This window comes from Luteimonas abyssi (genome assembly GCF_001482195.1).
In the GTDB taxonomy this organism is placed as follows: domain Bacteria; phylum Pseudomonadota; class Gammaproteobacteria; order Xanthomonadales; family Xanthomonadaceae; genus Luteimonas; species Luteimonas abyssi.
Map to the genome: position 1 here is coordinate 1,031,853 of NZ_KQ759763.1, position 56,749 is coordinate 1,088,601.

At 69.5% G+C, this 56,749-nt stretch carries 53 protein-coding genes (2 of these 53 only partly in view); 36 read left to right on the plus strand and 17 right to left on the minus strand.

All coding sequences use genetic code 11. The annotated features are described in order from the left end of the window. On the minus strand, positions 1-480 hold the start of the coding sequence (locus RG19_RS04235; RefSeq protein WP_058834180.1) for an alkaline phosphatase. It extends 1,239 nt beyond the left edge of the window; only the first 480 of its 1,719 coding nucleotides appear in the window; its start codon is at positions 478-480; its stop codon lies beyond the left edge, outside the window. 140 nt (positions 481-620) lie between these two features. On the opposite strand from RG19_RS04235, the gene RG19_RS04240 reads away from it, so the two are divergent. Further along, positions 621-1,961 carry a dicarboxylate/amino acid:cation symporter gene (locus tag RG19_RS04240; protein WP_082672457.1) on the plus strand — a complete coding sequence of 447 codons (1,341 nt, stop codon included), beginning with the start codon at positions 621-623 and terminating at the stop codon, positions 1,959-1,961. Positions 1,962-2,539: 578 nt separating this feature from the next. Here the strand turns inward: RG19_RS04240 and alaE are convergent. Continuing rightward, on the minus strand, positions 2,540-2,986 hold the full coding sequence (gene alaE / locus RG19_RS04245) for an L-alanine exporter AlaE (protein WP_058834181.1): 447 nt from the start codon (positions 2,984-2,986) through the stop codon (positions 2,540-2,542). Positions 2,987-2,995: 9 nt separating this feature from the next. Continuing rightward, positions 2,996-4,591: an OpgD/OpgG family glucan biosynthesis protein gene (locus RG19_RS04250; protein ID WP_058834182.1), complete on the minus strand. Its 1,596-nt coding sequence runs from the start codon at positions 4,589-4,591 to the stop codon at positions 2,996-2,998. 145 nt (positions 4,592-4,736) lie between these two features. Here RG19_RS04250 and RG19_RS04255 point away from each other — a divergent pair, with 145 nt between their 5' ends. Together RG19_RS04255 and RG19_RS04260 are read left to right on the plus strand one after the other, a co-directional pair. Further along, complete coding sequence (locus RG19_RS04255) at positions 4,737-6,155, plus strand: M16 family metallopeptidase (protein ID WP_082672458.1); 1,419 nt, start codon at positions 4,737-4,739, stop codon at positions 6,153-6,155. Between the two features lie 11 nt (positions 6,156-6,166). After that, entirely contained in the window at positions 6,167-7,633 is a 1,467-nt protein-coding gene (locus tag RG19_RS04260; protein ID WP_058834183.1) for a M16 family metallopeptidase, read from the plus strand. A gap of 215 nt (positions 7,634-7,848) precedes the next feature. Here RG19_RS04260 and RG19_RS04265 read toward each other — a convergent pair whose 3' ends face one another. Next, complete coding sequence (locus RG19_RS04265) at positions 7,849-8,715, minus strand: bile acid:sodium symporter family protein (protein WP_058834184.1); 867 nt, start codon at positions 8,713-8,715, stop codon at positions 7,849-7,851. A gap of 135 nt (positions 8,716-8,850) precedes the next feature. Beyond that, complete coding sequence (locus RG19_RS04270) at positions 8,851-9,417, minus strand: FMN-dependent NADH-azoreductase (RefSeq protein WP_058834185.1); 567 nt, start codon at positions 9,415-9,417, stop codon at positions 8,851-8,853. Positions 9,418-9,552: 135 nt separating this feature from the next. Between RG19_RS04270 and RG19_RS04275 the strand changes: the two genes are divergently transcribed. Then, positions 9,553-9,903 (plus strand): winged helix-turn-helix transcriptional regulator, encoded by a 351-nt coding sequence (locus RG19_RS04275; RefSeq protein ID WP_058834186.1) that lies wholly within the window; start codon positions 9,553-9,555, stop codon positions 9,901-9,903. A gap of 45 nt (positions 9,904-9,948) precedes the next feature. Here RG19_RS04275 and RG19_RS04280 read toward each other — a convergent pair whose 3' ends face one another. Both RG19_RS04280 and RG19_RS04285 read right to left on the minus strand, forming a co-directional pair. Continuing rightward, complete coding sequence (locus RG19_RS04280) at positions 9,949-10,482, minus strand: C40 family peptidase (protein ID WP_425599686.1); 534 nt, start codon at positions 10,480-10,482, stop codon at positions 9,949-9,951. Positions 10,483-10,795: 313 nt separating this feature from the next. Continuing rightward, positions 10,796-11,371, minus strand: coding sequence for a C40 family peptidase (locus RG19_RS04285; protein ID WP_082672460.1), 576 nt, complete (start codon positions 11,369-11,371; stop codon positions 10,796-10,798). Positions 11,372-11,497: 126 nt separating this feature from the next. Between RG19_RS04285 and RG19_RS04290 the strand changes: the two genes are divergently transcribed. From RG19_RS04290 to gorA, 4 genes are all read left to right on the plus strand, one after another. Next, entirely contained in the window at positions 11,498-11,980 is a 483-nt protein-coding gene (locus RG19_RS04290) for an FKBP-type peptidyl-prolyl cis-trans isomerase (protein ID WP_058834187.1), read from the plus strand. A gap of 250 nt (positions 11,981-12,230) precedes the next feature. Next, positions 12,231-13,448 (plus strand): DUF418 domain-containing protein, encoded by a 1,218-nt coding sequence (locus RG19_RS04295; protein ID WP_058834188.1) that lies wholly within the window; start codon positions 12,231-12,233, stop codon positions 13,446-13,448. Positions 13,449-13,489: 41 nt separating this feature from the next. Next, entirely contained in the window at positions 13,490-14,770 is a 1,281-nt protein-coding gene (locus tag RG19_RS04300) for an NAD(P)/FAD-dependent oxidoreductase (protein ID WP_425599687.1), read from the plus strand. A 207-nt stretch (positions 14,771-14,977) separates the two neighbouring features. Continuing rightward, a complete protein-coding gene (gorA, locus tag RG19_RS04305; protein ID WP_058836405.1) occupies positions 14,978-16,354 on the plus strand; it encodes a glutathione-disulfide reductase in 1,377 nt (458 codons plus the stop codon). 25 nt (positions 16,355-16,379) lie between these two features. Here the strand turns inward: gorA and RG19_RS04310 are convergent, their stop codons facing one another. The 4 genes from RG19_RS04310 to RG19_RS17505 form a co-directional block, all read right to left on the minus strand. Further along, positions 16,380-17,009, minus strand: coding sequence for a basic secretory protein-like protein (locus RG19_RS04310; RefSeq protein WP_425599720.1), 630 nt, complete (start codon positions 17,007-17,009; stop codon positions 16,380-16,382). Positions 17,010-17,140: 131 nt separating this feature from the next. Next, on the minus strand, positions 17,141-20,539 hold the full coding sequence (locus tag RG19_RS04315) for a GH92 family glycosyl hydrolase (RefSeq protein WP_082672463.1): 3,399 nt from the start codon (positions 20,537-20,539) through the stop codon (positions 17,141-17,143). After that, positions 20,536-21,636, minus strand: coding sequence for a LacI family DNA-binding transcriptional regulator (locus RG19_RS04320; protein ID WP_082672464.1), 1,101 nt, complete (start codon positions 21,634-21,636; stop codon positions 20,536-20,538). The genes RG19_RS04315 and RG19_RS04320 overlap by 4 nt, the downstream gene beginning before the upstream one ends. Next, positions 21,633-21,938 carry a hypothetical protein gene (locus RG19_RS17505; RefSeq protein WP_157515154.1) on the minus strand — a complete coding sequence of 102 codons (306 nt, stop codon included), beginning with the start codon at positions 21,936-21,938 and terminating at the stop codon, positions 21,633-21,635. The genes RG19_RS04320 and RG19_RS17505 overlap by 4 nt, the downstream gene beginning before the upstream one ends. Before the next feature lie 19 nt (positions 21,939-21,957). Between RG19_RS17505 and RG19_RS04325 the strand changes: the two genes are divergently transcribed. From RG19_RS04325 to mdtD, 3 genes are all read left to right on the plus strand, one after another. Then, positions 21,958-24,729: a TonB-dependent receptor plug domain-containing protein gene (locus RG19_RS04325; RefSeq protein ID WP_058834190.1), complete on the plus strand. Its 2,772-nt coding sequence runs from the start codon at positions 21,958-21,960 to the stop codon at positions 24,727-24,729. Positions 24,730-25,023: 294 nt separating this feature from the next. After that, positions 25,024-25,818 (plus strand): N-formylglutamate deformylase, encoded by a 795-nt coding sequence (hutG, locus tag RG19_RS04330; RefSeq protein ID WP_058834191.1) that lies wholly within the window; start codon positions 25,024-25,026, stop codon positions 25,816-25,818. Positions 25,819-25,980: 162 nt separating this feature from the next. Next, entirely contained in the window at positions 25,981-27,402 is a 1,422-nt protein-coding gene (gene mdtD, locus RG19_RS04335; protein WP_058834192.1) for a multidrug transporter subunit MdtD, read from the plus strand. Between the two features lie 135 nt (positions 27,403-27,537). Here mdtD and RG19_RS17510 read toward each other — a convergent pair whose 3' ends face one another. The 3 genes from RG19_RS17510 to parE form a co-directional block, all read right to left on the minus strand. Then, the gene (locus RG19_RS17510; protein WP_058834193.1) at positions 27,538-27,843 is read right to left on the minus strand and encodes a hypothetical protein; all 306 of its coding nucleotides are present in this window, start codon (positions 27,841-27,843) and stop codon (positions 27,538-27,540) included. Further along, positions 27,840-28,757: an AEC family transporter gene (locus tag RG19_RS04345; protein WP_058834194.1), complete on the minus strand. Its 918-nt coding sequence runs from the start codon at positions 28,755-28,757 to the stop codon at positions 27,840-27,842. The genes RG19_RS17510 and RG19_RS04345 overlap by 4 nt, the downstream gene beginning before the upstream one ends. 120 nt (positions 28,758-28,877) lie before the next feature. Continuing rightward, complete coding sequence (gene parE, locus RG19_RS04350) at positions 28,878-30,767, minus strand: DNA topoisomerase IV subunit B (RefSeq protein ID WP_058834195.1); 1,890 nt, start codon at positions 30,765-30,767, stop codon at positions 28,878-28,880. 309 nt (positions 30,768-31,076) lie between these two features. On the opposite strand from parE, the gene RG19_RS04355 reads away from it, so the two are divergent. From RG19_RS04355 to truD, 9 genes are all read left to right on the plus strand, one after another. Beyond that, entirely contained in the window at positions 31,077-31,361 is a 285-nt protein-coding gene (locus RG19_RS04355) for a hypothetical protein (protein WP_058834196.1), read from the plus strand. 189 nt (positions 31,362-31,550) lie between these two features. Continuing rightward, entirely contained in the window at positions 31,551-33,260 is a 1,710-nt protein-coding gene (gene pyrG / locus RG19_RS04360; protein WP_058834197.1) for a CTP synthase, read from the plus strand. Between the two features lie 124 nt (positions 33,261-33,384). Then, a complete protein-coding gene (gene kdsA / locus RG19_RS04365) occupies positions 33,385-34,221 on the plus strand; it encodes a 3-deoxy-8-phosphooctulonate synthase (RefSeq protein ID WP_058834198.1) in 837 nt (278 codons plus the stop codon). Next, positions 34,214-34,768 carry a hypothetical protein gene (locus tag RG19_RS04370; protein WP_157515155.1) on the plus strand — a complete coding sequence of 185 codons (555 nt, stop codon included), beginning with the start codon at positions 34,214-34,216 and terminating at the stop codon, positions 34,766-34,768. Before kdsA ends, RG19_RS04370 begins: the two co-directional genes overlap by 8 nt. After that, positions 34,765-36,048, plus strand: a complete 1,284-nt coding sequence (gene eno, locus RG19_RS04375; RefSeq protein WP_058834200.1) for a phosphopyruvate hydratase — start codon at positions 34,765-34,767, stop codon at positions 36,046-36,048. The genes RG19_RS04370 and eno overlap by 4 nt, the downstream gene beginning before the upstream one ends. A 20-nt stretch (positions 36,049-36,068) precedes the next feature. After that, positions 36,069-36,470: a cell division protein FtsB gene (gene ftsB, locus RG19_RS04380; RefSeq protein WP_082672466.1), complete on the plus strand. Its 402-nt coding sequence runs from the start codon at positions 36,069-36,071 to the stop codon at positions 36,468-36,470. 13 nt (positions 36,471-36,483) lie between these two features. Beyond that, entirely contained in the window at positions 36,484-37,173 is a 690-nt protein-coding gene (gene ispD / locus RG19_RS04385) for a 2-C-methyl-D-erythritol 4-phosphate cytidylyltransferase (protein WP_058836407.1), read from the plus strand. A 284-nt stretch (positions 37,174-37,457) separates the two neighbouring features. Further along, a complete protein-coding gene (ispF, locus tag RG19_RS04390) occupies positions 37,458-37,955 on the plus strand; it encodes a 2-C-methyl-D-erythritol 2,4-cyclodiphosphate synthase (RefSeq protein WP_058834201.1) in 498 nt (165 codons plus the stop codon). Positions 37,956-38,028: 73 nt separating this feature from the next. After that, entirely contained in the window at positions 38,029-39,075 is a 1,047-nt protein-coding gene (truD, locus tag RG19_RS04395) for a tRNA pseudouridine(13) synthase TruD (protein WP_058834202.1), read from the plus strand. A 539-nt stretch (positions 39,076-39,614) separates the two neighbouring features. On the opposite strand, the gene RG19_RS04405 is transcribed toward truD, so the two are convergent. Further along, complete coding sequence (locus RG19_RS04405; RefSeq protein WP_058834204.1) at positions 39,615-40,166, minus strand: Smr/MutS family protein; 552 nt, start codon at positions 40,164-40,166, stop codon at positions 39,615-39,617. Between the two features lie 130 nt (positions 40,167-40,296). On the opposite strand from RG19_RS04405, the gene surE reads away from it, so the two are divergent. The 4 genes from surE (at position 40,297) to RG19_RS04425 (ending at position 43,083) form a co-directional block, all read left to right on the plus strand. After that, complete coding sequence (gene surE / locus RG19_RS04410) at positions 40,297-41,079, plus strand: 5'/3'-nucleotidase SurE (RefSeq protein WP_058834205.1); 783 nt, start codon at positions 40,297-40,299, stop codon at positions 41,077-41,079. Next, positions 41,079-41,759, plus strand: coding sequence for a protein-L-isoaspartate(D-aspartate) O-methyltransferase (locus tag RG19_RS04415; RefSeq protein ID WP_058834206.1), 681 nt, complete (start codon positions 41,079-41,081; stop codon positions 41,757-41,759). The genes surE and RG19_RS04415 overlap by 1 nt, the downstream gene beginning before the upstream one ends. Positions 41,760-41,854: 95 nt before the next feature. Next, positions 41,855-42,343: a YqaA family protein gene (locus RG19_RS04420; RefSeq protein WP_202905316.1), complete on the plus strand. Its 489-nt coding sequence runs from the start codon at positions 41,855-41,857 to the stop codon at positions 42,341-42,343. Further along, on the plus strand, positions 42,340-43,083 hold the full coding sequence (locus tag RG19_RS04425) for a peptidoglycan DD-metalloendopeptidase family protein (protein ID WP_058834208.1): 744 nt from the start codon (positions 42,340-42,342) through the stop codon (positions 43,081-43,083). The genes RG19_RS04420 and RG19_RS04425 overlap by 4 nt, the downstream gene beginning before the upstream one ends. A gap of 245 nt (positions 43,084-43,328) precedes the next feature. Here RG19_RS04425 and RG19_RS04430 read toward each other — a convergent pair whose 3' ends face one another. Both RG19_RS04430 and yhbY read right to left on the minus strand, forming a co-directional pair. Further along, on the minus strand, positions 43,329-43,709 hold the full coding sequence (locus RG19_RS04430; protein ID WP_058834209.1) for an Mth938-like domain-containing protein: 381 nt from the start codon (positions 43,707-43,709) through the stop codon (positions 43,329-43,331). Between the two features lie 81 nt (positions 43,710-43,790). After that, on the minus strand, positions 43,791-44,096 hold the full coding sequence (yhbY, locus tag RG19_RS04435; protein WP_058834210.1) for a ribosome assembly RNA-binding protein YhbY: 306 nt from the start codon (positions 44,094-44,096) through the stop codon (positions 43,791-43,793). A 95-nt stretch (positions 44,097-44,191) separates the two neighbouring features. Between yhbY and rlmE the strand changes: the two genes are divergently transcribed. The 12 genes from rlmE to RG19_RS04495 form a co-directional block, all read left to right on the plus strand. Next, positions 44,192-44,818 (plus strand): 23S rRNA (uridine(2552)-2'-O)-methyltransferase RlmE, encoded by a 627-nt coding sequence (gene rlmE, locus RG19_RS04440; RefSeq protein WP_058834211.1) that lies wholly within the window; start codon positions 44,192-44,194, stop codon positions 44,816-44,818. A gap of 73 nt (positions 44,819-44,891) precedes the next feature. Then, on the plus strand, positions 44,892-46,811 hold the full coding sequence (ftsH, locus tag RG19_RS04445) for an ATP-dependent zinc metalloprotease FtsH (RefSeq protein WP_058834212.1): 1,920 nt from the start codon (positions 44,892-44,894) through the stop codon (positions 46,809-46,811). 107 nt (positions 46,812-46,918) lie between these two features. After that, entirely contained in the window at positions 46,919-47,161 is a 243-nt protein-coding gene (locus RG19_RS04450) for a hypothetical protein (RefSeq protein WP_157515156.1), read from the plus strand. A gap of 20 nt (positions 47,162-47,181) precedes the next feature. Beyond that, on the plus strand, positions 47,182-48,084 hold the full coding sequence (gene folP / locus RG19_RS04455) for a dihydropteroate synthase (RefSeq protein WP_058834214.1): 903 nt from the start codon (positions 47,182-47,184) through the stop codon (positions 48,082-48,084). Between the two features lie 512 nt (positions 48,085-48,596). Continuing rightward, positions 48,597-50,108: a sodium/proline symporter PutP gene (putP, locus tag RG19_RS04460; RefSeq protein ID WP_238376586.1), complete on the plus strand. Its 1,512-nt coding sequence runs from the start codon at positions 48,597-48,599 to the stop codon at positions 50,106-50,108. Positions 50,109-50,144: 36 nt separating this feature from the next. Next, entirely contained in the window at positions 50,145-51,110 is a 966-nt protein-coding gene (miaA, locus tag RG19_RS04465) for a tRNA (adenosine(37)-N6)-dimethylallyltransferase MiaA (protein ID WP_058834216.1), read from the plus strand. Between the two features lie 188 nt (positions 51,111-51,298). Next, positions 51,299-51,580: an RNA chaperone Hfq gene (gene hfq / locus RG19_RS04470; protein ID WP_058834217.1), complete on the plus strand. Its 282-nt coding sequence runs from the start codon at positions 51,299-51,301 to the stop codon at positions 51,578-51,580. Positions 51,581-51,913: 333 nt separating this feature from the next. Next, positions 51,914-53,236 (plus strand): ribosome rescue GTPase HflX, encoded by a 1,323-nt coding sequence (gene hflX, locus RG19_RS04475; RefSeq protein WP_058834218.1) that lies wholly within the window; start codon positions 51,914-51,916, stop codon positions 53,234-53,236. 108 nt (positions 53,237-53,344) lie between these two features. Continuing rightward, a complete protein-coding gene (hflK, locus tag RG19_RS04480) occupies positions 53,345-54,508 on the plus strand; it encodes an FtsH protease activity modulator HflK (protein ID WP_058834219.1) in 1,164 nt (387 codons plus the stop codon). Then, entirely contained in the window at positions 54,505-55,371 is an 867-nt protein-coding gene (gene hflC, locus RG19_RS04485) for a protease modulator HflC (RefSeq protein WP_058834220.1), read from the plus strand. The genes hflK and hflC overlap by 4 nt, the downstream gene beginning before the upstream one ends. Further along, positions 55,368-55,553 (plus strand): DUF2065 domain-containing protein, encoded by a 186-nt coding sequence (locus RG19_RS04490; protein WP_058834221.1) that lies wholly within the window; start codon positions 55,368-55,370, stop codon positions 55,551-55,553. The genes hflC and RG19_RS04490 overlap by 4 nt, the downstream gene beginning before the upstream one ends. 258 nt (positions 55,554-55,811) lie before the next feature. Next, positions 55,812-56,749 carry the 5' portion of an adenylosuccinate synthase gene (locus RG19_RS04495; RefSeq protein WP_058834222.1) on the plus strand. Its footprint extends 355 nt past the window's final position, so 938 of the gene's 1,293 nt are visible here — the first part of the coding sequence; its start codon is at positions 55,812-55,814; its stop codon lies beyond the right edge, outside the window.

Sequence of the window (56,749 nt, forward strand, 5' to 3'; positions counted from 1 at the left end):
CAGCAGCGCGTTGCCGGCCAGGTCGGTGCAGTCGCCGCGTACGCGCGCCTGGCCGACGCCGATCACGCCGGCGCGCGTCTTCACGCCGGTGGCCATGGCGGTCATGGTGCCGGCCGAATCCGGCGTCTGCAGATCGGTGTTGTAGGTGCGGCTGAGCGCGGTATGCGGGAAATCCTCCCAGCTCAACCGGCGCTCCTCGCCCGGCGCGCCCTCGCGCTGACCGGCCAGGATCCGCGCGGCGGCGACGGTGGTCAGGCTCATGCCGTCGCCGATCACCAGGATCACGTTGCGGGCGCGACCTTCCATCGCGCCGCGCTCGGCGGCGGCGGCGGCACCGCTGCGGAACCACCAGGCCGCGGTTTCGCCGTCGGGCCGGGTGATCTCGGGCACATCGACCGGCGCGATCGTGGCACTCGGGCGTTCGGTGGTGGCGCACGCCCCGAGCAGGGCGGCGAGGATGCAGAGGGACAGCTTGCGCATCGAAATCGGGATGACGAGGAAAGGAAGCGCGTCATTATGCCGTCCGTAATGCGTTTCAGTGTTGCACGCAGAAGACTGCAGGCCGGCACCGGCTCGGGTATCTTCGGCGCTTTCGTCCCTGGGGGCCCCGGCCCCGGATTGTGCGCATGTTGAATTGGTGGTTCCGGATCGCGTTCTGGAAGCGGGTGGCCGGCGGCTTCGTGCTCGGTGCGCTCGCGGGCTGGCTGCTGGGACCGGCGGCGGAGACCTGGTTGCAGCCGTTGGGCACGTTGTACGTGAACCTGATCCGGATGATCGCGGTGCCGCTGGTGTTCTTCGCGGTGATGAATGCCGTGTCCGCGCTGCACGGGCAGCAGTCGGTGGCCGCGCTCGGCGGACGGACCTTCGGCTGGTTCGCGGCGACTGCGACGCTTGCGGTGGGCGTGGGCCTCGGCGCCGCGTTCCTATTCAATCCGGGCGTGGGCGTGGATCTCACCCCGCCTGCCGATTTCCAGCCGCGCGACGTGCCCGGGCCGGTGCAGGTGTTGCTGGACATCGTGCCGACCAACCCCTTCGCCGCGCTGGCCGAGGGCCGGATCCTGCAGGTGATCTTCTTCGCCGGGCTGGTCGGCTTCGCGCTGGTCAAGCTCGGCGAGAAGACCGAGGGCCTGCGCAGGCTGGTCGGCCAGGCCAGCGAGACGATGATCCAGGTCACCCGGTTCGTGCTGGAAATGACCCCGATCGGCACCTTCGGCCTGATCGCCGGGCTGGTGGGCGCCTACGGGTTCGAGCGGCTGCTGCCGCTGGGCAGTTTCGTGATCGCGCTTTACGTGGCCTGCGCGTTCCACATCGTGGTGGTCTACGGTGGCCTGCTGCTCACGCACGGCCTCAATCCGCTGAAGTTCTTCCGCGGCGCCGGCCCGGCGATGCAGATCGCGTTCGTCAGTTCGTCGAGTTTCGCCTCGATGCCGGCGGCGATCCGCTCGGTCACCCACGGCCTGGGCGTGAACCGCGACTACGCGTCGTTCGCGGTGCCGCTGGGCGCGAGCATCAAGATGGACGGCTGCGGTGCGATCTACCCGGTGCTGGCGGCGGTGTTCGCCGCCCAGTACGCCGGGATCGAGCTGAGCTTCGCGCAGTACGTGGCGATCCTGCTGGCCTCGGTGCTGGGCAGCTTCGGTACCGCGGGCGTGCCCGGCACCGCGGTGGTGATGGCCACGGTGGTGCTCAGCGCGGCGGGCCTGCCGCTGGAGGTGCTGGGTATCCTGCTGGCGATCGACCGCATCCTCGACATGATGCGCACGATGACCAACGTGACCGGCCAGATGCTGGTGCCGGTGCTGGTCGCGCGCGAGACCGGACTGCTCGATCGGGCGGTGTACGAACGCGCCGACGCCGGACTGGCCGACGAGGATCCGGCGCCGGCAACGTCTACGGCGTCCGGAGCGGATGCGGGCGCACCCGATCCTGCGACCAGGACGTCGGGGCCGGGTAGGCCGTGATCCGGCGGGAGGGCGAGGGCGCTCTCCCTGCGGACGTCGCGATCGCGCAACATTGTTCTCACTGCGAACCGAAAGCGAGAAAAGGTTCCTCGCCGACTCGCGTGACTCGCAGGGCGGGCTGGCTGCGCGGATTCCCGTGGACGCCGCGCCTAGGCGTCCGGGCATCGCTCTTCCCTCGGTCAAGGCATCCTGCCTTGACTCGGGCGCGCGCCCTCCATGGCGCGCTTGACGCGACACCCGCCCCCCTGGACACGGCTCACCTCGGCATGGAGATCGGCGTTTCGGTTAGGAGAAGCCGCGTCAGCGAATGGTCGACGGGGCGCTGCGGCCGGGGTATGCGGAGAACAGACCACGGGTGAGAGCCGACGGCTTGCGCGGCACTGCCGCGCGTCGACTCGAACGCCCCGGGCCCTGCGAGGGGCCGGACCGCGGAGCGGGCCTGCGGCGGCGAGTCAGACATGGATGTCCGACCGAGCCGAGGAGCATGCCCCGGCTGCGGCGACGCTCTTGCCGAAACCCGCACGTTGACCTGGCTTCCCCCAAGCGGGAGAAGGGGACCATGCCACGGCATGGTGGCCTCAGCCGCCCAGCGACATCGGCTTCTGTCCCGGCGTGTCGAGCCCGAACCGGCGACGGATGAAGCCGAGCCACAACCCGTACGGGCGTCCCAGTACCAGCATCAGCAGCGCGAAGCCGAGCGTCGCCCACATCACCGACAGGCCGCGCGCACCGCCGGCCACCACGATGCCGATGTAGATCGGCACCTGGAACAGCAGCAGCCCGAGCCCGTCGGCGGCCAGCCGACCGTGGCGCGAACGCGGCGACACCCGTGCCAGCCACCAACTCCGCCAGACCCCGTAGGGACGTGCCGTCAGCAGCATCAGCGGAAAGCCGACCGCGCGCGCCACCGCCACCTCGCTCCACTCCATTCCCCCGACGAAACGCTCGTTGAGGCCGCTGGTGACGGTGAAGAACGTCACCAGCGCCAGCGTGTCGGCGACGAACTCGCGCACCGCTCTGGACATCGCGCGCCCTCAGTACAGCGGGCGCTCGTCCGGCGGCGGCGGGTTCCACTGGTACAGCCAGGTCTCGCTGAGAGCACGGCCTGTGGACGGATCGCGCAGGAACAGGCGGGTCTCGATCTGCTCGGTGCCGGGGCCGGGCGGGACGACGTCGAACATCACCCGGTAGCCGTCGATCGCGTGCAGCGGTCGCGCCGACACCGTTTCCAGACGTCCGTCCGAGGTCTCCAGCACGGGTTCGACCTCGACCTCGCGTGCGACCAGGTCGGCCAGTTCCCCGCCGCTGAAATCCACCGCGAAGCGCAGCGACCACTCGGTGCGCGGGAAGCCGATCCGTCCGCCCAGCCCGGTGCGGCTGGCGACGCAGACCGCCAGCGTCGGCTTGGACGGCATCGCCTCGCCCCAGTACAGCCGATAGCCGAACAGCAGTTCGCGGCCGGGCTCGATCGGGGCGGCGGGATGCCAGAAGGCGACGATGTTGTCGAAGGTCTCGTCGATGGTCGGAATCTCGATCAACTGCACCTCGCCGCGCCCCCAACCGGCCCCGTCCTCGCCGGGCTTGGGCTCGACCCACAGCGACGGGCGGCGCTCGTAGAAGACGCCATCGTCCTGGTAGTGATCGAAATTGCGGTCGCGCTGCAGCAGGCCGAATCCTCGCGGATTCTCGTCGGCGAAGGCGTTGAAACGCAGCTCGCGCGGGTTCTCCAGAGGGCGCCAGACCCATTCGCCGTCGCCGGTGTGCAGGGCGAGGCCGTCGCTGTCGTGGATCTCAGGCCGCCAGTCCCATGCCATGCGGCGATCGTTTTCGCCGACCTGGTACATGCTGGTGCCCGGGGCGATGCCCAGACGCTCGATCGCGGTGCGCGGATACAGGGCGCAATCCACGTCCATGATCAGCGGCTCGCCGGGCGTGATCGCGAAGCGGTAGGCGCCGGCGACCGAGGGCGAATCGAGCAGTGCGTAGACGATCACCGTGTCCGACTCGGGATCGGGTTGTTCCAGCCAGAAATCGGTGAAATCCGGAAACTCCTCCGGCCGCGCCATGCCGGCGTCCACGGCGAGCCCGCGCGCGGACAACCCGTACTGGCCGCTTTCGCCGACCGCACGGAAATAGCTGGCGCCCAGGAACGCGGCGAAATCGCGCTGCGGGTCGCTGCGGCGATTGAGGCGGAATCCGGCGAAGCCGAGATCGGCGGGCAGGGCGGTGCCGTCCAGGCCGCTGTCGCCGTAGTCGAACATCGAGGCGTCGTAGTCGATCTCGCGCGCCTGGCCGTCGGCCAGCGCATGCATCCGCACCGGCGACTTGAAGTAGATGCCGAGATGGAAGAACTGGGCCAGGTAGCGGGTCCGGTCGTCCAGCCACAGCGCGTGGTCTTGCCGGAACCGCAGGGCCTGGTAAGCGTCCCAGCCCAGTGCGGCGACCGCGGCGGGCAGTTCCTGCGTGCGCGGCACATGCGCTTTCGCGCCCAGATCGCGGGCGCGACCCTTGAGTGCGGCGAAATCGAACGTCTGCGGATCGCCGAAACGGAGCGCGGCGCGTGCGGATGCCGGCAGGCCGGCGAGCAGGAGTGCGGCGATGCCGCCGTGGATGAACTCGCGTCGATGCATGGGTGAGAGAGGCGTTCGGAAAGGGAGGGTGAAAAAGCCGCGACATCCTAGCCGGCCCTGCGCGAGCAAACTGTTATTCGCGCCTCGGACCGGCTGGCTTATAGTCGCCCGACCGGCCCGGGGAGATGGGTCCAAGGAGCACGACATGCGATATCACGCACTTCTGGGCGGCGCCATCGCGCTGCTCGCACTGCTGGCCGGCCCGGCCGCGGCGCAGACCGACCGCTGGACGCTTCCGATCCAGAGCCACACTCTCGACAACGGCCTGACCGTGGTGGTCTCCGAAGACCGCAGCTCGCCTACCGTGGGCGTGAGCGTGGTCTACCACGTCGGCATGCGGCTGGAGCCGGAGAACCGCACCGGCTTCGCTCACCTGTTCGAGCACCTGATGTTCCAGGGCACGCCGGTCGCTCCCAAAGGGGTCTTCGACCGGGTGATCCAGGGCGGCGGCGGCATCCTCAACGGCTCGACCCGGGCCGATTTCACCAATTACATCGAGACCGCGCCGGTCTCGGCGCTGCGGCCGATCCTGTGGCTGGAAGCCGACCGCATGAAGACCCTCGACTTCTCGCCGGAGAACCTGCGCAACCAGCAGGACGTGGTGAAGGAGGAGATCCGGGTCAACGTGCAGAACCAGCCCTACGGCCTGTTCTTCTGGACCGACCTCAACCGGCTGGCGTTCGACCGCTGGGCCAACGCCCACGACGGCTACGGCAGCTTCGAGGACCTGGAGAACGCCCAGCTCGCCGACGTGGAGGCCTTCCACCGCGACTTCTACGGTCCCAACAACGCGGTGATCGGCGTGGTCGGCGATGTCGACGCGCAGGCGGTGTTCGCGATGGTCGAGGAATACTTCGGTGCGATCCCGGCCCGCGCCACACCGGAACGACCGGACGTGTCCGAGCCGCTCAACACTGCGCAGCGTCGCGAGGCCCAGGCCGACCGCCTGGCCCAGGTGCCCGCACTCGCCGTGGGCTGGAAGATGCCCGAGCAGGGCAGCGACGACCACGCGCCGATGGCCGTGCTGACCCAGCTGCTGGCCGGTGGCGACGCCTCGCGCCTGTACCAGGGCCTGGTGAAAGGCCGCGAGCAGTTGCTCAATCTCGACGGCGGCATGAACTGGCCGCTGGGCCACGCCTGGGACTACGCCGGCCCGACCCAACTGGTGCTGTTCGCACTGTACAAGCCCGATGTCGACCCCGATGCGGTGCTGGCCGCGCTCGACGAGGAAATCGCGCGCATCGTCGACGAGGGTGTGGACGCCGATGCGCTCGCGCGCAGCAAGACCAAGCTGCTGGCCGACTACGTCAACGCGCTGGAGCCCTTCATTTCGCGCGCCGACGAGATCGCCAAGGCGCAGGTGCTGTGGGGCGACGCCGAGACCCTCAACCGGGTTCCGGCCTGGATCGAGGCGGTGACCCCGGCCGACGTCCAGCGCGTGGCCCGCACGTATCTCACCGAGGCCAACCGCACCGTGATCGACCGGGTGCCCGCGGCGATGGCGCCTGCCCGCGGCCTGTCCGCGCCCACCGCCGCGGCCCCGGCCGCCGTACCGCAGAACTGAGGACGACGATCATGCAGATTTCCGCCTACCGTCTCCGCGCGCGCCTGATCGCGCTCGCCATCGGCGCTTGCGTCGCGGGTCTGGCCGCCGCGCAGCAGGCCCCGTCCGCCGCGTCGCCGACCGGTGCCGCGCCGGCGCCCGAGTCCGCATTGCCGGCCGACCTGCCGCCTTACGACGCGGACAAACCGCTGCCCGAGCTGGGTCTGGTCGAACGCCGGCTCGACAACGGCTTGACCCTCTGGGTGCTGCCGCGCACCGACGGCCTGCCGAAGGTCAACTACGTGCTCGCCGTGCGCGGCGGGCTGGCCAACGATCCCGACGGATTGCCGGGCATGTCCAATCTGTTGGCGGGCCTGTTGAGCGAGGGCACCGCCACCCGCAGCTCGGTGCAGATCGCCGAGACCCTGGAAGGCCTGGGCGCTTCGCTGTCGGCCAGCAGCGGCAACGACGGCATGCTGGTGAGCGCGTCTGGGCTGGCGTCGTCGGCGCAGCCGCTGATCGAGTTGTTCGCCGATGTGGTGCGCCATCCGTCGTTCCCGGCCAACGAGGTGCAACTGGCCAAGGCCAATGCGTTGCAGGGACTGAAGGTGGCCGAGTCGCAGCCGGCCTACCAGGCCAACCGTGCGATGGGCCGCGTGCTCTACGGCACGCATCCCTACGGCAACACCTTGCCGACCGAGGCTTCGATCACCGGCACCGACATTCCCGCCCTGCAGGCCGCGCACGCCGCGCGTTTCCGGCCCGACCAGGCGTTGCTGGTGGTCGCCGGTCGCGTCACCGCGGACGATGCGCAGCGGCTGGCCGAAGCGGCGTTCGGCGACTGGCGGGGCGAGGGGGCGCCGGTCGCGGCCGTGCCCGCGCCACCGGCGGCGCAGACGCCGCAGTTCGTGCTGGTGCCGCGCGAGAACAGCGTGCAGTCGGCGGTGCGGATCGGGCGCCCGGCATTCTCCGCCGACGATGCGCGTGCGATCCCGGCGGCGCTGACCAACACCATCCTCGGCGGCGGCTTCGACAGCCGCCTGATGCGCAACCTCCGCGAGGAAAAGGGCTACACCTACGGGGCCCGCAGCGGCTTCGGCCTCGCCCGCGCCGGCGGTGCGTTCCAGGCCCAGGCGGACGTGCGCAACGAGGTCACCGGCCCGGCGGTGGGCGAGTTCCTCAAGGAGTTCGAGACCATGCGCACCACGTCGGTCGGCGCCGACGAACTGGAGCGCGCCAAGCGCTTCACCGCAGGCACTTACCTGTTCCAGAACCAGATGCAGGGCGCGGTCGCGTCGGCGCTGGCGGGCAACTGGCTGCTCGGCCGTCCGGCCGACTACCTCAGCCAGTACGTCGGGCGCGCGCAGCAGGTGACCGCTGCGCAGGTGCAGGCGGTGGCCCTTGAGTTCTTCGACCCGGCCACCCAGAACATCGTGGTGGTGGGCGACGCAGCGGTGGCCGAACAACTGGCCGAGTACGGGGACTTCTCCAGCGACTGACCGGGAAATCCCCTGCGATCGCAGGTGCGATCGCGGCATCGCGCGAACGGAACGGGCGCCCTCGGGTGCCCGTTCTGCAAACGGGGCTCCGCTTCTTCTTCCGTATGGCGTACCCGCCGCGGTCGGGCGGTGCGGGGCGAGTGGGGTGGGCCTGCCCAATTCGACCGCCCGCCATCACTCCCGGGCGACGGCCATGGCCGCTTCGGTAGGCGGCGTCAGGAGGTTGCGGCCTGCCGCCTGCTGGCCCAGGTCGCGAAGCCCGCCGCGGTGAAGAACATCAGCAGGCTGTAGATCGCGGCCGGCACCGACATGGTGGCGTTGCCCAGGACGTTGAGCGCGATGAAGATCGCCAGCGTACCGTTGTGGATGCCGATCTCCATGGCGATGGCGATCGCCTGCCGGCGCGGCAGGCGCAACGCCAGCGGCGCGACGTAGCCGCTGCCCATGCTGATCAGGTTGAACAGCAGGCAGGCCAGGCCGACCACGGCGAAGTACTGGGTCAGTATCCGCCACTCCTGCGCCACCGCACCCGTGATCAACAGCACGAGCACCAGCACCGACAGGAGCCGGATGGGCTTTTCCATCCGTGCGGCGAAGCCGGGCGCCATCGCGCGGATGCCCATGCCCAGCGCGACCGGCAGCAGGATGATCGCGGCGACCTCCACGATCTTGTTGACCGGCGGCGGTACGTACTGGCCCTCGCCGAGGAAGAACTGCAGCGACAGGTTGAGGATCAGCGGCAGCGTGAGCAGGCACAACAGGCTGTTGACCGCGGTGAGGGTGATGTTGAGCGCCACGTCGCCACGCGCCAGGTGGCTGTAGATGTTGGCGGTGGCGCCGCCGGGCGAGGCCGCCAGCAGCATCAGGCCGACCGCCAGCTCCGGCGGCAGGCGGAACAACAGCGCCAGGCCCAGCGCCACCCACGGCAGCACGCCGGTCTGCAGGAACAGCCCGACCAGGACGGCGCGCGGATAACGGGCGACGCGGCGGAAGTCGTCCACGGTCAGGCCGAGGCCCAGCCCGAGCATGATCACGCCCAGTGCCAGCGGCAACAGCAGATTGATCAGGAGCGATGCCTGCATGCGCGATCCCCTCCCCGGGATCCGACGTGTCCGGGGAGGATCGCTGTGCGCAGGGAGCGGAGCAAGCCGCAGTGCAGCGGATTCGATCGACGTCGCCGACGCTCCCCTGATCGTCCAGGCGGTGCAGCGCGCGGATCAGGCCGCGAGGGCCTCGATCGCCCGCCCGGCATCGGCCAAGGCTTTCTCGCGTTGTCCGGTGCCGACCAGCAGGCCTTCGGCGACCACGAATTCGGGCGTGACGCCGATGAAGCCGAACACCGTCCGCAGATGGGTTTCCAGATGCTCGTGGGATGCCGCGGGGGCATCGTCGGCGTAGAGGTTTCCACGCGAGACCGCCACGATCACCCGGGTGTTGCCCGCCAGCCCGACGGGGCCGGCGTCGCCGTAGCGGAATGTCCTGCCGGCGACCAGGATCCGGTCGACCCACGCCTTGAGCTGGCTCGGCATGGCGAAGTTGTACATGGGCGCGCCGATCACCACGATGTCGGCCGCGAGGAACTCGTCGAGCACGGCGTGAGGGGTCTCCGGGGCCGGCATGTCGCCGAGCGTGAGGTGGTCCAGCGGATCTGCGAACAGATCCCGATAGGTGAGTTCGAGGTCCGCCGGATGCAGGCGCTCGAGGTGCGCCACCACGTCCGCCGACAGCTTCCGGCTGACGGAAGCCTCGCCGGTGATCGCGCTGTCGATGTGCAGAAGTTTCATTTTGTGCCTCGGTTACAATTTGTGCCTGTGGCGACGATGCGCCACGGCACGACACGCCGCAAGACGGCACATGCAGGTAACGGGAGGCACATCGCTGTGACCGGTCATTCCCCAGAACACGATCCGACGCAGTGCATGCACGTCAGCGATGTCCTCGCGCGGGTCGGCGGCAAGTGGAGCATCCTGGTCATCGGCACCCTGGGGCAGGGGCCGCTTCGCTTCAGCGAGCTCAAGCGCGCCGTGCAGGGCGTGTCCCAGAGGATGCTGACCCTCACCCTGCGGGGACTCGAGCGCGACGGCCTGATCGCGCGCACGGTGACGCCCAGCATCCCGCCGCGCGTGGATTACGCGCTGACGGACCTGGGGCGTTCGTTGCTGGAACCGGTCGCGGCGCTCGGGCAATGGGCGATCGTGCACCGAGCGGCGGTCGAACGCGCCCGGCGCCTGTTCGACGCCCAGGTGCCCGGTGCCGTCCAGACGCCGTAAAAAAAAGGCCGCCCGAAGGCGGCCCGTACGACGAGGTGCGGTGATTCAGACGCCGGCGACGCGCCGGGCCTGCATGAACTTGCCGGCCCAGTAGCCGGTGTCGAGCTCCGAGACGGTGACGTCGCGGCCGCTGCGCGGGGCGTGCAGGAAACGTCCTTCGCCCATGTAGATGCCGACGTGGTCGATGCGGCCGCCACGGCGGCTGAAGAACACCAGGTCGCCGGCGTCGAGCTGGTCGCGGGTGACGCGCTCGCCCGAGTTGGCCATGTCGCGCGACACCCGCGGCAATTCGATGCCCAGCGCGGTCCGGAACACATAGTTCACCAGGCCGCTGCAGTCGAAGCCGCGCTCGGGGGAGGTGCCGCCCCAGCGGTAGGGCGTGCCGAGCAGGGTCATGGCGCGTTGCAGCAGCCCCTGCACGCCCGCGCTCTGCGGGCCGCCGGCCAGCGACGGCTGCGCGGACGCCTGCTGGGCGCTCTTGCGGATCAGGTCGGCCGCGGCGATCAGCTGGTTCACGTCGGACGCGAACAGCATCTCCGGTCCATTGGCCGGCATCGGATCGGCCAGCTGTTGGCTCACGGTCGGCGCCAGCGGCAGCTGGTCGGCCGAGTCTCCGGCCAGGCCCGCCGCAGATGCAGGCAGGACGCAGCCACCGCCGAGTACGGCGGCGATGAGGAGGTGAGAGGAGATCCGCCGGATTCGACGGTTCGCGGTGGCGGCAGAGCGGCCTGGTTGAGGGTCGGCAGTCGTCACGCGGGTCAGGAATGTTGGCGTGGCGTGATGTTGCCCGACGCGGGGCGGCGACTTGTTATGAAAAAGTTAATGAATGCGCTATGTCTATGAAATAAATAGACGTGGTCTTCACGAAATCGGGACAAACTTCACAAAACGCCTACAGGACGCGGCGTGATCCGGAATAGTTGTCGCGCCAATAGTGGCCGTCCAGATGGTCCAGCCGGACCGTACCGCCGCTGCTCGGGGCATGGACGAAGCGGCCTTCGCCGACGTAAATGCCGACGTGGGTCACATTGCCGCGGGGGCCGAAGAACACCAGGTCCCCGGCGGCCAGACGATCGGGCGCGATCCGCGGTCCCTGCACAGCGGCCAGCTCTCGCGAGGTGCGTGGCAGCCGCAGGTCGAGCATGTCGCTGTAGACGTAATGGACCAGACCGCTGCAGTCGAAACCGCCTTCCGGGGTATTGCCGCCGAACCGGTAGGGCGTTCCGACCAGACCGATGGCGCGGATCACCACCGAGTTGGCCGCCGCGGGATCGCCGGGCGCGACCACGTCCCAGACGCGCGTGCTGGGCGGGGCGGAGGGCGGGGGCGCCTGGGCCGGACGCACGTCGGGCCGCCCACCGCAGGCGGCAAGCGCGAGAGGAAGCACGGCGGCGGCGATCCACAGAGGTGGAGCCGGGCGGGGGCCGATTGGCGCGGCGCGGCCGAAGCCGGGATAATCGTCGGTCATCGAGGCCGTATCTTGGCCGATCGCCGCGACGATGAGAAGCCGTCCCGGCGCCGATCCTGGAGCCCTCCGGTATCGGATGCCCTTTCATTCACCGCGGCACCCGGTGCCGCGCCAGCAGGATTGCCCATGAAGATCGAGAAAGACCGCGTCGTCCGTTTTCACTACACCGTGTCCGAGCAGGGCGGGGAGCCGGTCGAGAGTTCGAAGGAGCGCGGCGAGCCGCTGGCGATCCTGATCGGGCACGGCAACATCATTCCCGGTCTGGAGAAGGCGCTCGACGGCCACGAGGCCGGCGACAGCTTCGGCGCGGACGTGGTGGCCGCGGATGCCTACGGCGAGCGTCGCGACGGCCTGAGCCAGCGCGTGCCGAAGAAGCACTTCGGTGCGCAGCGTCTGGCGCCGGGCATGCAGGTGGTGCTCAACACCAACTTCGGTCCGCGTGCGGTGACGATCGAGAAGGTCGGCATGACCGTGGTCGACGTCGACCTGAATCACCCGATGTCCGGCAAGGACCTGCATTTCGACATCGAGGTGGTGGACGTGCGCGAAGCCTCGGCGGAGGAGATCGAGCACGGTCACGTGCACGGCGAAGGCGGTCACGAACACTGATCCCGTCCGGCGGACTCCGCCTGGACGGTTGCGCGAACGGCCCGCCTGTGCGGGCCGTTCGCGTTCGCGCGGCGCGGATCTCCCGGCCTGACGCCCGTCGTCTTCAGCCGCATCCGGCACAGGTCGTGGCCGGGCAGCGCGGTCGTCGTGTACGGCCATGCCGCGCTGGATGGGCGCCCGGGCGAGCGCGCGCTTGTCGCCGCGGCATGCCTGCTGCATGGTCGGTCCATCCGGGGCACGAGGGCACAGGGTGAACGACGCGCGGGAACCGCTGGGCGCGCACGCGCGTCTGGCCTGGCTGGATGTGCTGCGGGCGCTGGCGTTGCTGGGCATCTTCCTGGTCAATCTGGACTGGTTCAACCGGCCCTGGCAGGCATTCGGCTGGGGCATGCGGCCGGGCCTGGCCGGCGCCGATGCGATGGTCGCCTGGGGCGTGCAGGTGCTCGTCGCCGGCAAGGCCTGGGTGCTGTTCGCCTTGCTGTTCGGAATCGGCTTCGCACTGGTGCAGGCGCGTCGCGGCGTCGACGAGGCCGGGTTCGCGGCCTGGTGGAAGCGGCGCATGGTGGTCCTGCTGGCGATCGGCCTGGCGCACGGTGCATTGCTGTGGCCCGGCGACATCCTCCGCACCTACGCATTGGCCGGTCTGTTGCTGCTGGCCGGTCGCCACCTGGCGCCGGGTGGACAGCGCACGCTGGGGCTGCTGGCCTACGGAGGGGTGATGGGCCTGTCGATCGTGCTGGCGCTGGCGATGATGGGGCGCGGCGCGGGACTGGTGGCGCCGATCGATGCCGCCGCCTCGGCAACGGCCGCGCAGATCTACGCGGGCGGCGAGTTCGGTGCGGTGACGCTGCAGCGCCTGCGCGATCTGTCCGGCCTGATCCTGGCCGACATCGGCACGGTCCCGATGGCGTTCGGTGTGTTCCTGCTCGGCAGTTGGCTGTATCGAAGTGGCCGCCTGCACGATGTCGACCGGCATCGCGGCTGGCATCGGGCGATGGTCGTCGTCGCCTTGCCGGCCGGATTGCTGGCCAGCGTGACGATCGCGTCGGTGCTGGGGCTCAATGCGATACAGGCCGGGGGGGCAGGGCAGTGGTGGCTGGCGAGCGGGCTGCTGCAGCTGGCAGCGCTGCCGGTGGCGCTCGGCGTGCTGTCGCTGTTCGCGCTGCACGGGCAGGGGGCGGGCGGACGGCTGCGCGTCTGGATGGCGGCCGGTGGACGGATGGCCCTGAGTCTTTATCTCCTGCAGTCGTTGATCGCGTCGTGGGTGTTCTACGGGTACGGCCTCGGCATGTGGGACGAGTGGGGGCCGGCCGTGCTGCTGGCGTTCGGCGTGACGGTCTTCGCCGCGCAGATCGCGTTCGCGCGCTGGTGGCTGGCGCGGTTCGCGTTCGGGCCGGTCGAGTGGCTGTGGCGGTGGGCGTCGTACCGGCGGCGTCCGCCGTTTCTGCGCAGCGGGCCTTCCGCCTGAACCCCTCACGGGCGGCGGGGCGATCCGCGCAGGCCGCGGACGTGACACCGGGTGGCAGGCCCTACACTGATGTCATGGAAGCACCCGACGATGTCCTGATCGTGGGCGGCGGCGTGATCGGTCTGGCGAGTGCGCTCGCGCTGCTGGAGACCGGCCGCCGCGTCCGCGTGCTCGAGGCCGGTCTCGCCGGTCGCGGCAGTTCGCACGGCAACTGCGGCACGATCACCCCGAGCCACGCTGCGCCGTTGACCGCGCCGGGCACCATTCGCAAGGTGCTGGGCTGGATGTTGACGCCCGACGCGCCGTTCTACGTCAAGCCGCGCGTGGACATGGCGATGTGGCGCTGGATGCTGGGGTTCGCGTCGCACTGCAACCCGCGCGACTGGACGCGGGCGATGGCGGCGCGTGCGAGCATTCTCCAGTCCTCGCGCGCGCTGCTGCCGGACTGGATCGTCCGCCATGGGCTGGAGTGCGAGTACGCCGAGGACGGCGTGGACTACATCTATCGCGATCCGCGCGAACTGGCCCGTTTCGACGCCGAGATCGCGGGGTTGCGCGCGTTGGGCATCGCTGTGGAGACCGTCGACGGGCCGGCCTATCTGCGCGACGAGCCGGCCCTGCGCGACGGGATCGCCGGTGCGGTGCGCTTTCCCGGCGATGCGCGGCTGCGTCCGGACCGCTATGTCGCGGGCCTCGCGCGGGCGGTGCGTGCGGCCGGCGGCATCGTCGAGGAGCAGGCGCCGGTGGCGGCGATCGCATCCACCCGCGACGGCGTCGAAGCGACCACGCCCCGCGGACGCTTCGCCGCACGCGACCTGGTGCTGGCCAGCGGCGCCTGGTCGCCGCGGGTGGGGCGGGCGCTGGGGCTGAGGATTCCGGTGCAGCCGGGTAAGGGGTACTCGATCACGTACCGGCGGCCCGCGCTCGTGCCGAAGCGACCGATGGTGCTCAAGGAGCGCGCGGTCTGCGTGACCGTCTGGGACAGCGGCTTCCGCCTGGGCAGCACCATGGAGTTCTCCGGCTACGACGACAGCCTCAACCGGCGCCGTCTCGATGCGCTCGAACGCGGCGCGGCCGAATACCTGCGCGAGCCGGTCGGTCCGCACAAGGAGGAGGAGTGGTTCGGCTGGCGCCCGCTGTCGGTCGACGACATCCCGCTGATCGGTCGCGCGCCGGGGCATCCGCATGTCTGGCTCGCCACCGGTCACGGGATGCTCGGGGTGAGCATGAGCGCGGCGACCGGGCGCCTGGTGGCGGAACTGGTGACAGGCGTCGAACCGCACCTGGATCCGGCGCCGTTCGACCCGGCGCGCTTCGGCTAGCGCGCCCGGCCGGGAAGATGCGGCGCGACATGAGCGGGAGTCGCTTCGGCATGCCGTCGCGCAGCCGGCGTCGTCGCGATGCATCGGCCGGCGCCGTCACCGCAGCGGGCATGCACAGCACGTTATCGTGACGGGCGATTGCCGCGCCCGCGGCCGTATTCCAAGACCCGATGCAGGAGCCCCATGAGCGACGACGCCCTTTCTTCGATGGACGCCTCCCCGATGGACTTCGACCTGATCGTGCTCGGCGGCGGGTCGGGCGGCCTGGCCGGCGCCTTCCGTGCAGCGGAATACGGTGCGCGCGTGGCGTTGCTCGAGCCCGCGGAGCTCGGCGGTACCTGCGTCAACGTCGGCTGCGTGCCCAAGAAGGCGATGTGGCTGGCGGCCGATCTCGCCCATCGCATGGACCTGGCGGCCACGCTCGGCTTCGACATCCCGCAACGCCCCGCATTCGATTGGGCGGAGTTCATCACCGACCGTCGGCGCTACATCGCCGGCATCCATGCCAGCTACCGCAAGCGGCTGGACGGGGCCGGCGTGGTGTGGATGCCGTGCCGCGGTCGCCTGGCGGGACCGGGCCTGGTCCAGGCCGAAGACGGCGTGCGCCTGCGTGCGGCGCATGTGTTGATTGCAACCGGCTCGCGGCCGGTGCGGCCGGACCTGCCGGGGATCGGGCTCGGTGACGTCTCCGACGACTTCTTCGACTGGTGCGAGGCGCCCGCGCGCGTCGCGCTGGTGGGTGGCGGCTACATCGCCGTCGAAATGGCGGGTGTGCTGCAGGCGCTGGGCAGTGCGGTGGACATCCACGCGCGCGCCTCGCGCTTGTTGACCTACGCCGATGCCGACATCGTCGAGCTGCTGCAGGACAACTACCGACATCTCGGCACGCGACTGCATCTCGGCTACGTACTCGCCGCGCTGGAGCGCGATGCCGACGGCATCCGGCTGCGCGCCTGCGACGGCACCCGCAGCGCGCCCTACGACAAGGTGATCCTGGCGCTGGGGCGCCGGGCCAACAGTGCGGACCTGGGGCTCGACGACATCGGGGTGGCCTGCGACGAGCAGGGCAACGTGATCGTGGACGCGCGGCAGGACACCTCGGTCGAGGGTGTCCACGCGGTCGGCGACGTCACCGGCAAGGTGACGCTGACGCCGGTGGCGATCGCCGCTGCGCGCCGGTTGATGGACCGGTTGTTCGGTGACCAGCCCGACGCCTGTCTGGACTACGACAATGTGCCGTCGGTGGTGTTCGCGCATCCGCCGCTGGGCGGTGTCGGGATGACCGAAATGCAGGCCCGCCAGGCGCACGGCGATGCGGTACGGGTGTACCGCAGCAAGTTCCGGCCGATGCTGCACGGCCTGGCGGACACGCCGCAGTCCAGCCTGTTCAAGCTCGTCTGCGTGGCCGAGGGCGAGGCGCCGTCGCAGCAGCGCGTGGTCGGCATCCACCTGATCGGCGATGCCGCCGACGAGATCCTGCAGGGTTTCGCGGTGGCGCTGAAGATGGGGGCGACACTCGCGGATCTGCAGGCGACGGTCGCCCTGCATCCCACCAGCGCCGAGGAGCTGGTGCTGATGCGGTGATCGCGCGGTACCGGGAGGGGCGGTCTCAGCCGGTCGCCTCTTCCGGTCGCGTCCGCGTCTCGGCGTAGGTCGCCCAGAGCGTGTCGATATCGTGGCCGGTGAGCGTGGTCCACAAGGCCGGGGTGTAGCGCCCACGTCGCAAGGCGTCGTCGAGGCCGGCGACCAGGCCCGGATGCTCGCCCTCGGCCCATTTCAGGAACGCGCCACTGACGCGGTAGCCGGTGTCGTAGCGATGCTCCGGCTCGACCGTGGTCGGCAGCGCCCAGCCGCCGGCGGCGTTGTCCAGGCCGTAGGCGTCGCGGACGTAATCGGCGATGCCCTCGGTCAGCCAGACCGGAGCACCGTCGCCGTAGCCCGGATACGCCTGCACGATGTGCATCGCCTCGTGGGTGACCAGGTCGACGTCGCCCGGCTTGTCGTGCAGCCAGGCGGGGTTGATCGTCATCGTCGCGCGGCCGTCCTGGTTGTCCACGAAAGCGACGCCTTCGTAATCGGGATCGATGACGATGTCGACCGACGTGGCCGCGGCCGGGTTGAATGCGGCGCGCTGGGGGAGATAGGTCGCGAAGAAGGTGTGCACGATGTGCTCGCGCATCGCGTCATCCAGCGCGCCGCTGGCATCGCGGTAGACCAGGGTCACGTCGTCGCGGACCATGCGGACATCGTCGGCGGCCTGGACGGCGAGAGGCAGCAGCAGGGCCAGCAGCGCGCCAGCCAGAGGGGCGGCGCGGAGAGCGAGGCGCGTGCCGCGGGGCGAGCGGACGGTCTGCGGGCGAAGGACGGGCATCAGCGGGTCTCCTTGGAAGCGGCGGTGCGCGGTGCGGAGGGTGCGCGCGTGTCGGGCGTACCCGGCGTGTAGGGGGCGAGCAATTCGATCTCGGCCAGCTGCAGGCGGCCTGGCGCGGTGAACCGCACCCGGTAGGTGTCGTAGCTGCCGGGCGACGCGATCCGGAACGGGCGGGTCTGCCGCGACCAGTCGAAGTCCTCGTTCCCGCGCGTATCCAGCGTGCGCCAGGGGCCGTCGCCGTTGCGGCCCTGCAGGGTCCAGGCCGCATCGCGGATCGTGCGTTCGCCGGAGGTGAGGGTGTAGAACGTCGGCGTGCCGGCCTGGGCCAACCCGATCTCCACGCCGGCCTGATCGCCGCGCAGCCACAGATCGGTGGTGGCATCGTCGTCGACGAGGGCGGGTGCGGAGGTGTCGCCGACGCGGACGGTGGCGGTCTCGTCGATCAGGTCCGCCAGCGTCTGCGGCGTCCGTCCGACCGGCGTCAGCGAGGGGGGCGCGTCTTCGGGGCGACTGCCCCACGTCGACGGCTCCGGCCCCATCGTGAATTCGAGCGTCGCGCCGGCTGCGATGACATCGTGCGGGATCCAGGTGCGCGACCAGGGGCGGCCGTTCACGGTGAGCGACTGTACGTAGACGTTGTCGCGCGAATGGTTGATGGCGCGGACCTCCAGCGTACGCGCGTCGTCGAGTGCGACCGTGGCGCGCTCGAACAGCGGCGCGCCGATGACGTACTCCGGTGCCCCCATGCGCAGCGGATACAGGCCCAGCGCCGCGAACAGGTACCAGGCCGACATCTCGCCGTTGTCCTCGTCGCCCGGATAGCCCTGGCCGATCTCGCTGCCCAGGTACAGGCGTTCCAGGATGTCGCGGACGATGCGCTGGGTCTTCCACGGCTGCCCGGCGTAGAGATACATCCAGGGGATGTGATGCGAGGGCTGGTTGCTGTGGGCGTACATGCCCATGCGCACGTCACGCGCTTCGGTCATTTCGTGGATGACGCCGCCGTAGGAGCCGACGAAAGCCGGGTCGGCGGTCTCGGGCGTGGCGAAGAAGGTGTCGAGTTTCGCGGCCAGCGCGTCGCGGCCGCCGTACAGCGCGGCCAGGCCCTCGCCGTCGTGGGGCGCGGTGAAGGCGAACGTCCAGCCGTTGGCTTCGGTGTAATCGTGGCCCCAGACGCGCGGGTCGTAGGCGTCGGCGTCCAGACGCCAGTCCCCATCGGCACCGCGGCCCTGGAAGAAGCCGACGCGCCGGTCGAACAGGTGCGCGTAGACACCGGCGCGATAGCGGAAGTACTCGGCCTCCTCGTCGTAACGTTCGCGCTCGGCGGGTGAGGTCGCGCGCTCGGACAGCGCCTGCGCCATGTTGGCGATGCCGAAGTCGTTGAGCGCGCCCTCCAGCGTCCAGGACATGCCCTCGTGCACGCCGGTGTCCGCATAGCCGCGGAACGTCGAGTGCGCCATGCCCTTGCGGCCGACGTGGCGGCCGGGCGGCACCACGGTGGCGTTCTTCAGCGCGGCCTCGTAGGCGAGCTCCGGCGCGAAGCCGGGCACGCCCTTGAGCCAGGCGTCGGCGAACGCGACATCGGAACTGGTGCCCACCATCAGGTCGGCATAGCCCGGCGACGACCACCGCGACACCCATCCACCGGCGTGGTACTGCTCCAGGAAGCCGCGGATCAAGGTGCCGGCGTTGTCCGCGCCGAACAGCGAATACGCAGGCCATGCGGTCCGGAACGTGTCCCAGAGGCCGTTGTTGACCACGATCCGGCCGTCGCGCACCGGCGCGAAGGTGCGCTGGTCATTGCCTTCGGCGTTGTCGTCGGCGCTGCTCATCTGGCTGGCATAGCGCCAATCCGGCGCTTCGGCGCTGCCGGCGTTCTCGTAGGCGGCATTGGGGTACAGGAACAACCGGTACAGATTGGAGTACAGGGTGACGCGTTGGTCATCGCGCGCGCCGTCGACGTCGAACCGGCCCAGCAAGGCGTCCCACCGCACGCGCGCGCGCTCGGCGACGTCGGCGACGGTGTCGGCGGCACCCAGCTCCTGGTCGAGGTTGCGCCAGGCCTGCTCCACCGAGATCAACGAGGTGGCGATGTGCATGCGCACCGTGCGCGAGGCGGAAGGCGCGAACTTCACGTAACCGGTGGGGCGGCCGCTGTCGATCGTGCCGCTCTCGCGCCAAGGCGTGTCGAAGCGCGCGACCACGAACATGCGCGTCGCACCTGTGGACAGGCCGCTGCGCACGTCGGTGTAGCCGGTGAGCGTCTGGGTGGCCGGATCGAGAGTCAGGCCGCCGCGTGCGTCGACATTGTCGAACAGCAGGTTGGCGTCGCCGTCGGCCGGGAAAGCGAACTCGAAGACGGCGGCGCGGTCGGTCGGCGCCAGCGCGGCGTCGATGCCGTTGTCGAAACGGACCCGGTACAGGTGCGGGCGCGCGGTTTCGTGGGCGCGGTCGAAACTCAGGGCGCGCTGCTCGCGATCGGCATCCGGAATGCCGCGCGAGACCGAAGGCATCACCTGGAAGGTCTGCCGGTCGCCCATCCACGGGCTGGTCTGGTGGCTGAGCGCCAGCGCTTGCAGGCGAGGGCGGTTGGCGTCGTCGTTGTGCTCGTTCCAGCGATAGAGCCAGTTGAGCACGCCGGCATCGGTCACCGGGGCCCAGAAGTTGAACCCGTGCGGCACCGCCGTGGCGGGCAGGTTGTTGCCACGCGAGAAGCGCGCATTGGATTGCGTGCCGCGAGTGGTCAGCACGTGGTCGCTCGGAGACGTGGCGGCGCTGCGCGGCACGTCGGCCAAGGCGATGTCGTCGATCCAGCCCCGGGCGGTGCGGCCCTCGGGCGGACGCACTTCGAGTTCGATCGCCACCACGCGGCGTCCGACGAGCGTGGAGACATCGCCGAGGCGGACCGCCTTGCGGGCCCACTGCTGCGGATACAGGGTCTTCGACTCGCCTTGCGCGCGGGCACCGAGCGCGATGCCGTGATGGTCGCGCGCGTCCGTCGCCGACAGGCGGCTGCCGTCGTCGAACACCAGGTCCAGCGAGACCCAGGTGGACGCTTCGACATCGCCATCGACGATCTCGGGCAGCACCATCCACGACAACTCGGTATCCGCGTCCACCGGCGTCGCCACGTCGAACAGGCGACGCGTACCGGCCGCGCTCGCGTCGTAGCGCAAGGCCTGCGTGCCGCTGTAGCCCGCACCGGCGCGCGCCGCATACGGCGCCTCGGGACCGGTTCCGATCCGCAGCGACAGCGCGCCGTCGCCCGTCTCGAGCATGCGCGGGTCGCCGACTTCGAACGACGTCGCGAAGCCGCCGGACAGTGCCGCAAGAGGCCAGGCGAGCGCGGTCGCCAGGCTGGCGCGCAGCAGGCGTCGACGGAAGGAAGAATCGGTCATCCGCGGTCGCTCCTGCCAGATGGGGATGGGGGTGTGCGGGTACGTCGCCGTGTCGTCGTGGGCGGCGTCTGCGCGTAGGTCAGCGAGCTGTCGCGTTCGACCAGGTGCACCGGTGCGATCGTGCTGCGGCGGGGCGCATCGGTTTCGCGGCCACGCGCGAGCACCATCTCCACCGCCTGCCGGCCCAACACGCGCGGCCCGGTCGCGAGCGTCGTCAGTGCCGGCACCTGGGCGCAGGCCTCCGGCGTGTCGTCGAAGCCGGTGATCGCGAAGTCGCGGCCCGGTGCGATGTTGCGCGCGCGCAGGCCCATCATCAGGCCGAAGGCGACGCCATCGTTGTAGGTGACCGCGGCGGTGGGCGCGGGGTCGCGCGCGAACAGCGCAGCGGTCGCCGTGGCCGCCTGCATGCGGGTCGGCGCGCACTCCACGATCCAGCGCGGCTCGGGTTCGATGCCGGCGGCCTCGAGCGCTTCGGTGTAGCCCTGCAGACGCTGCCGACAGGAGCTCGATTCGCGATGGCCACCGAAGAACGCGATGCGCGTGTGGCCTTGCGCCAGCAGGTGCTCGGTCGCCATGCGTGCGCCGGCGACGTTGTCGGCGCCGAGGTAATCCCAGGGGCCGTCCTGGACCTCGCGGTTGAAGAGCAGCAGGGGCGTGTGCAGGCCGACGGCGGGCCGAAGATCGTCCACGCCCGTACCTTCCGCGGGGGTGAGAATGACGCCGGCAGGCCCGTGTTCGACCAGGGAAGCCAGCACCGCGCGCTGGCGTTCGACCGACTCGCCGCTGCTGCCCAGCAGCATCACGCACCCCACCGCGGTCAGCGCTTCGTCGACACCGGCGGCGAACTCCGCCACGAATGGATTGGAGAGATCGTTGACCACCAGCGCGACACTGGTGGAAATCTTGCGGCGCAGGTTCGCGGCACCGCGGTTGTAGACGTAGCCCTGGCGGACGATCTCGGCTTCGACCCGGCGCCGGGTGGCCGCCGCGACGGCGGCGCTGCCGCCGAGCACCAGCGAGACGGTGGCTGGCGAAACGCCGCAGGCGCGTGCGATATCGGCCAGGGTGACCCTGCGGCGTGGTTCGGGGGGCGTCATGACTGGATCGTTTGAAGAGTTGCCTCGATCCTGAAGAAGTTTCGCCGGCTTGGCAATCGTTCGCGGACGCAGCGTCCGATGCTGCAGTCGCACAAGAAAAGCGTGATTTTCGCCGCCATTTTTGGATCTGGCGACATGGTCACGAATTGCGACATTGCGGCGATGCAACGTTGACCGAACAAACTAAAACGATTAAACCAGTTGCCGGGCGCCACCGAGGGGGTGGTGGCCGCCCCGGGTCCGTGACCGCCAGCGATGCCGACCTGTGCCGGCGCGCGACGTCCGTCGTGCGCTTCCTGCATCTAGATGGGAGAGATCCAGATGAAGCCACATCCCCTGTCGTTGTTGATTTCCACCCTGCTGGTCTCGGCCGTCGCGGCGATGCCGGCCGCCGTACACGCCCAGGAGGGGCCGTCGTCGGACGCGGGCGACGCGTCGTCTCCGACCGAACTCGATGCGGTGCGCGTCACCGGTTCGTTGATTCCGCGCGCGCAGATCGAAGGCCCGTCGCCGGTCACCTCGATCAGTGTCGAGCAGATGGAGGAGCAGGGCTTCACCAACCTGTTCGACGCGCTGCGCGCACTGCCCCAGGCCAACGGCGGCGTCCAGGACGCGCAGACCACCGGCTCGTTCACGCCGGGCGCGCGCACCATCAGCCTGTTCGGCATGTCGCCCAGCTACACGTTGACCTTGATCAACGGGCGGCCCGTGAACAGTTATCCGCTCGCCTACAACGGCAATACCAGCATCGTCGACATCGCCAACATCCCGATGGGCATGGTCGAGCGCGTGGACGTGCTGACCGGCGGACAGTCGTCGGTCTACGGCTCGTCGGCGATCGCCGGCGTGGTCAACATCGTGCTCAAGGACCGGGTCGAAGGCACCCATGTGCGTTATCGCGTCGGCGGCTATACGGAAGGCGGCGGCGAGAATCACCGCATCCAGCTCAGTTCCGGCACCGAGCTGGCCGGTTGGGACATCAGCTACGGCGTGCAATACGAGCGCCAGAAGCCCGTCTACGCGTTCGATCGTCGCCACTACGACAGCACCGACGACAGCCCGACCGCCGAACCCATCGATCCCGCGCGCACCTTCCTGCGCCAGGACATGACGGCCGGGGCGAGCGGCTACATCGACCCGGGTGCGGCGGCGTGCGAGCCGCTCGGCTATCTGCACGGTGGCAGTACCGGGTACACCTATCGCGACATCGACGGCGGCGGCTGGTACTGCGGCAGCCCGCGCAATGTCGGTGGAGCGTCTCTGCTCAGCGATTCGGAAAGCGCCAGCGGCAGCCTGTTCCTGCGTCGGCATGTTTCACCGCAGGCGGAGTTCTACACCGACGTGCTGCTCGGCTACAGCCGCCCGAGCTACACCGGCGGCAATCCGTCGTGGACCCAGAGCTTCTACAACCAGACTACTGGGCGCTACGAGCAATGGCAGCGCATCTTCGCGCCCGAGGAGGTCGGGATCGATGCCAAGCACCAGCGCGTGTACACGCGCAGCTACAACATCGCCACCGGCGTGCGCGGGCAGGTCGGGCAGAGCGGCTTCGATTACGACGTCTATCTCAACCGCTCCGGGTCCAGCGTCATCCGCAAGGCCACCGATTTCCTCGCCCGCAACGGTGTGGACGAGTACTACCTCGGCCCGCAGCTGGGCACCGACGCGGCCGGCTATCCGATCCACGCACCCAACGACGACCTGCTGTACCAGCCGATCGACCGCGGCCTGTACGACGACTGGAGCGCGACCAACCGGGCCAAGTCCACGGCGTGGAACCAGGGCGCCACGGCGCTGCTCACCCACACCGAACTGTTCTCGCTGCCGGCGGGCCCGGTGGGTTTCGCCGCGATCGTGCAGGGCCAGCGCGAACGCTTCTCCAACCGCTCCGCGGCGCCGGGCGCCCAGGACATCTTCCGCGCACACGGCGGCGGTACGGTGGCGCAGGGCCAGCGCGACCTGTACGCGGGCGGTGTGGAGTTCCAGGTGCCGGTGACCGGCAACTTCGACGTCAATCTGTCGGGCCGCTACGACAAGTACTCGCTCGAAGGCGGTGGCGGCAACGGCAAGGCCACATGGAAGGCCGGCCTGGAGTTCAGGCCGATCGACACGCTGCTGCTGCGCGGCAGCTACGCCACCGCATTCCGCTCGCCGGACATGTTCTATCTGTACGCGTCGGAGACGGCCGGCTTCACCACCACCACCGATTACTACCGGTGCCGCGAGGCCGGGTTCGGCGCCGGCGACTACGACGCGTGCCTGCAGTCGGGCGGGTCCACGCGGCAGGTGGGCGAGGGCAACCGGGATCTGCGCGACATCACCGCGGAAACGTTCACCTACGGCGTGGTGTGGTCGAGCCCGGGCAACGCGCTGACGCTGTCGCTCGACTACAACGCGATCAAGATCCGCGACGAGGTGGAGCTGCTGGGGGTCGACGACATCCTCACCCTCGAAGCCAACTGCCGCCTGGGCGTGTCGGACAATGGCCAGACCGAATACGACATCGCCTCGCCCACCTGCCGCGACGTGCTGGCGCAGGTGATTCGGCGGCCGGGCGACGATCCGGTGGATCCGAACGGGATCGAAGAGGTCACGACGTATCCGATCAATCTCGCCAACCAGCGCCAGACCGGCGTGCAGGCGGCGGCGCAGTATCGGTGGAGCGCGGGCAACTTCGGCGATTTCGACCTGGATGTCGGCTACTACCGCACCCTGCGGCACAGCCGCCAGCAGCAGGAGGGCGATCCGATCGAGGATCTGCTGTGCTGCGCGAATTCCAACGAGTTGCACCACCGCACCACCGCCAGCCTGGGCTGGCAGCGCGGTCCGGTGCGCGCCACGTTGTGGGGCATTCGCAATGCACGCACCTGGAACGAGGCCGATACGGCACGCGATGTCGGGCCGTGGACGACCTTCAACGGCAGCGTGGCGTATCGATTCGGCGACCGGTTCGGGGTGATGCTGTCGGTGAACAACCTGTTCGACCGTCAGCCGCCGATCGACCGCACCAACGGCAACTGGCCGTTCTACGACCGTGGCGTGTACAGCGCCCTGGGCCGCTCGATGCAGATCGAGTGGTCGATGGACCTGTAGCTGCCGTCGCGCTCTCCCGGTCCGGATCGGGCCGGGAGCGTGCGGGCATCCGGCCGGAGCGGGGCGGCTGTAACGGATCGCGTGCTGCGGTCCCGTGTTCCCTGGGATCGGCGCGACCTGGCCGACCCGGCTCCCGGCGGCAGGCCCCGGGAGGCCCCGGGAGGCCCCGACAGCGAGCGTCCTCGGGCAGCCGCCACGCGGCGGCTGTCCCCCTGGCCCCGCGGGTTCGCCGGCGAGGTGGCGTCTTTCGACCTGTCCGCTGCGACCGCGCGCCCCGCGGCCTAGAATGACCGCATGACCGACATCTTCGAACTGCATCGCGGCGATGCGCCCCTGCTGGTGAGCATCCCCCACGACGGCACCCGGGTGCCCGACGCCATCGCGGAGCGGCTGACGCCGGACGCGCGACGCGTCCCGGACACCGATTGGCACGTGGCCCGCCTGTACGCGTTCGCGCGCGAGTTGGGCGCCTCGGTCCTGGTGCCCACGCATTCGCGCTACGTCGTCGATCTCAATCGTGCCGAGGACGATGTGTCCCTGTATCCCGGGCAGAACACCACCGGCCTGTGCCCGGTGGTGCGCTTCGACGGCGGCCCCGTCTACCGCGACGGCGCCGAGCCGGACGCGAACGAGATCGCCGCGCGCGTGGATACCTACTGGCGGCCTTACCACGCGGCCCTGCGCGACGAGCTCGCGCGGCTGCGCGACCTGCACCCGCGCGTGGTGCTGTGGGAAGCTCACTCCATTCGCGGGCTGTTGCCGTTCCTGTTCGAGGGGCGGTTGCCCGACCTCAATCTCGGCACCGCCGCCGGCCACAGTTGTTCGCCGACGCTGGAAGCGCGCCTGGGCGAGGTGTTGGCGGAACAGGAGACGTACGACCATGTCGCCAACGGTCGCTTCAAGGGTGGCCACATCACCCGGCAGTACGGGCGCCCCGGCGATGGCGTCGAAGCGGTACAGCTCGAGATCAGCCAGCGCTGCTACATGGACGAGGACAGCTTCGCCTGGCGGCCGGATCTGGCCGGCGACCTGCAGCCGCTGCTGCGCCGGCTGCTCGATACCGCGATCGAGCACGCCCGCGGCGTCTGATCGCCCTGGGGCAGGGCCTGCGTCGATCCGGCTCGGAGAGGGCGCCGACAGCGCGCGTCGCGGCAGGCGCGCGGGGGCGCGCGCCACCTGTCGCATGCCGTATCCGGCCCTTCGCCGGCGGTCTTGGCGCGATGCCGACGCCCGCCGGCGCATGCTCGCGCGATGACCTCGTCCTCCGAAGCCCTGCGCGCGCATCGGCCCATGCTGTGGCTGGTGGCGGCCGCGGTGTTCATGCAGATGCTGGACACCACCATCGTCAACACCGCGCTGCCGTCGATGGCCGTGGATCTGGGCCAGCCGCCGCTGCGCATGCAGATGGTGGTCGTGGCCTACGCCCTGACGGTCGCGTTGCTGATCCCGGCATCGGGCTGGCTGGCCGACCGGTTCGGCACGCGGCGGGTGTTCTTCGTCGCGATCACGGTGTTCACCGCGGGTTCGCTGGCCTGCGCGTTGTCGCAGAGTCTGGAAATGCTGGTCGCTTCGCGCGTCCTGCAGGGGGTCGGCGGCGCCATGCTGCTGCCGGTGGGGCGGTTGGCGGTGCTGCGCGCGGTCCCGCGGCGCGATTTCCTCGCCGCGATGACGTTCGTCACCGTACCGGGCCTGATCGGACCGTTGATCGGGCCCTCGCTGGGCGGTTGGCTGTCCGAGGCGGCGTCGTGGCACTGGATATTCCTGATCAACCTGCCTTTGGGCGTGGTGGGTGCGTGCGCCGCGCTGCGCTGGATGCCGGACCTGCGGGTGCCGGTGTCGCGGTTCGACCTGGTCGGTTACGGTCTGCTGGCGTTCGGCATGGTCGCGGTCTCGTTGTCGGTGGACGCCCTGTCCGGACACGCCGGGCGCCGTGCCGCGGTGGTGGTGCTGCTGGTCGGCGGCATGGCGGCGCTGGTGGCGTACTGGCTGCACGCCGCGCGGGCGCCGTCGCCGTTGTTCCCGCTGTCGCTGTTCCGTGCGCGCACGTTCTCGGTCGGCGTGCTCGGCAACCTGTTCGCGCGCCTGGGCAGCGGCGGCATGCCGTACATGATCCCGCTGCTGCTGCAGATCGCACTCGGCTTCTCGCCGGCGCAGGCCGGCATGATGATGATTCCGGTGGCGATCGCGGGCATGACGTCGAAACGCATCGTCGTCCCGCTGGTGCAGCGCTTCGGCTACCGCAACGTGCTGGTGGTCAATACCGTGCTGACCGGCCTGACCATGGCGAGCTTCGCGCTGATCCGGCCGGACCAGCCGCTGTGGCTGCACGTGGTCCAGTTCGCGGTGTTCGGCGCGGTCAATTCCCTGCAGTTCACCGCCATGAACACGTTGACGCTGCGCGACCTGGACGGTGAGCACGCCAGCGCCGGCAACAGCCTGCTGTCGATGGTCATGATGCTGTCGATGAGTCTCGGCGTGGCGACTGCGGCCGGACTGCTGTCCGCGTTCGGCGGCGAAGGCGCGGCGACCGCCGGCGAACCGGTGCTGTCGGCGTTCCGCTGGACGTTCGTGTGCATCGGCGCATTGACCCTCGCGTCGGCGGCGATCTTCGCCCAGCTCGGGCGAACCCACCGGATTCCCGAAAAGGTCGTCGGCTCCACCGAGCAGTCGTAGATGCCGGTGCCTGCGACACCGACGGCGTACCGGTGCGCCTGTGCGGGGGCGGACGCGCGCCGAACGTATCGGGTGACGGGGGCGATGCGGCCCAGACGTCGCCGGGGCACGCAGCCGATCGTGTTGCGCGTGCTGTCAGCGCGCCATGATGGCGAGGGTCGCGGCGAGCACCAGCAGCAGCGGCAGTACGTTGAGTGCCAGCACCGTCGCCGCGAAGCCGCGCGACTCGCCGCGGATCAGCCCGGCGGCCGCGCAGATCGCGCCGACCACCCATCCACCCAGTGCCGACATCACGGCGCGGCCGAAACATTCCAGGCCCCACCGACCGCAGTGCATCGGATCGGAGAGCGCATGGATCAACCCCCAGGCCAGCGCCGGCCAGATCACCAGCATCGCCAGGGCGAAGAGGCTGGCGACCGGGCGCGGAGGCAGCAGGCTCATGCCGCGAACCACGCCGGCAACTGCATCGCCAGTGGCACGGTGACCACCGCCAGCAGGGTCTGCAAGGTGATCAGCGACGCCATCAGCGGCGCGTCGCCACCCATCTGGCGCGCCATGATGTAGGCGTTGGACGCGGCGGGCAGTGCGGCGTAGAAGCAGGCGGCAGCCGTCACCGCCGGGCTGGCGCCGAGCAGGGTGCAGAGCCAGACCGCCAGCAGCGGCAGCGCCAGCAGCTTGAGCAGCGAGGTGGCCGCCAGCGACACCGGGCGCACGGACGACCAGCGGAAATCGAGTCCGCCGCCCACGCACAGCAACCCCAGCGCCAGCGAACTGCCGCCGAGGATGTCGAGCGCATTGGCGGCGATCCCGGGGAGCGGCAGGCCGGCGACGTTGTACAGGCCGCCAGCCACCGTCGACAGGATGATCGGGTTCTTCGCCAGCATCGACGCGACCCGGGCAGGGCTCGCCCGGGTGCCGCTCCACCAGGCCAGGGCGGCCACCGCGACCACGTTGACCAGCGGCAGGCAGATCGCCAGCGCCAGCATCACCAGTGCGGCGGTATCGGCTTCGAACAGCAGCGAGGCCACCGCCAGGCCGAAGTAGGTGCTCGGGCGGATCGCGCCCTGCACGATCGACGACCGGCTGGGGCCGGGCAGGCCGCGCGCCAGCGGCAGGATCGACACCAGCAAACCGACCAGCAGGAGGGTCGGCACCAGGGTCGCTACGGCCAGATCGCGCAGTGCGGTGCCGGTGAAGTCCAGGCGCGCCGTGTTGGCGAACAGCAGCGCGGGAAACGCGACGTAGAACGAGAACCATTCGATCGCCGGGAAAAAGCCTTCCGGCCTCCAGCGCGAGCGCCGGATCCAGGCGCCGAGCAGGACGACCAGCAGGACCGGGACGGTGTAGGTCAGCATGTCGTCCCAGGCAGCCCTCGGCGTCGTGACGATGCGTGCGCCGTCGCCGCGCCAGGCAGGACCGGCCGTGACGGCAATGCCACGGCCGTCGCCACGGCCGACGGCAACGAATCGCCGGAATCAGACCTCCAGGGTCGCCAGGTCACCCTTGGTCTCCAGCCAGGTCTTCCGATCCCCCGATCGTTTCTTCGCCAGCAGCATGTCCATCAGCCCGCGGGTGGCGGTGTCGTCGTCCACCGTCAACTGCACCAGTCGCCGCGTGTCCGGGTGGATCGTCGACTCACGCAACTGCGACGGATTCATCTCGCCCAGGCCCTTGAAGCGGGTCACGCTGATCGCGCCCTTGAGCTTCTCGCGTTCGATCTTCTCCAGCAGCAGCCGCTTCTCTTCCTCGTCCAGGGCATAGAACACCTGCTTGCCCACGTCCACGCGGAACAGCGGCGGCATCGCGACGAACACGTGTCCGGCCGCGACCAGCGCAGGGAAGTGACGCAGGAACAGTGCGGTCAGCAGGGTGGCGATGTGCAGCCCGTCGGAGTCGGCATCGGCCAGGATCACGACCTTGCCGTAACGCAGGCCGCCGATCTCTTCCTTGCCCGGATCGCAGCCGATGGCGACGGCGAGATCGTGCACTTCCTGCGAGGCGAGCACACTGCCCGAGGCCACTTCCCAGGTGTTGAGGATCTTGCCGCGCAGCGGCAGGATCGCCTGGAAATCCTTGTCGCGGGCCTGGCGCGCGCTGCCACCGGCCGAATCGCCTTCGACCAGAAACAGTTCGGTACGGGACAGGTCCTGGCTGATGCAGTCCGCCAGCTTGCCGGGCAGGGCAGGGCCCTGGGTGACCTTCTTGCGGACGATCTGCTTCTCGGTCTTCAGCCGTGCGCTGGCGCGCTCGATCGCCAGCTGCGCGATCTTCTCGCCGAGCTCGACGTGCTGGTTGAGCCACAGGCTGAAGGCATCGTGCGCGGCGCCTTCGACGAAGCCCGCAGCCTGTCGCGACGACAGCCGCTCCTTGGTCTGGCCGGAGAACTGCGGGTCGGTCATCTTCATCGACAGCACGAACGACACCCGGTCCCAGACGTCCTCGGGCGCCAGCTTGACGCCACGCGGCAGCAGGTTGCGGAAATCGCAGAACTCACGCAGCGCATCGGTGAAACCGGTGCGCAGGCCGTTGACGTGGGTGCCGTGCTGGGCGGTCGGAATCAGGTTGACGTAGCTCTCCTGCACCAGGTCGCCTTCGGGCACCCAGCCCACCGCCCAGTCCGCGGCCTCGGTCTGGCGCGCCAGCCGGCCGACGAACAATTCCATCGGCAGCACATCGCGCTCGGCCAGTTCGCCCCTGAGGTAGTCGCGCAGCCCGTCTTCGTAATACCACTGCTCCTGCTCGCCGCTGGCCTCGTCGGTGAGCTTCACCGTCAGGCCCGGGCACAGCACGGCCTTGGCGCGCAGGAGGTGGCGCAGGGCGCGCAGGTTGAATTTGGGCGTGTCGAAGTACGAAGCGTCCGGCCAGAACCGCAGGCGTGTGCCGGTGTTCTTCTTGCCGACCGTGCCGACGACTTCCAGTGGGGTGGCGCGGTCGCCATGGCGGAAGGTGATGCGGTGCTCGCTGCCTTCGCGCTTGATGTGGAGCTCGACCAGCGTCGACAGCGCATTGACCACACTCACGCCCACGCCGTGCAGGCCGCCGGAGAAGGTGTAGTTCTTGTTGTTGAACTTTCCGCCGGCGTGCAGCCGGGTCAGGATCAGCTCCACGCCGGGGATCTTCTCTTCCGGGTGGATGTCGACCGGCATGCCGCGGCCGTCGTCGGCCACCTCGCAACTGCCGTCCTTGTACAAGGTCACCTCGAGCGTGCGCGCATGGCCAGCCAGGGCTTCGTCCACGGCGTTGTCGATGACTTCCTGCGCCAGGTGGTTCGGGCGAGCGGTATCGGTATACATGCCCGGGCGGCGCTTGACCGGGTCCAGCCCGGACAGGACTTCGATGTCGGCGGCGTTGTAGCGGTTGCTCATACGGAACGGGACGCTGGCGGGAAAGGCAGGCGCGCATGGTAATGGATGCAACGCCGCCGATGCCGTGTGCGGTACCCGCCTGCGCGGCGAGGACGAAAACGTTTCCGGGAAATCCGGCGGAAACAGGCGTTTTTGCGGCGAGTGCCCGGTTTTTTCGTGAGCCCTGCGCCATCGCATCGTTAAGTTCGCGTTGTTCAGGGTCGGGCCGGCCGGGCTGTGCTGTGGTGGCGCCGTCGCCGCCATCGAGGCGGACGATCTCCGCAGCCCCGGCTGCGCGCCTTTCATTCCTAATTTGGGAGACGAGACCAAATGAAGAAGCACAGCATTCTGATGACCGCCCTGGTGGGTGCCGCCCTGGCCGCGCCGGCCGCGTTCGCGCAGGAAGTCGACCAGGACGCATTGCGCGACGCCGAGCGCGCCGCTGCCCAGGCTTCGCAGGCGGCCGATGCCGCCGAGACCCGGGCGCAGCAGGCCGAACAGGACGCGTGGTCGGCCGACCGCCAGGCGCAGCAGGCGCAGCAGCAGGCCGAAGCGGCGCAGTGGGAGGCCCAGCGCGCCCAGCCGATCGAAGAAGAGGAAGAGGATCCGTCCTGATCCCAGGCGGATCATCGGCACAGGGCCGCCGGCACGTGCCGTCCGGCATGTGACCGGGGCGAACGTGAGTCGAAGCGAGGGCGTCCGTGAGGGCGCCCTCGTCGTCTTTCGGGGGCGGAACCCGAACCCGATGCCGACGTAGCCTGTCGCGAACCTGTAGAATGGGGCTTTCCAGCGACCGCTGCGCCCATGACTTCCCCCTCCCGTTCCGTCACTCCGCTCGTTTTCGTCACCGGCGGCGTGGTCTCTTCCCTCGGGAAGGGCATCGCTGCCGCCTCGCTCGCCGCCATCCTCGAGGCGCGCGGGCTGAACGTGACGATGATGAAGCTCGACCCCTACATCAACGTCGACCCGGGCACGATGAGCCCGTTCCAGCACGGCGAGGTGTACGTGACCGACGACGGGGCCGAGACCGATCTCGATCTCGGCCACTACGAGCGCTTCATCAACGTGCGCCTGTCGGGCAAGAACTCGATCACCACCGGCAAGATCTACGAGAGCGTGATCCGCAAGGAGCGTCGCGGCGACTATCTGGGCGCGACCGTGCAGGTGATCCCGCACATCACCGACGAGATCAAGCGCGCCATCGACACCGCCACCCAGGGCTACGACGTGGGCCTGGTGGAGATCGGCGGCACCGTCGGCGATATCGAATCGCTGCCGTTCCTGGAGGCGATCCGCCAGATCCGTACCGATCGCGGCGCCGACAAGGCCGTCTTCATGCACCTCACCCTGGTGCCGTACATCGCCGCCGCCGGCGAGTTGAAGACCAAGCCCACCCAGCACTCGGTGAAGGAATTGCGCTCCATCGGCATCCAGCCCGACATCCTGGTCTGCCGCAGCGAGCAGCCGCTGCCCGATGGCGAGCGCCGCAAGATCGCCTCGTTCACCAACGTGCCCGAGCGCGCGGTGATCTCCGCGGTCGACCTGGACAACATCCACAAGTTGCCGATGTGGCTGCACGCGCAGGGCCTGGACCAGCTGATCGTCGAGCGCCTGCACCTGGCCGAGCGCGCGGTCGATCATGCCGACCTGTCGGAATGGATCGATGTGGTCGACGCCAGCGAGCGTCCGGACGACGAGGTCACGATCGCGGTGGTCGGCAAGTACGTCGACCACAAGGACGCCTACAAATCGGTCGGCGAAGCGCTCAAGCACGGCGGCATCCGCCAGCGCACCCGGGTGACGCTGAAGTGGGTGGAATCGCAGGACCTGGAGCGTCACGGCGCGGCCCAGGTGCTGGACGGCATCGACGGCATCCTGGTGCCCGGCGGCTTCGGCGACCGAGGCTTCGAAGGCAAGGTGCTGGCCGCGCAGTACGCGCGCGAGCAGGGTGTGCCGTACTTCGGCATCTGCTACGGCATGCAGGCGGCGGTGGTCGACACCGCCCGCCACCTGGCCGGGCTCGAGGGCGCCAACAGCACCGAAAACGATCGCCAGACGGCGCACCCGGTGATCGGCCTGATCACCGAGTGGCGGACCAAGACCGGCGAAATGGAGCGGCGTACCGAGGAGAGCGACCTCGGTGGCACGATGCGCCTGGGTCTGCAGGAGCAGCGGATCAAGTCCGGCACGCTGGCCCATCGCATGTACGGCCAGGATGTCGTCGGCGAGCGCCATCGCCATCGTTACGAGTTCAACAACCGCTACCGCACCCAGCTGGAGGACGCCGGCCTGGTGATCAGCGCCAAGTCCATGGACGACCTGCTGGTCGAGATGGTCGAACTGCCGGACCACCCCTGGTTCCTGGCCTGCCAGGCGCATCCGGAGTTCCTGTCCACGCCGCGCACCGGCCATCCGCTGTTCGTCGGTTTCATCCGCGCCGCGCGCGACCGCAAGGCCGATGCGCCGCCGGCGGCCGTCGCGGCGCAGTCGCAGCCGCAGGAAGCGCACGCGTAATGCGGGTGCCCCGCCTCGGGTCCACGCAGACAGGCGCGGACCGGTCTCTGCGCGCCGCCCCCCGCCTGCGTCGTGTTCGGCCGCGTGTCTCCGCGTCGCTTCGCGGCAAACTGAAGGTGTTCGCATGAATCTCTGTGGCTTCGACGTCGGTCTCGACCGTCCGTTCTTCCTGATCGCCGGCCCCTGCGTCATCGAGAGCGAGCAACTGCAGCTCGACGTGGCCGGGCAGCTCAAGGAGATCACCGGCACGCTCGGCATCCCCTTCATCTTCAAGTCGAGTTTCGACAAGGCCAACCGCACGTCGCTGGAGAGCTTCCGCGGCCTCGGGATGGAGGAGGGGCTGCGCATCCTGGCCGAAGTGAAGCGGCAGATCGGTGTGCCGGTGCTGACCGACGTGCACGAATACACGCCGATGGACGAGGTCGCCAGCGTCGTCGACGTGCTGCAGACGCCGGCGTTCCTGGCGCGGCAGACCGATTTCATCCGCAAGGTGTGCGCGGCCGGCAAGCCGGTCAACATCAAGAAGGGACAGTTCCTGTCGCCGTGGGACATGGCGCCCGTGGTCGCCAAGGCGAAGTCGACCGGCAACCAGCAGATCATGGTGTGCGAGCGCGGCGCCAGCTTCGGCTACAACAATCTCGTCTCGGACATGCGCAGCCTCGCGGTGATGCGCGATACCGGTTGTCCGGTGGTCTTCGACGCGACCCATTCGGTGCAGTTGCCGGGCGGGCAGGGCGGTTCCAGCGGCGGCCAGCGCGAGTTCGTGCCGGTGCTGGCGCGCGCAGCCGTCGCCGTGGGCGTGGCCGGGGTGTTCATGGAGACCCATCCCGACCCCGCCAAGGCGCTGTCCGACGGCCCCAATGCCTGGCCCCTGGATCGCATGCGCGCGTTGCTGGAGACCATGCAGGCGCTGGACCGGGCCGCGAAGCAGGGCGGCTTCCTGGAAACCACCCTTGCCTGAGCCTGCGCCACGGCGCGTCGGGCGCAGCGCGCATCGCCGTCACCGCATGGCGGGGCTGCTGGCGATGGGGGCGTTGTGGTCGCTCGCGACCCTGGCCCAGGCGCCCCTGTCGGAGCCGGATGAGGCGTCCGCGCCGCAGCCGCCCGGCCCCGCCGAGATCGCCCCGCTCGACGGCGAAGAGTGGAACCGCTTCGCGATGGCCATCGACACCCTGCGGATGTGCGTGGAAGACACGCGTGCCGGCCGCGCCCCGGCGCAGACGGTCGCCACCCTGCAGGCGCTGGGCCTGACCGAGCAGATCCGCGGTCAGGCGTTGCTGCTGCTGCCCGCCGACGATCCCGCGCGCGCGGCCGTGGAGGCCGCCGCAGACGACGCCCAGGCGATCATGCGATCCTTCCAGGCGATGTCGGCCTGGCAGCCGGTGCGCCCGCTCGACCAGGCGCTGGCGCTGGCCTACGTCTACCATTTCGAGGCGCAGGCGACCCAAGGCGACTGCCTGCCGACCCAAGATTTCGTGTCCAACTACGAGAAAGCGCTGACCCGATGAACATCGCATCCGTCCACGCCCGTGAAATCCTCGACAGCCGCGGCAATCCGACCCTGGAAGCCGAGGTCGTCCTCGACGACGGCAGTTTCGGCCGCGCCGCCGTGCCATCCGGCGCCTCCACCGGCACCAAGGAGGCCGTGGAACTGCGCGACGGCGACAAGACCCGCTACCTCGGCAAGGGCGTGCGCAAGGCGGTCGACAATATCAACGGCACGATCGCCGACGCGCTGAAGGGCTTCGATGCCGCCGACCAGGCCACGCTCGACAAGCGCCTGATCGACCTCGACGGCACCGAGAACAAGGCCCGCCTGGGCGCGAACGCGCTGCTGGGGGTTTCGCTCGCCAACGCGCACGCGGTGGCTGCATCGAAGAAGATCCCGCTGTGGAAGCTGCTGGCCGGCGACCGCGCGCCGGTGCTGCCGGTGCCGATGATGAACATCATCAACGGCGGCGCGCACGCCGACAACAACGTCGATTTCCAGGAGTTCATGGTGTTGCCGGTGGGCTTCGACTCGTTCGCCGAATCGCTGCGCGCGGGCACCGAGATCTTCCACGCGCTGAAGGCGGTGCTGAAGGGCCAGGGCCTGTCGACCGCAGTCGGCGACGAAGGCGGCTTCGCCCCGGATTTCCGCAGCAATGTCGAAGCGCTCGACACCATCCTCGAAGCGATCGGCAAGGCCGGCTACAGCGCCGGCGACGACGTGCTGCTGGGTCTGGACGTGGCCTCCAGCGAGTTCCACGAAAACGGCAAGTACCACCTGGTCGGCGAGAACAAGCGTCTGACCGGCGAGCATTTCGTCGATTTCCTGGCCGACTGGGCCGCGCAGTACCCGATCGTCACCATCGAGGACGGCATGGCCGAAGACGACTGGGCCGGCTGGAAGCAGCTGACCGACCGCATCGGCGATCGTGTGCAGCTGGTGGGCGACGACCTGTTCGTCACCAATCCGCGGATCTTCAAGGAAGGCATCGATTCGAAGACCGCCAACGCCATCCTCATCAAGGTCAACCAGATCGGCACGCTGACCGAGACCCTGGAAGCGATCGCCATGGCCGATGCGGCGAAGTACGCGGCGATCGTGTCGCACCGTTCCGGTGAGACCGAGGACACCACCATCGCCGACATCGCGGTCGCGACCACCGCCACCCAGATCAAGACCGGTTCGTTGTGCCGCAGCGACCGCGTGGCCAAGTACAACCAGTTGCTGCGGATCGAGGAAGCGCTGGGCGGCAACGCACGCTTCGCCGGTCGCGACGCGTTCGTCTCGATCCGACGCTGACCGTCGACGGGCCCTGAGCCATGCGCACGTTGCGGATCGTGCTGGTGCTGTTGCTGGTGTTGTTGGGCTGGCTGCAGTACCGGCTCTGGTTCGGCACCGGCGGCAACCACGAAGTGGCCGAGCTGCAGGCGCGCGTGAACCAGCAGGCCCGCCAGAACGAAGGCCTGGGCGAACGCAACGCTGCGCTCGCCGCCGAAGTCGCCGATCTCAAGTCGCCCACCGGCGAGGCTGCGGTGGAGGAGCGCGCGCGCAACGAACTGGGCATGGTGAAGCCGGGTGAGGTGTTCTATCGCGTGGTGGATACACCTGCGCCCGCGACGCCGCCGGCACCGCCGCGCGCCGACATCGAAGACGATGGCGGGGACACCGGCGAGCCGCCGCCGCAGCAACTCGCGGTGCCTCCGCCGGAGCCGCAGCCGTGACCTGGGCGACGTCATGACCTGGGTCATCGTGCCCGCGGCCGGCCGTGGCACCCGCTTCGGCAGCGCCAGGCCCAAGCAGTATCTGGACGTGGGCGGGCGCCCGCTGCTGGCGCATACGTTGCAGGCGCTGTGCGCCCACGTCGCCGTGCAGGGGCTGGTGGTGGTGCTCGGCGCCGACGACGCCTTCTGGCCGGGCTGGACCCAGTTCGAGGGCCGCCCCCTGCTGACCTGCACAGGCGGCGCGTCGCGCGCGGCGTCCGTACAGGCCGGCCTGGATGCGCTGCCGGACACGGTGCGCGCGGACGATTTCGTCCTGGTGCACGATGCCGCACGTCCCAACCTCGCCCACGACGACCTCGCCGCATTGCTGGAGCGCGGGCGCGAGGATCCGGTCGGCGCGATTCTGGCCGCGCCGGTGCGCGACACCCTCAAGCGCGCCGGCGACGATGGCGGTATCGACGGCACCGAGCCGCGCGAGCGCCTGTGGCGTGCACTGACGCCGCAATTGTTCCGTCGCCTGCAACTGCATCGTGCGCTGAAGGCGGCCGACGACGCCGGCGTGGAGGTCACCGACGAGGCGATGGCGATGGAACGCCAGGGCGCGCGCCCGTTGCTGGTGGAGGGGGCCGAGGACAACTTCAAGATCACCACTGCCGCCGATCTGGATCGTTTCCGCTTCGTGCTGGCACGACGCGGCGTCTGACACGTCGGGGCGCGTTCCGGCTCGTCTTCCGGCGGCGGGCTGTCGGTGATCGCGAAGGGGATAGGAACCGCACGGTGCTTCGCCGCCGCGCCTGCGACGGGCGGATCAGGTGGGCAGCAGCCGGTTCCTGATTCTTGCGGTCTTCATCCGTGCCGATCGGCGCGATCCGCGGCAGGACCGAATCTTCCCCCCCGGGGGCGCTGCGCCGCGCACGTTTGAGCCACGCGGGTTCCGTGGCAAGCTGCCACCCCCCGCGCCGCCGGCCGCTCTCCGCAGACCTCGACATGCCCAGCATTCCAGACATCCGCATCGGCCAGGGATACGACGTGCACGCGTTCGGCGACGGCGACCACGTCGTGGTCGGCGGCGTCCGGATTCCGCACGAGCGTGGCGTGCTCGCGCACAGCGACGGCGATGTCGCCTTGCATGCGCTGTGCGACGCCATCCTGGGGGCGCTGGCGCTGGGCGACATCGGCGTGCATTTCCCGCCGTCGGATGCGCGCTGGAAGGACGTCGACAGCCGCCACTTGCTGCGCCACTGCAACGCGCTGATCGGCGCGCGCGGTTGGCGGGTCGGCAATGTCGACATCACCGTCGTCTGCGAACGGCCGAAGATCGGCCCGCACGCGGCCGCGATGCGCGAAGCGATCGCCGTGGATCTGGGTATCGAGGTCGATGCGGTGAGCGTGAAAGCCACCACCAGCGAGCGCCTGGGATTCACCGGCCGCGGCGAAGGCATCGCTGCGCAGGCCGTGTGTCTGCTGGTACGGGGCGCAGCATGAGGGCGGTGTCCGCTGCCGGTGTCCGAGGCGCGCTGCTGCGCGGGAAGCGCACGGCCGTCGCGAGCGTCATGCCATGAGCAGGGCGGATCTGCCACGTGCGTTTGGTGCGCCGGTGATGACCGGGCGGATGCGCACGCACGATGCGGACTTCCGCGTCGACGAGCTGGATGCCTTCGAGGCCAGCGGGGAAGGCGAGCACCTGCTGCTGCGTGTGGAAAAGCGCGGCATGAATACCGCGTTCGCCGCACGCATGCTGGCCGAATGGGCGGGCGTGGATGCGTCGGTGGTCGGCTACGCGGGCCTGAAGGACCGGCATGCGGTCACCCGGCAGCGGTTCACCGTGCAGTTGCCGGGCCGCGAAGCGCCTGCGCTGGACACCCTGCAGGTCGAGGGTCTGCAGGTGCTTGAGGCGCAACGGCATGCGCGCAAACTTCCCCGCGGCGCGTTGGCGGGCAACGCTTTCGTGCTGACCCTGCGCGAGGTGACGGGCGACGCGGCCGCCATCGATGCGCGGCTGCGGACGATCGCCCAGCGTGGCGTGCCCAATTACTTCGGCGAGCAGCGGTTCGGCCGCGGTGGCGCCAATGTCGAACGCGCGCTGGCGCTGTTCGCCGACCCGCGTCGCGCACGCCGCCTCAAGCGCGAAGAGCGCACCTTGCTGTTGTCGGCTGCCCGCTCCGAACTGTTCAACCGGGTGCTCGCGCAACGGGTGGAGGCCGACCTCTGGGATCGGGCGCTACCGGGCGAGGTGTGGATGCTGGACGGCAGCCGCAGCGTGTTCGGTCCCGAGCCCTGGAGCGACGCGTTGGCCGAGCGGCTGGCCGCTTTCGATATCCACCCCAGCGCACCGCTGTGGGGACGGGGGGCGCTGCGCAGCGAGAGCGAGGCGCTCGCCCTCGAGCAGGCTGCGTTGACGGAGGACGACGCCATCGCGCTGCGCGCCGGACTGGAGGGAGCTGGGCTCAAACAGGAGCGCCGCGCGGCGCGCTTGCGCCCCACGGATCTTGCGTGGGACTGGCGGGGGAACGATGTACTGGAGCTGCGCTTCTCGCTACCGCCCGGGGCGTATGCGACCACGGTCCTGCGCGAGCTGGGCGAGATACGCGGCACCGAATCCTGAGGTGAGGCGCCCCCCGGCGCTCGGTGGCGGGCCAGCAGGGCCCCCGTCATGGCAGGCCCGCGCCGTTCGTCGGAACGCATACGCTGCCGACGGTCCCGTCGCGCGATCGGCGTATAAGTGACGCCAGGCCCCATGAATCAGGCCCCGACGCGCCTGATGGGCCTTGCGGAGGAACCGCCGTGCGCCTTCCGATCCTCGTTGCGGCCTGTGCTCTGCCGCTCGTCCTGTCCGCCTGCACCCTGAGCCCGCACCGCATCGCGGGGCCGGATCCCGTGCCCGTTCGCGGTGAATCGCGCGCGACCGATCGTACGTACGCCGATGCCCAGTACATCGCCAGGATCGACGCCCAGGCGCGGCGTCGCGGGATGGTGGTGGAATGGGTCAATCCGCCGTCCGAACGGGCCCGGGCGCCGGCCAGGCGCTGATTCGCCGGGGCGGGCGGTTCGCTTTCTTCCAGCAGGGGCCGCGGCGCGGCGCCGGCGTGCGCGCATGTGGTGATCGCGCACGAGGCGCACGCCCATGCGAGGCCCGCGTCGAGATCAGCGCGTCCTGAGCAGCACCAGCACCGCGCCGGTGCCGCCTTGCGCGGCCGGTGCCGAATGATAGGCCAGCACGTCGGCACGCTGGCGCAGAAGACGATCCACCAGATTCTTCAACACCGGTGTGCCGTCGGCGTGGAACCCCTTGCCGTGGATGATGCGAACGCAGGCGATGCCCTGGTCGCGCGCTTCGGCCAGGAATCTGCGCAACGTGGCTTCGGCCAGGGGCACGGTGGCGTGGTGCAGGTCCAGTTCGTCCTGCGCGGCATACTCGCCGCGGGCCAGCCGCTTGAGCACCTGGGGCGACACCTCGTCGTGGCGGTAGCGCAAGGTGTCGCCGGCCAGCAGACCGATCTCCTGCGAAGTGCCGTCGAGCAGCCGCCGGAACTCGCTGCGCGCATCGTCGTCGTCGCGTTCGGCCATGCGCGCACGCGCACGGGGCTTGGGCCTGGGCGGCGGCGGCGCGTCGGCCTGATGTGCCCGCACGGGCCCGATCGCGGCCCGGAACAGCGCGGCGTCGTCGTCCTCGGGCGGTTCGGATCCGGTGCTCATCGCCGCCAGTCTAGCCCCCGGGCGTGCACCTGCCGACATTTCCGCATGCGCAAGGGGGCGGGGAGCGGCGGGCATCCGTTATGATGTCGCGCACATCTTCCGGACGAGAGGCGCGAGGCAGAGCGGGTTCATGCGAGTACTGGTGAGCAACGATGATGGCGTCGACGCGCCCGGGATCCGCATTCTCGCCGAGGGCCTGCGTGCCGCCGGGCACGATGTGCTGGTGGTCGCGCCCGACCGCGACCGCTCCGGCGCCAGCAACTCGCTGACCCTGGACATGCCGCTGCGGGTGATCCAGGTGGATGACAACACCTGGCGCGTGCACGGCACGCCGACCGACTGCGTGCACGTCGCGATCACCGGCATGCTCGAGCTCGAGCCCGACATCGTGGTCTCGGGCATCAACAACACCGCCAACCTGGGCGACGACGTCATCTACTCGGGCACGGTCGCCGCGGCGATGGAAGGCCGTTTCCTGGGCCTGCCGGCGGTGGCGATGTCGCTGGTCACGCGCGACCACAACGGCGAGCACTACGACACCGCCGCGCGCGCCGCGGTGGAGATCGTCGAGCGTCTGGCCGCCGATCCGTTGCCGGCCGACACCATCCTCAACGTCAACGTGCCGGACCTGCCGTGGTCGGAGATCGCCGGCTTCGAGGTCACCCGGTTGGGCAACCGCCATCGGGCCGAGCCGTGTGTGCCGCTGGAGGATCCGCGCGGCCGCACCTGGTGGTGGATCGGACCGGCCGGCGCCGAGTCCGACGCCGGGCCGGGCACCGACTTCCATGCCGTGCGCACGAAGAACATCGCGATCACGCCGATCCACGTGGATCTGACCCGCTACCAAGCGCTGGAGCAGGTCGCCAGCTGGGTCGGTGGTCTGGCCGACGAGCTGCGGAACGGTCGTCCATGATGGCGCCACGTCTGCGCCTGCAGCCCGAGGCGCTGGGCATGGGCATGACCTCGCAGCGCGTGCGCGACCGGCTGATCGAGCGCCTGCGCGAGGGCGGCATCGCCGACGAGCGTGTGCTCAACGCGATCCGGACCGTGCCGCGGCACCTGTTCGTCGACGAAGCCCTGGCCACGCGTGCCTATGAAGACACCGCCCTGCCGATCGGGCACGGGCAGACCATCTCGCAACCGTGGGTGGTCGCGCGCATGACCGAGGTGCTGCTGGAAGAGCGGATGCCGCAGAAGGTGCTGGAGATCGGCACCGGTTCCGGCTATCAGGCCGCGATTCTCGCGGCGCTGGGCGTGGAAGTGCACACGGTCGAACGTATCGGCGAGCTGCTGCGCGTCGCGCGCAAGCGCTTCCGTTCGCTCGGCCTCAACGTGCGCAGCAAGCACGACGATGGTCGCCTGGGCTGGCCGGAAAACGGTCCGTTCGACGGCATCGTGGTGACCGCCGCGGCGTCCGCGCTGGTCGATGCGCTGAGCGCACAGTTGGCACCGGGCGGGTCGCTGGTCGCCCCGGTCGGCGGCAGCGGCGGACAGACGCTCGTGCGCCTGCGTCGCGATGCCGACGGTCGCATCGAGCGCACCGATCTCGCACCGGTCAGCTTCGTGCCGCTGTTGTCGGGCGTACTCGGCTGATGCGGTTGTTCGGACCGCTCTATGACCGCTGCCTCGTGTGGTCGCGGCATCGACATGCACCGCGTTACCTGGCGGCCCTGAGTGCCGCTGAATCCGTGGTCTTCCCGATCCCGCCGGACGTGATGCTGGCGCCGATGGCGCTGGGGCGGCCGGCAGCGTGGTGGCGCTATGCGCTGGTCTGCACGCTGGCATCGGTCGCGGGCGGCCTGCTGGGATACCTGCTCGGTGCGGCGGCACTCGACGCGATCTGGCCATGGATGCAGCGGATGGGATGGGAGCCTGCATTCCTCGAAGTGCAGGCGCTGTTCCAGCGGCACGGTTTCGCGTTCGTCTTCATCGCAGCATTCACCCCGATTCCCTACAAGGTGTTCACGATCGCGTCGGGTGCACTCGGCGTGGCGCTGCTACCGTTCACGCTCGGGTCTTTGATCGGCCGCGGCACCCGTTTTTTCCTCGTGGCCGGCCTGGTGGCCTGGGGCGGCCCGCGGCTGGAGAGCGTGCTGCGCCGATATGTGGAGTGGCTGGGGTGGGCAAGCGTGGTGCTGGTGGGTATGGCATTGATCTGGATGGAGTGGATGCGATGAGGCTTGCAATCGTGGTGCTCGCGGCAATGATGCTGGTGGCCTGCGGCACGAGTTCGGTCACGCGGACCCAGGGAGCGGGTGCGACGGGCTCCACGCCGCGTCCGGGACAGACGGTCACCGTGCAGCGGGGCGACACGCTGTACCGCATCGCGGTCAACAACGGCATCACCACGCTCGACCTGGCGACCTGGAACGGCATCTCGCCGCCGTACACCATCTATCCGGGCCAGCGCCTGCGGCTTTATCCAGGCCAAGGCGGCGCGACCGCCGCGCGACCGCCCGCATCCACCTCGCGTCCGCAGCAGGCGGGCACAGCGCCTGCGCGTCCCACGCAGCCGGCCGCGCCGCCGCCGCCGCCGGTGCGCAGCAACGTCGCCTGGCACTGGCCGGCGGACGGTCAGTTGGTCTCGCGGTTCGCCGAAGGCGACCCGACCAAGCAGGGCATCGGCATCGCCGGCACCAGCGGGCAGGCGGTCAACGCCGCCGCCGACGGCGTGGTGGTGTACTCCGGCTCCGGCCTGGTCGGCTACGGGGAGCTGATCATCGTCAAGCACGACGATGAATGGCTGTCGGCCTACGGCCACAACCGCGCCCGTCTGGTGAACGAGGGCGAGCGCGTGCGCAGCGGCCAGAAGATCGCCGAGATGGGCCGCAGCGGCGCCGCCCGCGACATGCTGCACTTCGAGATACGCTACAGCGGCCGCCCGGTGGACCCGCTTTCGTACCTGCCGAGGCGTTGAGCGCGGGAGTCGCTTGCGTGGGGCAATGTGGGTATCTGTCGCCACCCAGGCGCCTGCTGGTCGCCACGCAGATGCGGTGCGCCGGATCTGGCCGGGCGTAGTCGGCACGTTTTCGCTGTAGGGCATCGGCATCGCAGCCGATGTTCTCGAGGACGTGTCGCGGTCGAGTGGTCCTGGTTTTCGGATGCCGTTTCAGACCGCTCGGTTTCGTCCGGTATCGCGGCGTTCCGCTGGCGGGCGTCGACTCAGGCCTCGCTTTCGAGAATGAACGCCGCCACCACGCGGCGGCCTTCGGCGGCCAGCACCTGGTAGGTGCGCGCGGCGGCGTCGTTGGCCATGGTATCCAGGCCGATGCCGCGCGACAGGCAGGCGGCGAGGATTTCAGGGGACGGGAAGGTCTGGCGGTGGCCCGAGCCCAGCAGGATCAGCTCCGGCGACAGCGCCAGTACCGGCTCGAGGTCGGCCACACCGAGGCCGGCGACCGAGCGGACATTCCAATCCTCGATCAAGGCGTCGGGCGCGACCACGAAGCTGCGGTCGAGCTGGCGCTCGTTGACCAGGGCGCTGCGGCCGTCGGCCGCGCGCAGGAAGTAGTCGAAGTCGGGCTTCTGGAGGTGAAGCTGCATGGGGGGAACGTCCGGGGGCCTGGCGTTCAGGGTACCGCCGATCGCGGGGGCGGGGCGCCCTTGGCCGGGTCGGATGGGACCTCAGGCCCGCGGCAGCACGATCCGACGCTTGTCGGCGGCCGGGCGATACAGGATGGCGACATGGCCGATGCGCTGCACCAGGGCCGCGCCGCTGCGCTCGATCAGGGTGTCGATCAGGGCGTCGCGCTCGTCGCGGTCGGCGGCGGCCACCTTCACTTTCAGCAGTTCGTGGTGTTCCAGCAGACCGTCGAGTTCGGTCAGCAGCGAATCGGTGATGCCCTTGCCGCCGACCTGCAGGACGGGGCGGAGGTCGTGCGCCTGGCCGCGCAGGAAACGGGTCTGTGAGGCGGTCAGGGCGATTGGCATAAACGCGGGGCGCTGCGGCAGTCTGAGGGAGGGCAGGTTATCATGCCGGGCCGAACATACTGATTTTGACGGCATTTCCGCCGGTCCCTCCCCGAATGGCATCGCGCAGCAAGAGCAGCCAGCGCTGGCTGAAGGAACACTTCTCCGATCCGTTCGTGAAACGGGCGCAGTCCGAAGGCATGCGCTCGCGTGCGGCCTACAAGCTGGAGGAACTGGTCGCCCGCGACCGCCTGCTCAAGCCCGGCATGACCGTGGTCGACCTGGGCGCCGCGCCCGGCGGCTGGTCGCAGTGGGTCCGCCAGGCGATGGGCGAGTCCGGCCGGGTCATCGCCCTCGACATCCTCGACATGCCCGCCCTGGCCGGGGTGGAGTTTCTTCATGGCGATTTCAGGGAGGATGCGGTGTTATCCCAGTTGGAAGCCGCGCTTGGGGGGAGCACCGTGGACCTTGTGTTGTCCGACATGGCCCCCAACAAGAGTGGCGTGGGTGCGGTCGACCAGCCCCGGGCCATGCATCTGGCCGAGCTGGCGATGGCGTTCGCGGACGACCATCTGCGGCCGGGTGGCGCGTTCCTGATCAAGCTCTTCCAGGGCGTGGGATTCGACGATTACGTTCGGGACCTGCGCCGCCGTTACGACAAGGTCGTCATCCGCAAGCCCGCTGCGTCGCGTCAACGTTCGCCCGAGGTCTACGCCCTGGCGCAGGGCAAGCGACCCGGCTGAACCGAAGTAGTACCATCGAGCGAAACGCAGTAAGCGGGCCCGTCCCGCCTCATTTCAAGAGTCGAGCAACTTCATGAACGATCTCGTCAAGAATCTGATGCTCTGGGTGATCGTCGCCGTCGTGCTGATGGTGGTGTTCCAGAGCTTCAGCCCGCGCACCGGGGCCAGCCAGGAGACGGTGTACTCCCAGTTCATGGAGGAAGTGCGGCAGAACCGCATCCGTTCGGTCGACATCGCCGAGGACGGGCGTACGGTCACCTTCGAGCGCGCCGACGGCGCCCGCGGCCGCGTGATCGCGCCGCGCGACGACCGCATGATCGACGACTTCATGAACAACGGCGTCGAGATCCGCCAGGAGCAGCCTTCGAATTCGCGTGCGTTCTGGTACGTGCTGCTGAACTTCCTGCCGGTGCTGCTGATCATCGGCTTCTTCCTGTTCATGATGCGGCAGATGCAACAGGGCGGTGGCAAGGGCGCGATGTCGTTCGGCAAGTCCCGCGCCAAGCTGCTGTCCGAGGACCAGACCAAGGTCACCTTCGCCGACGTGGCCGGCGTGGAGGAGGCCAAGGAAGACGTGTCCGAGCTGGTCGAGTTCCTGCGCGACCCCTCCAAGTTCCAGCGCCTGGGCGGCAAGATCCCGCGCGGCGTGCTGATGGTCGGCCCGCCCGGCACCGGCAAGACCCTGCTGGCCAAGGCCATCGCCGGCGAGGCCAAGGTGCCGTTCTTCTCGATTTCGGGCTCCGACTTCGTCGAAATGTTCGTCGGCGTCGGTGCCAGCCGCGTGCGCGACATGTTCGAGCAGGCCAAGAAGCAGGCCCCGTGCATCATCTTCATCGACGAGATCGACGCGGTCGGCCGCCATCGCGGTGCCGGCCTGGGCGGCGGTCACGACGAGCGCGAGCAGACGCTGAACCAGTTGCTGGTCGAGATGGACGGCTTCGAGGGCGGCGAGGGCGTGATCGTCATCGCCGCGACCAACCGCCCCGACGTGCTCGATCCCGCATTGCTGCGTCCGGGCCGTTTCGACCGCCAGGTGGTGGTCGGCCTGCCCGACGTGAAGGGCCGCGAGCAGATCCTGCGCGTGCACATGCGCAAGGTGCCGCTGGACGACGATGTCGAGCCGATGATCGTCGCGCGCGGCACGCCGGGCTTCTCCGGCGCGGACCTGGCGAACCTGGTGAACGAGGCAGCCCTGTTCGCCGCGCGCGAGAACGCGAAGGAAGTCCGCATGGATCACTTCGATCGCGCCCGCGACAAGATCCTGATGGGCGCCGAGCGCCGCTCGATGGCGATGAGCGAGGACGAGAAGAAGCTCACCGCCTATCACGAGGCCGGCCATGCCATCGTCGGCCGCGTCGTGCCCGAGCACGATCCGGTCTACAAGGTGACCATCATCCCGCGCGGTCGCGCGCTGGGCGTCACGATGTACCTGCCCGAGGGCGACAAGTACTCGATGAACCGTGTCGCGATCGAGTCGCAGCTGTGTTCGCTGTACGGCGGCCGCGTGGCCGAGGAGCTGATCTTCGGCGAGGACAAGGTCACCACCGGCGCCTCCAACGACATCGAGCGCGCGACCAAGATGGCGCGCAACATGGTCACCAAGTGGGGCTTGTCCGATGAACTCGGCCCGGTGGCCTACGGCGAGGAGGAGGACGAGGTGTTCCTCGGCCGCTCGGTCACCCAGCACAAGAACGTCTCCGACGAGACCGCGCGCCAGATCGACGAAGTGGTGCGCTCGATCCTGGACAAGGCCTACCGCCGGACCAAGCAGATCCTCACCGAGAATCTGGACAAGCTGCACAGCATGTCGAACCTGCTGCTGCAGTACGAGACCATCGATGCGCCGCAGATCGACGCGATCATGGAAGGTCGCGATCCGCCGCCGCCGATGGGCTGGGACAAGTCCGGCAAGGGCGGTGGGAACGATGGCGGCGACCAGGGCGGCGACGCCAAGCCCGCGGCGCCGATCGGCGGGCCTGCGGAGCAGACCTGAGTCGCGGTGATTCGTAGGAGAATCGCGCGCTTTGTGACCTTCACGGTTGCATCACGCTGCACGAAAGGCCAGAGTCCCCTCTGGCCTTTCTCATTTCCGGAGCGCGCATGCATGTCGACGACGACGCTGTAATGGACCCGCTGTGGTTGATGGCGGGCCTGGCGCTCGGCATCGTGGCGGGCTGGTTCATCGGGAATTTCGTGCTCGGCCTCGTGTTCGGCATCCCGTGCGGGATCATGGCCGGCGTCCTCGGCCGCAACCGCCGTCTGCGCCGCTCGGCCGCGCAGCCTGCCGTCGTCGACGGGCATGCGGCGGATCGACGCGGTGTCGATCGGCGCCGCGCGCGCTGACCCGGCCCCCTCTGCACGCCATGTTCGATACGGTTCCGCAGCTCGACTGCCTGGGACGCACCCTGCGGCTGGATCGCCCGCAGGTCATGGGCATCGTCAACGTCACCCCGGACTCGTTCTCGGACGGCGGCCGCCACGACACGGTCGAGGCGGCGGTCGCGCACGGGCTGGCGCTGGTGGACGAAGGGGCCGATCTTCTCGACATCGGCGGCGAATCCACCCGTCCCGGCGCGGACGCGGTGCCTGCCGACGAGGAAATCCGCCGGGTCGTGCCGGTGATCGAGCAATTGCGCGACCGGACCGGGGTGCCGATCAGCATCGACACCTCCAAGCCCGAGGTCATGCGCGCCGCCGTCGCCGCAGGTGCCGGCATGATCAACGACGTCTACGGCCTGCGCCGGGACGGCGCGTTGGCCGCGGCGGCTGAGAGCGGCGCTGCGGTGGTGCTGATGCACATGCTCGGCGAACCGGGGACCATGCAGGACATCCCCCAATACGACGACGTGGTCGGGGAGGTGCATCGATTCCTGGCCGAACGTCTCTTCGCCGCGGAGATGGCCGGCATCGACCGGCGTCGTCTGGTGGTCGACCCGGGCTTCGGCTTCGGCAAGACGCTCGCCCACAACCTGGCCCTGCTGGCGGGCTTCGCGCGGTTCACCGAGCTCGGGGTACCCGTTCTCGCCGGCCTCTCGCGCAAGCGCAGCATCGGCGAGCTCACCGGCCGCGAGGTGGCCACCGAGCGTGCCGCGGGCTCCGTCGCCGCGCACCTGATCGCCGTCCAGCGCGGTGCCCGGCTGGTCCGCGTGCATGATGTCGCCGCCACGGTGGACGCGCTCAAGGTCTGGAATGCGGTCGCGGCCGTGCCGACCCCGCGCAGCACTGCGGCGGCTTCCGGTGGTCTGCGCTGGCCCGACGCGGACTGAGGCGGACCGAGGCGGGGAAACGCGCTGGGGGCACGTCCCGCATGACCGGGACGACGGGTGCGGGGTTCCAGCCGGTCGCCGGCCGTTCTGCAGAAGCACCGGCAGGGCGATCGACGAACGAAATCCGCCGCTCCACCGGCGTTGCCGAAAATGCTTATCCACACCGTGCACGTTTCGAGGCACCGCCGCGGTGCAGTGGCGATGAAAGCCGGAGTCGAGGTGCGAAATGTCCTCCAAGCCCTTGACATGCGGGTTTTTTCTGTCGGCTCCAGTTGTTTCGGCCGGATGGCGATAATTTGACCAAAACGTGACCCATGCCCGCCGTTGCTGGCTCGCTGAAAGTTGTCCACAGGCTGTCCCGGACACTTGTCCACAGGGGTTGTGCATAACCGCGGCCCGATACCGCGGCTCGGTTTCCATGGATGTGACCGCGCGCTGAAGGTGCGTTAGGCTGGTGCGCTAGCCGTGGCTCGCCGCGGCTTCTTCTTTTCCGAGAACACAGGAGGGGCTGCGTGCTCAGAACCAATACGCCAACCATCGTCATGTTCCTGGTCTATCTGGCCGCGATGGTGGCGATCGGCTTCGCCGCATGGCGCTCGACCAAGAACTTCGACGATTACATCCTTGGCGGGCGCAGCCTCGGCCCCGGTGTCACCGCGCTGTCCGCCGGTGCCTCCGACATGAGCGGCTGGTTGCTGATGGGCCTGCCCGGGGCAATCTTCCTCAGTGGCCTGTCCGAAGCATGGATCGGCGTCGGTCTGATCCTGGGGGCTTACCTCAACTGGCGCTTCGTGGCCGGCCCCTTGCGCGTGTACACCGAACGCACCGGCAACGCCCTGACCCTTCCGGACTTCTTTACCAACCGCTTCGACGACCGCAGTCGGGTGCTGCGCATCTTCACTGCGGTGGTGATCCTGGTGTTCTTCGCCATCTACTGCGCCTCGGGCGTGGTGGCCGGTGCGCGGCTGTTCGAGAACGTCTTCGGGATGACCTATGCGCAGGCGATGTGGTGGGGGGCTTCGGTCACCGTGCTCTACACCCTGGTTGGTGGCTTCCTCGCGGTGAGCTGGACCGACGTGGCACAGGGCATGCTGATGCTGTTCGCCCTGCTGCTGGCGCCGGTGCTGGTGTTCATGCACACCGGCGGGTTCGATGCGAGCGTCGAGTTGATCCGCGCCAACGATCCGCTGCAGCTCGACTGGTTCCGCGGGGGGCAGGTCGGGTTCATCGGCATCGTCTCGCTGCTGGCCTGGGCGCTGGGCTACTTCGGCCAGCCGCACATCCTGGTGCGCTTCATGGCCGCGCAGAGTGTGGAAACCATCCCGGCCGCGCGTCGTATCGGTATGAGCTGGATGATCCTGTGCCTGGCCGGCTCGGTGATCGTGGGCTTCTTCGGCATCGCCTACTTCGAGGCCAACCCCGGCCAGGCCGGCCCGGTGCTGGACAATCCGGAGCGCGTGTTCATCACCCTGGTCGAGTTGCTGTTCAACCCGTGGGTCGCAGGCCTGATCCTGGCGGCGATCCTGGCGGCGGTGATGAGCACGCTGTCGAGCCAGTTGCTGGTGTGTTCCAGTGTTCTGGCGGAAGACTTCTATCGCGGCTTCCTGCGCAAGAATGCTTCGCAGGGCGAACTGGTCTGGGTCGGCCGCGCCGCGGTATTGCTGATCGCGCTGGTGGCGATCTGGATGGCCAGCGATCCGGACAGTCGCGTCCTCGGCCTGGTGTCCTATGCCTGGGCGGGCTTCGGCTCGGCGTTCGGTCCGGTGCTGTTGCTGGCGCTGTTCTGGCAGCGCATGACCCGCGACGGCGCGGTGGCCGGCATGATCGCCGGCGCGGTGATGGTGATCTTCTGGAAGGAGATCATGGTCAACCGCATGGGCTCGGAGCTCTACGAGATGGTGCCGGGCTTCCTGGCCGGCGGCGCCGCGACGATCCTGGTCAGCCTGCTCGGCCGTGCGCCCTCGGCGGAGGTCCAGGCCACCCACGCGCAGGTTCGCGCCTCGCTGCGCGAAACCGGCCACTGACGTCCGGCTCCGGTCGGGCGTGATCGACGGCACCGCATGAGCCCGGTCGATTCACGGCCACCGGCGCTGGCGATCCTGGGCCCGACCGCCTCGGGCAAGAGCGCGCTCGCGCTGGAACTGGCCGAGCGCCATGGCGGCGAGATTCTCAGCATCGATTCGGCGCTGGTGTATCGCGGCCTCGACATCGGTGCGGCCAAGCCCGACGCCGCCGAGCGGGCGAGGGTGCCGCACCATCTGCTCGATCTCCGCGACCCGTGGCAGACGTACTCGGCGGCCGAGTTCGCCGTCGATGCCCGCGCCGCGCTCGACGATGTGCTCGCGCGCGGTCGCCTGCCGATCCTGGCCGGTGGGACCGGGCTCTACTACCGCGCACTGGTCGAGGGCCTGTCGGACATGCCGGCGGCGGATCCCGCCGTGCGGGCGCGGCTCGGGGCCGAAGCCGCGCAGGTCGGCTGGCCGGCGCTGCACGCCCGGCTGGCGACGATCGATCCGGAGGCCGCAGCCCGCATCCACGCGACCGATCCGCAGCGTATCCAGCGCGCCCTCGAAGTCCACGCCCTCAGCGGACGGCCCATTTCCGCGTGGCAACGCGAGCGTCCGGCCAATGCCGGATTGCCGGTGACGCTGCTGCCGCTGGCGATCGCACCGGTCGACCGTGCGGTGCTGCACGGCCGCATCGCCACGCGTTTCGATGCCATGCTGGACGCGGGTTTTCTCGATGAGGTCCGGACGCTGCGCGCGCTCCCGGCGCTGCGCGACCATGCCGCGCCGCTGGATCTGCCGGCACTGCGCGCCGTCGGGTACCGGCAGGCGTGGGAGCATCTGGACGGCGTCACCGACGTGGCCGGGTTCCGCGAGCGTGCCGTCGCCGCCACCCGTCAGCTGGCGAAGCGCCAGTTCACCTGGCTGCGCGGGCAGGGCGATCTGCGCTGGTTCGATCCCGCGCGCGAGAGCGATGAATTGCATGCTGCGATCGGGGCGTTTCTGTCCCGGCCGCGTTGACGTCGCGGCTCGTGGATCGGCGACGTGAGGCATCCCGATGCAGGCGTCGATTCCGGCCCCTTCGATGTCGCATCCACGACGGAAGAGTTGTGTAACATCGGCGGTCTGTTCCCGTTTCTGGGGAGATGGGACAGGCAGCGCGGTCGCCGACCGCGCGACGACAACAATGACAGTTGGGGATATTTCCGATGTCCAAGGGACAGTCCTTGCAGGACCCTTTCCTGAATGCCCTCCGGCGCGAACGCGTGCCGGTCTCGATCTACCTCGTCAACGGCATCAAGTTGCAGGGCACGATCGAATCGTTCGATCAGTTCGTGGTGCTGCTGCGCAATACGGTCAGCCAGATGGTCTATAAGCACGCGATCTCCACCGTGGTGCCGGCACGCAACGTGCGCGTCGGTCCCGGCGGCGGCCATGTGCAGGCCGATGGCACCGTGTCCGACGCCGACGATAACGACAACGACGAGTAATACCCGGTCCGGCTGGGCGGCGATGCGCTCGACCGCCGCCCACGTGCGCAAGGACGCGCCGGCCGGCGTCATGCCTGACCGCGCTGACTCGCGGCGTTCTCCGGTGATCAGGTCTGTTCCCGGTACGCCGCGACGACCTTCAGGCACTGGCCGTCGCCGGATGGGGCCGTGCCCCGCGCCCGCGGCCTGGCGCCGAATGCCGCCGGCGAGGCCCGCAACGCGAGGTGGGGCGTGTGCCCGCCGCGGCACGCAGGGAAATCCGCCAGGCCATTGAACTGGCGTCTCGGCGCCCGCATTTCGGAAGTCGATTCCCCTTCCAGGAGCACGCACCGCGTGTTTGAACGCAGCAAGAAAGGCGAGCACGCGTTGCTGATCCAGCCGCACGCCGGTGGTCCCCCCGACGAGGGTGCGCTGGAGGAGTTCGGCGAGCTGGCGCGCTCCGCCGGCGCTCGGGTCGCGCACGTGCTGACCGCCCGCATCGACAAGCCCAATCCGGCCACCCTGATCGGCAGCGGCAAGCTGGAAGAAGTGAAAGCGGCCGCCGATGCGGTCGGTGCCGACCTGATCCTGGTCAACCACACCCTCAGCCCCGGGCAGGAGCGCAACCTGGAAAAGCTGCTGGAGCGTCGCGTGGTCGACCGCACCGGGCTGATCCTGGACATCTTCGCCCAGCGCGCCCGCAGCCACGACGGCAAGCTGCAGGTCGAACTCGCTCAGCTCAAGCACATGGCCACCCGGCTGGTGCGCGGCTGGACCCACCTGGAGCGCCAGCGCGGCGGCTCCATCGGCCTGCGCGGCCCGGGCGAGACCCAGCTTGAGACCGATCGCCGGCTGCTGCAGAAACGCGTCGAGCAACTGCAGCGGCGGCTGGAGAAGGTGGAGGTGCAGCGCACCCAGATGCGTCGCGCCCGCGTGCGCAGCGAAATGCCCCGCGTGGCCCTGGTGGGCTACACCAACGCCGGCAAGTCCACCCTGTTCAACGCACTCACCGGCGCCGGCGCCTATGCCGCCGACCAGCTGTTCGCCACCCTCGACCCGACCGTCCGTCGCATCGCGCTGCCCGGTGGCGGGGTGGTGCTGGCCGATACCGTCGGCTTCGTGCGCGATCTGCCGCACGAACTGGTCGCCGCGTTCCGCTCCACCCTCAGCGAGGCGCGCGAAGCGGATCTGCTGTTGCACATCGTCGATGCCGCCGACCCGCTGCGCGACGAGCGCATCGCCCAGGTGGACGAGGTGCTGGAGGAGATCGGTGCCGGCGACCTGCCGCAGATCCTGGTGTTCAACAAGATCGACCGCGTCGAGGGGGCGCAGCCGCGTCACGACCGCCCGGACAACGCCGTCGCCGACGAGGCCGTCGCCGAGCGGGTGTGGATCTCCGCACGCGACGGACTCGGCCTGGATCTGCTGCGCGAGGCGCTGGCGGTGCGGTTGGGGCTGCGCAGGATCGTGGCCGAGATCGAGCTGCCGCCGTCGGCCGGCCGTCTGCGCGCGCGCCTGCATGCGCTGGATGCGGTGAAGGGAGAAGCCCACGACGAGCACGGCTGGCACCTGCAGATCGACCTCCCGCATGCCGATGCCGCGCGGCTGGCCGCCGAATCCGACGGCGGGCCGCTGCGTGCGCTGGTGGCCGAGCCCGACGAAGCCGACAGCTGGTGATCCGAGCCGTCTCGCCGCGGGAAGGAACCCCGGGCGTGGACACCTTGTAGAATGTGCGCTCCCCGCGGCAGGGTCCCGGGGGCGAGAAGACATCAGAATGGAGCAGGCATGGCCTGGAATATCCCCGGCAAGAACAACAGCGGCGGGTCCGGCGGCAACAACCGCGGTCCGTGGAAGCCCAGTGGCGGTGGGCGCGGCAGCGGCGGTGGCGGTGGGTTCGACGGGCTGATCGACCAGCTGCGCAACCTCTTCGGTGGCGGCGGTGGCCTGGGCGGCCCGCTGCGCCTGGTGGCCATCGCACTGGTCGTGCTGTTGCTGCTGAGCACGTTCACCCTGGTCGGCGAACAGCAGCGCGGCGTGGTGCTGCGCTTCGGCCAGGCCGTGCGGATCATGCAGCCGGGTCCCAACTTCAAGCTGCCCTGGCCGATCGAGCAGGTGCAGAAGGTCAACGCCACCGCGATCAAGACCTTCACCAACACCGTGCCGGTGCTGACCCGCGACGAGAACATCGTCATCGTCTCGCTCAACGTGCAGTACCGCGTGGGCGACGCCCAGCTGTACCTGTTCGGTACCCGCGACGCCGATCGCGTGCTGGAGCAGGTGGCCCAGGGTGTGGTGCGCGAGCAGGTCGGCCGCGCCGACCTGGACACCGTGCTCGGCGCGCGTGGCCCGCTGTCGGCCATGGCGTCCAAGCAGTTGCAGGATTCGCTGGACATCTACCGTACCGGTCTCGTGGTCACCGAGCTCAACCTGCAGGACGCGCGCCCGCCGGAAGAGGTCAAGCCCGCGTTCGACGAGGTCAACAGCGCCCAGCAGGTGCAGGAAAGCCTGATCAACGAAGCCCGCGCCTACGCCGCGCGCATCGTGCCGGAAGCCCGAGGCGAAGCCTCGCGCACGCGCACCGTGGCCGAGGGTTACAAGACCGCTGCCGTGGCCCGCGCCACCGGTGACGCCACCCGCTTCTCGCTGCTGCTCGACGAGTACGCCGGCGCCCCGGACGTCACCCGTCGCCGCATGTGGCTGGATACCGTGTCCGACGTGCTGGCCGAGAACCGCACCGTGGTCGGTGGCGACGGTCGCCAGTTGATCTATGTCCCCATGGGTCAGGACGGCGCACCGGGCACGCAGGGCGGCAACCGCAGCGGCGGCGCGCCGAACGTGATCCCGCCCGAGGCGCTGGGCATCCCGGCCGACGGCAGTGCCTCGCAGCAGGCGCCGCGTCCGAACCGCAACACCCCGCGGCCGGTCCGCGGCGAAGGAGGCACCCGATGAACTTCCGCGCGCTGATTCCGCTGCTGGCGGTGGTGCTCCTGTTGGGCCTGATGGGCTCGGTCTACATCGTGCGCGAGGGCCAGGTCGGCCTGATCCTGCACCTGGGCCGCGTCAGCCAGACCGACATCGGTCCCGGCCTGCACTTCAAGATCCCGCTGGTCCAGACCTCGCGCGTGTTCGACCGCCGGTTCGATGCGGTGGACTTCTCGCCCGAGCGCTACCTGACCTCCGAGCGCAAGGACGTGGCGGTGGACTTCGTCGCCATCGTGGCGATCGCCGACGTGGGCAACTTCTTCCGTGCCACCGGCGGCGACGAGCGGCTGGCCAGCGAGCGCCTGGCGCCGATCATCAAGGACTCCCTGCGCAACGAGATCAACGCCCGTACCCTGACCCAGCTGGTGTCGGGCGATCGGAGCGAGGTGATCGCCAAGCAGCTCGAGGCCATCAACGAGGGCGCGCTGAACCTGGGCATGCGGATCATCGACATCCGCCTCAAGCAGATCGACCTGCCCACCGACAGCGACGTCATCCAGCAGGTCTACAACCGCATGCGCGCCGAGCGCAACCAGGTGGCCAGCCGCCTGCGCGCCGAGGGTGAGGAGCAGGCCCGCCTGATCCGCGCCCAGGCCGACCGCGACCAGGCCGTGATCCTGGCCGAGGCCGAGCGCGACGCGCAGACCCTGCGAGGCGAGGGCGATGCCGAGGCCACCCGCATCTACGGCCAGGCCGCCAACCGCGATCCGTCGTTCTTCGCCTTCCAGCGCAGCCTGGACGCCTACCGCAAGTCGTTCGAGAGCGGCGACGCGGTGATCGTGCTCGAGCGCGACGACCCGTTCCTGCAGTACATGCGCAGCGATCGATGAGCGATCTGTGGGCGGCGTTGTGCCTGGTCGCGGTGATCGAGGGGCTGTTGCTGTTCGCCCTGCCGCGGATCTGGCGCGACAACGCCGAATACATGCTCAAGATGCCGGACCGGCAATTGCGCACGATCGGCGGTGTGGTGTTGGTGGTCGGCGTGCTCGCGCTGTACGCCGTACGCGGGTAGGGCGGCCGACGCGGGCCGCCCACCGCCGACGTCCCTGACCCCACCCCCAACCGCGTCATGGCATCAGGGTGGCAGGCGGGGCGCAAACCCGGATAATGCACAAAAGCCGGCAGGGGCATTGCAGCCCCGCCGGCTTTTTCCGTGTCAGGGCCCGGCGTGGCGGCAGTTCCCCGATGGAACCGGCTGCAGTTGTCCTCGCCAGACCCGGTGCGGTCCCGTCCGCGGCCCCGATGGCCGCACGCAACAGGAGTCAGCAACATGGGTCAGTCAGTCGTAGTGATCGGCGCGCAGTGGGGCGACGAGGGCAAGGGCAAGATCGTCGATCTGCTCACCCAGGACATCGGCGCCGTCGTGCGTTTCCAGGGCGGCCACAACGCCGGCCATACCCTGGTCATCGGCGGCAAGAAGACGGTGCTCCACCTCATTCCCTCCGGCATCCTGCGCGACGACGCGCTGTGCCTGATCGGCAACGGCGTGGTGCTGAGTCCGGCCGCCCTGATCAAGGAGATCGGCGAACTGGAAACCGCCGGCGTGGAGGTGCGCTCGCGCCTGAAGATCAGCCCGGCCACCCCGCTGATCATGCCGTACCACATCGCGCTCGATCAGGCCCGCGAGAAGGCGGCCGGCGGCAAGGCCATCGGCACCACCGGCCGCGGCATCGGTCCGGCGTACGAGGACAAGGTGGCGCGCCGCGGCATCCGCGTGGCCGACCTGCACTATCCGGAGCAGCTGGCCGAGAAGCTCAAGGCCGCGCTCGATTACCACAACTTCGTGCTGACGAAGTATCTCGGCGTCGAGGCGGTGGACTTCCAGAAGACCTACGACGAGGCGCTGGCCTTCGGCGAGTACGTGCAGCCGATGAAGTCCGACGTGGCCGGCATCCTCCATGACCTGCGCAAGCAGGGCAAGAAAGTGCTGTTCGAAGGCGCGCAGGGCGCGCTGCTCGACATCGACCACGGCACCTATCCCTACGTCACCAGCTCCAACACCACCGTCGGCGGCGCGCTGGCCGGAGCCGGTGTGGGGGCCGACGCCATCGACTACGTGCTGGGCATCGCCAAGGCCTACGCCACCCGCGTCGGCGGCGGCCCGTTCCCGACCGAGCTCGACGACGACATCGGCCAGGGCCTGCGCGATCGCGGTCAGGAATACGGCGCCTCCACCGGCCGCCCGCGGCGCTGCGGCTGGATGGACAT

Bases quoted from the DNA above. Each gene is read 5' to 3' on its own strand.
- RG19_RS04255 (WP_082672458.1), top strand. From the start codon at position 4,737: ATGCGATATCACGCACTTCTGGGCGGCGCCATCGCGCTGCTCGCACTG.
- RG19_RS17510 (WP_058834193.1), bottom strand. From the start codon at position 27,843: ATGAGCCTGCTGCCTCCGCGCCCGGTCGCCAGCCTCTTCGCCCTGGCG.
- hfq (WP_058834217.1), top strand. From the start codon at position 51,299: ATGTCCAAGGGACAGTCCTTGCAGGACCCTTTCCTGAATGCCCTCCGG.
- pyrG (WP_058834197.1), top strand. From the start codon at position 31,551: ATGACTTCCCCCTCCCGTTCCGTCACTCCGCTCGTTTTCGTCACCGGC.
- folP (WP_058834214.1), top strand. From the start codon at position 47,182: ATGTTCGATACGGTTCCGCAGCTCGACTGCCTGGGACGCACCCTGCGG.
- RG19_RS04260 (WP_058834183.1), top strand. From the start codon at position 6,167: ATGCAGATTTCCGCCTACCGTCTCCGCGCGCGCCTGATCGCGCTCGCC.
- rlmE (WP_058834211.1), top strand. From the start codon at position 44,192: ATGGCATCGCGCAGCAAGAGCAGCCAGCGCTGGCTGAAGGAACACTTC.
- RG19_RS04320 (WP_082672464.1), bottom strand. From the start codon at position 21,636: ATGACGCCCCCCGAACCACGCCGCAGGGTCACCCTGGCCGATATCGCA.
- parE (WP_058834195.1), bottom strand. From the start codon at position 30,767: ATGAGCAACCGCTACAACGCCGCCGACATCGAAGTCCTGTCCGGGCTG.
- RG19_RS04430 (WP_058834209.1), bottom strand. From the start codon at position 43,709: ATGCAGCTTCACCTCCAGAAGCCCGACTTCGACTACTTCCTGCGCGCG.
- RG19_RS04405 (WP_058834204.1), bottom strand. From the start codon at position 40,166: ATGAGCACCGGATCCGAACCGCCCGAGGACGACGACGCCGCGCTGTTC.
- mdtD (WP_058834192.1), top strand. From the start codon at position 25,981: ATGACCTCGTCCTCCGAAGCCCTGCGCGCGCATCGGCCCATGCTGTGG.
- RG19_RS04250 (WP_058834182.1), bottom strand. From the start codon at position 4,591: ATGCATCGACGCGAGTTCATCCACGGCGGCATCGCCGCACTCCTGCTC.
- RG19_RS04290 (WP_058834187.1), top strand. From the start codon at position 11,498: ATGAAGATCGAGAAAGACCGCGTCGTCCGTTTTCACTACACCGTGTCC.
- ftsB (WP_082672466.1), top strand. From the start codon at position 36,069: ATGCGCACGTTGCGGATCGTGCTGGTGCTGTTGCTGGTGTTGTTGGGC.
- eno (WP_058834200.1), top strand. From the start codon at position 34,765: ATGAACATCGCATCCGTCCACGCCCGTGAAATCCTCGACAGCCGCGGC.
- RG19_RS04275 (WP_058834186.1), top strand. From the start codon at position 9,553: ATGCACGTCAGCGATGTCCTCGCGCGGGTCGGCGGCAAGTGGAGCATC.
- ispF (WP_058834201.1), top strand. From the start codon at position 37,458: ATGCCCAGCATTCCAGACATCCGCATCGGCCAGGGATACGACGTGCAC.
- hflC (WP_058834220.1), top strand. From the start codon at position 54,505: ATGAACTTCCGCGCGCTGATTCCGCTGCTGGCGGTGGTGCTCCTGTTG.
- RG19_RS17505 (WP_157515154.1), bottom strand. From the start codon at position 21,938: ATGCAGGAAGCGCACGACGGACGTCGCGCGCCGGCACAGGTCGGCATC.
- RG19_RS04490 (WP_058834221.1), top strand. From the start codon at position 55,368: ATGAGCGATCTGTGGGCGGCGTTGTGCCTGGTCGCGGTGATCGAGGGG.
- RG19_RS04415 (WP_058834206.1), top strand. From the start codon at position 41,079: ATGGCGCCACGTCTGCGCCTGCAGCCCGAGGCGCTGGGCATGGGCATG.
- ftsH (WP_058834212.1), top strand. From the start codon at position 44,892: ATGAACGATCTCGTCAAGAATCTGATGCTCTGGGTGATCGTCGCCGTC.
- RG19_RS04310 (WP_425599720.1), bottom strand. From the start codon at position 17,009: ATGGTCCGCGACGACGTGACCCTGGTCTACCGCGATGCCAGCGGCGCG.
- RG19_RS04425 (WP_058834208.1), top strand. From the start codon at position 42,340: ATGAGGCTTGCAATCGTGGTGCTCGCGGCAATGATGCTGGTGGCCTGC.
- hutG (WP_058834191.1), top strand. From the start codon at position 25,024: ATGACCGACATCTTCGAACTGCATCGCGGCGATGCGCCCCTGCTGGTG.
- hflK (WP_058834219.1), top strand. From the start codon at position 53,345: ATGGCCTGGAATATCCCCGGCAAGAACAACAGCGGCGGGTCCGGCGGC.
- surE (WP_058834205.1), top strand. From the start codon at position 40,297: ATGCGAGTACTGGTGAGCAACGATGATGGCGTCGACGCGCCCGGGATC.
- yhbY (WP_058834210.1), bottom strand. From the start codon at position 44,096: ATGCCAATCGCCCTGACCGCCTCACAGACCCGTTTCCTGCGCGGCCAG.
- RG19_RS04265 (WP_058834184.1), bottom strand. From the start codon at position 8,715: ATGCAGGCATCGCTCCTGATCAATCTGCTGTTGCCGCTGGCACTGGGC.
- truD (WP_058834202.1), top strand. From the start codon at position 38,029: ATGAGCAGGGCGGATCTGCCACGTGCGTTTGGTGCGCCGGTGATGACC.
- RG19_RS04325 (WP_058834190.1), top strand. From the start codon at position 21,958: ATGAAGCCACATCCCCTGTCGTTGTTGATTTCCACCCTGCTGGTCTCG.
- RG19_RS04345 (WP_058834194.1), bottom strand. From the start codon at position 28,757: ATGCTGACCTACACCGTCCCGGTCCTGCTGGTCGTCCTGCTCGGCGCC.
- kdsA (WP_058834198.1), top strand. From the start codon at position 33,385: ATGAATCTCTGTGGCTTCGACGTCGGTCTCGACCGTCCGTTCTTCCTG.
- RG19_RS04355 (WP_058834196.1), top strand. From the start codon at position 31,077: ATGAAGAAGCACAGCATTCTGATGACCGCCCTGGTGGGTGCCGCCCTG.
- RG19_RS04315 (WP_082672463.1), bottom strand. From the start codon at position 20,539: ATGACCGATTCTTCCTTCCGTCGACGCCTGCTGCGCGCCAGCCTGGCG.
- RG19_RS04285 (WP_082672460.1), bottom strand. From the start codon at position 11,371: ATGACCGACGATTATCCCGGCTTCGGCCGCGCCGCGCCAATCGGCCCC.
- gorA (WP_058836405.1), top strand. From the start codon at position 14,978: ATGGACGCCTCCCCGATGGACTTCGACCTGATCGTGCTCGGCGGCGGG.
- RG19_RS04270 (WP_058834185.1), bottom strand. From the start codon at position 9,417: ATGAAACTTCTGCACATCGACAGCGCGATCACCGGCGAGGCTTCCGTC.
- ispD (WP_058836407.1), top strand. From the start codon at position 36,484: ATGACCTGGGTCATCGTGCCCGCGGCCGGCCGTGGCACCCGCTTCGGC.
- alaE (WP_058834181.1), bottom strand. From the start codon at position 2,986: ATGTCCAGAGCGGTGCGCGAGTTCGTCGCCGACACGCTGGCGCTGGTG.
- RG19_RS04450 (WP_157515156.1), top strand. From the start codon at position 46,919: ATGCATGTCGACGACGACGCTGTAATGGACCCGCTGTGGTTGATGGCG.
- miaA (WP_058834216.1), top strand. From the start codon at position 50,145: ATGAGCCCGGTCGATTCACGGCCACCGGCGCTGGCGATCCTGGGCCCG.